At 61.3% G+C, this 57170-nt stretch carries 50 protein-coding genes and 4 pseudogenes; 38 read left to right on the top strand and 16 right to left on the bottom strand.

Annotation, left to right across the window (positions count from 1 at the left end; all coding sequences use genetic code 11):
- The first annotated feature begins 67 nt into the window (after positions 1 to 67).
- From E4K65_RS36895 to E4K65_RS36885, 3 genes are all read left to right on the top strand, one after another.
- Positions 68 to 1363 (top strand): cytochrome P450, encoded by a 1296-nt coding sequence (locus tag E4K65_RS36895; RefSeq protein WP_135178279.1) that lies wholly within the window; start codon positions 68 to 70, stop codon positions 1361 to 1363.
- Between the two features lie 92 nt (positions 1364 to 1455).
- Positions 1456 to 2640 (top strand): MFS transporter, encoded by a 1185-nt coding sequence (locus E4K65_RS36890; protein ID WP_135178278.1) that lies wholly within the window; start codon positions 1456 to 1458, stop codon positions 2638 to 2640.
- A gap of 31 nt (positions 2641 to 2671) precedes the next feature.
- Complete coding sequence (locus tag E4K65_RS36885) at positions 2672 to 3148, top strand: hypothetical protein (RefSeq protein ID WP_135178277.1); 477 nt, start codon at positions 2672 to 2674, stop codon at positions 3146 to 3148.
- Positions 3149 to 3366: 218 nt separating this feature from the next.
- On the opposite strand, the gene E4K65_RS36880 is transcribed toward E4K65_RS36885, so the two are convergent.
- A complete protein-coding gene (locus E4K65_RS36880; RefSeq protein WP_135178276.1) occupies positions 3367 to 3579 on the bottom strand; it encodes a hypothetical protein in 213 nt (70 codons plus the stop codon).
- A 288-nt stretch (positions 3580 to 3867) separates the two neighbouring features.
- On the opposite strand from E4K65_RS36880, the pseudogene E4K65_RS50085 reads away from it, so the two are divergent.
- Positions 3868 to 4264: pseudogene (locus E4K65_RS50085) on the top strand (ISL3 family transposase); the annotation flags it as partial.
- Here the strand turns inward: E4K65_RS50085 and E4K65_RS49030 are convergent.
- Positions 4243 to 4554 (bottom strand): annotated as a pseudogene (locus E4K65_RS49030) (FAD-binding oxidoreductase); the annotation flags it as partial. The pseudogenes E4K65_RS50085 and E4K65_RS49030 overlap by 22 nt on opposite strands.
- 241 nt (positions 4555 to 4795) lie before the next feature.
- Positions 4796 to 5749, bottom strand: coding sequence for a LysR family transcriptional regulator (locus tag E4K65_RS36865; RefSeq protein ID WP_135178275.1), 954 nt, complete (start codon positions 5747 to 5749; stop codon positions 4796 to 4798).
- A 102-nt stretch (positions 5750 to 5851) separates the two neighbouring features.
- Here E4K65_RS36865 and E4K65_RS36860 point away from each other — a divergent pair, with 102 nt between their 5' ends.
- The 12 genes from E4K65_RS36860 (at position 5852) to E4K65_RS36805 (ending at position 15196) form a co-directional block, all read left to right on the top strand.
- Entirely contained in the window at positions 5852 to 6796 is a 945-nt protein-coding gene (locus tag E4K65_RS36860) for a ketopantoate reductase family protein (RefSeq protein ID WP_135178274.1), read from the top strand.
- Between the two features lie 4 nt (positions 6797 to 6800).
- Positions 6801 to 7187 carry a VOC family protein gene (locus tag E4K65_RS36855; RefSeq protein ID WP_135178273.1) on the top strand — a complete coding sequence of 129 codons (387 nt, stop codon included), beginning with the start codon at positions 6801 to 6803 and terminating at the stop codon, positions 7185 to 7187.
- 12 nt (positions 7188 to 7199) lie between these two features.
- Entirely contained in the window at positions 7200 to 7670 is a 471-nt protein-coding gene (locus tag E4K65_RS36850) for a MaoC family dehydratase (RefSeq protein WP_135178272.1), read from the top strand.
- Positions 7667 to 8908, top strand: a complete 1242-nt coding sequence (locus E4K65_RS36845; protein WP_167771447.1) for a CaiB/BaiF CoA transferase family protein — start codon at positions 7667 to 7669, stop codon at positions 8906 to 8908. Before E4K65_RS36850 ends, E4K65_RS36845 begins: the two co-directional genes overlap by 4 nt.
- A gap of 3 nt (positions 8909 to 8911) precedes the next feature.
- A complete protein-coding gene (aroE, locus tag E4K65_RS36840; RefSeq protein ID WP_135178271.1) occupies positions 8912 to 9739 on the top strand; it encodes a shikimate dehydrogenase in 828 nt (275 codons plus the stop codon).
- Between the two features lie 15 nt (positions 9740 to 9754).
- A complete protein-coding gene (locus E4K65_RS36835) occupies positions 9755 to 10609 on the top strand; it encodes a shikimate dehydrogenase (RefSeq protein WP_135178270.1) in 855 nt (284 codons plus the stop codon).
- 51 nt (positions 10610 to 10660) lie between these two features.
- A complete protein-coding gene (locus E4K65_RS36830) occupies positions 10661 to 11329 on the top strand; it encodes an amino acid ABC transporter permease (RefSeq protein WP_135178269.1) in 669 nt (222 codons plus the stop codon).
- Positions 11330 to 11339: 10 nt separating this feature from the next.
- Positions 11340 to 11996 carry an amino acid ABC transporter permease gene (locus E4K65_RS36825; protein WP_135178268.1) on the top strand — a complete coding sequence of 219 codons (657 nt, stop codon included), beginning with the start codon at positions 11340 to 11342 and terminating at the stop codon, positions 11994 to 11996.
- Between the two features lie 51 nt (positions 11997 to 12047).
- The gene (locus E4K65_RS36820) at positions 12048 to 12875 is read left to right on the top strand and encodes a transporter substrate-binding domain-containing protein (RefSeq protein WP_135178267.1); all 828 of its coding nucleotides are present in this window, start codon (positions 12048 to 12050) and stop codon (positions 12873 to 12875) included.
- Between the two features lie 61 nt (positions 12876 to 12936).
- On the top strand, positions 12937 to 13683 hold the full coding sequence (locus E4K65_RS36815) for an amino acid ABC transporter ATP-binding protein (protein ID WP_135178266.1): 747 nt from the start codon (positions 12937 to 12939) through the stop codon (positions 13681 to 13683).
- Positions 13684 to 13696: 13 nt separating this feature from the next.
- Positions 13697 to 14146 (top strand): type II 3-dehydroquinate dehydratase, encoded by a 450-nt coding sequence (gene aroQ / locus E4K65_RS36810; protein ID WP_135178265.1) that lies wholly within the window; start codon positions 13697 to 13699, stop codon positions 14144 to 14146.
- Between the two features lie 6 nt (positions 14147 to 14152).
- A complete protein-coding gene (locus E4K65_RS36805; RefSeq protein ID WP_135178264.1) occupies positions 14153 to 15196 on the top strand; it encodes a Gfo/Idh/MocA family protein in 1044 nt (347 codons plus the stop codon).
- A gap of 326 nt (positions 15197 to 15522) precedes the next feature.
- Here the strand turns inward: E4K65_RS36805 and E4K65_RS49590 are convergent, their stop codons facing one another.
- The 3 genes from E4K65_RS49590 to E4K65_RS36795 form a co-directional block, all read right to left on the bottom strand.
- Complete coding sequence (locus E4K65_RS49590) at positions 15523 to 15651, bottom strand: hypothetical protein (protein ID WP_283813919.1); 129 nt, start codon at positions 15649 to 15651, stop codon at positions 15523 to 15525.
- A 211-nt stretch (positions 15652 to 15862) separates the two neighbouring features.
- Complete coding sequence (locus tag E4K65_RS36800; RefSeq protein ID WP_209312125.1) at positions 15863 to 16198, bottom strand: winged helix DNA-binding protein; 336 nt, start codon at positions 16196 to 16198, stop codon at positions 15863 to 15865.
- The gene (locus tag E4K65_RS36795; protein ID WP_135178263.1) at positions 16144 to 17076 is read right to left on the bottom strand and encodes a LysR family transcriptional regulator; all 933 of its coding nucleotides are present in this window, start codon (positions 17074 to 17076) and stop codon (positions 16144 to 16146) included. Before E4K65_RS36795 ends, E4K65_RS36800 begins: the two co-directional genes overlap by 55 nt.
- A gap of 111 nt (positions 17077 to 17187) precedes the next feature.
- Here E4K65_RS36795 and E4K65_RS36790 point away from each other — a divergent pair, with 111 nt between their 5' ends.
- Positions 17188 to 18261, top strand: coding sequence for a 4-oxalomesaconate tautomerase (locus tag E4K65_RS36790; RefSeq protein ID WP_135178262.1), 1074 nt, complete (start codon positions 17188 to 17190; stop codon positions 18259 to 18261).
- 53 nt (positions 18262 to 18314) lie between these two features.
- Positions 18315 to 19700 carry a C4-dicarboxylate transporter DctA gene (dctA, locus tag E4K65_RS36785; protein WP_135178261.1) on the top strand — a complete coding sequence of 462 codons (1386 nt, stop codon included), beginning with the start codon at positions 18315 to 18317 and terminating at the stop codon, positions 19698 to 19700.
- Positions 19701 to 19956: 256 nt separating this feature from the next.
- On the opposite strand, the gene E4K65_RS36780 is transcribed toward dctA, so the two are convergent.
- On the bottom strand, positions 19957 to 20835 hold the full coding sequence (locus E4K65_RS36780) for a GNAT family N-acetyltransferase (RefSeq protein WP_135178260.1): 879 nt from the start codon (positions 20833 to 20835) through the stop codon (positions 19957 to 19959).
- 126 nt (positions 20836 to 20961) lie between these two features.
- Here E4K65_RS36780 and E4K65_RS47850 point away from each other — a divergent pair, with 126 nt between their 5' ends.
- From E4K65_RS47850 to E4K65_RS36765, 4 genes and pseudogenes are all read left to right on the top strand, one after another.
- A complete protein-coding gene (locus E4K65_RS47850) occupies positions 20962 to 21183 on the top strand; it encodes a hypothetical protein (RefSeq protein WP_167771446.1) in 222 nt (73 codons plus the stop codon).
- Positions 21161 to 22083, top strand: a pseudogene (locus tag E4K65_RS36775) (2-hydroxyacid dehydrogenase). Before E4K65_RS47850 ends, E4K65_RS36775 begins: the two are co-directional and overlap by 23 nt.
- A 12-nt stretch (positions 22084 to 22095) precedes the next feature.
- Positions 22096 to 22452 (top strand): cupin domain-containing protein, encoded by a 357-nt coding sequence (locus E4K65_RS36770; RefSeq protein ID WP_135178259.1) that lies wholly within the window; start codon positions 22096 to 22098, stop codon positions 22450 to 22452.
- Between the two features lie 209 nt (positions 22453 to 22661).
- A complete protein-coding gene (locus tag E4K65_RS36765) occupies positions 22662 to 24119 on the top strand; it encodes an NAD-dependent succinate-semialdehyde dehydrogenase (protein ID WP_167771445.1) in 1458 nt (485 codons plus the stop codon).
- Between the two features lie 135 nt (positions 24120 to 24254).
- Here E4K65_RS36765 and E4K65_RS36760 read toward each other — a convergent pair whose 3' ends face one another.
- Complete coding sequence (locus E4K65_RS36760) at positions 24255 to 24944, bottom strand: haloacid dehalogenase type II (protein WP_135178258.1); 690 nt, start codon at positions 24942 to 24944, stop codon at positions 24255 to 24257.
- A gap of 345 nt (positions 24945 to 25289) precedes the next feature.
- On the opposite strand from E4K65_RS36760, the gene E4K65_RS36755 reads away from it, so the two are divergent.
- The gene (locus E4K65_RS36755; RefSeq protein ID WP_135178257.1) at positions 25290 to 26666 is read left to right on the top strand and encodes an aspartate aminotransferase family protein; all 1377 of its coding nucleotides are present in this window, start codon (positions 25290 to 25292) and stop codon (positions 26664 to 26666) included.
- A gap of 16 nt (positions 26667 to 26682) precedes the next feature.
- On the opposite strand, the gene E4K65_RS36750 is transcribed toward E4K65_RS36755, so the two are convergent.
- Together E4K65_RS36750 and E4K65_RS36745 are read right to left on the bottom strand one after the other, a co-directional pair.
- Positions 26683 to 27159 carry an Lrp/AsnC family transcriptional regulator gene (locus E4K65_RS36750; protein WP_092295381.1) on the bottom strand — a complete coding sequence of 159 codons (477 nt, stop codon included), beginning with the start codon at positions 27157 to 27159 and terminating at the stop codon, positions 26683 to 26685.
- Positions 27160 to 27264: 105 nt separating this feature from the next.
- A complete protein-coding gene (locus tag E4K65_RS36745; protein WP_135178256.1) occupies positions 27265 to 28590 on the bottom strand; it encodes an NAD(P)/FAD-dependent oxidoreductase in 1326 nt (441 codons plus the stop codon).
- 391 nt (positions 28591 to 28981) lie between these two features.
- Between E4K65_RS36745 and E4K65_RS49585 the strand changes: the two genes are divergently transcribed.
- From E4K65_RS49585 to E4K65_RS36675, 15 genes and pseudogenes are all read left to right on the top strand, one after another.
- A complete protein-coding gene (locus E4K65_RS49585) occupies positions 28982 to 29116 on the top strand; it encodes a hypothetical protein (protein WP_283813918.1) in 135 nt (44 codons plus the stop codon).
- A gap of 156 nt (positions 29117 to 29272) precedes the next feature.
- A complete protein-coding gene (locus tag E4K65_RS36740) occupies positions 29273 to 30961 on the top strand; it encodes an ABC transporter ATP-binding protein (protein ID WP_135178255.1) in 1689 nt (562 codons plus the stop codon).
- Between the two features lie 9 nt (positions 30962 to 30970).
- Positions 30971 to 32635, top strand: a complete 1665-nt coding sequence (locus E4K65_RS36735) for a peptide ABC transporter substrate-binding protein (protein WP_135178254.1) — start codon at positions 30971 to 30973, stop codon at positions 32633 to 32635.
- Positions 32636 to 32709: 74 nt separating this feature from the next.
- Positions 32710 to 33660, top strand: coding sequence for an ABC transporter permease (locus tag E4K65_RS36730; protein ID WP_135178253.1), 951 nt, complete (start codon positions 32710 to 32712; stop codon positions 33658 to 33660).
- Positions 33661 to 33698: 38 nt separating this feature from the next.
- Entirely contained in the window at positions 33699 to 34577 is an 879-nt protein-coding gene (locus E4K65_RS36725; protein WP_110116970.1) for an ABC transporter permease, read from the top strand.
- A gap of 63 nt (positions 34578 to 34640) precedes the next feature.
- Positions 34641 to 35951: an NAD(P)/FAD-dependent oxidoreductase gene (locus E4K65_RS36720; protein ID WP_135178252.1), complete on the top strand. Its 1311-nt coding sequence runs from the start codon at positions 34641 to 34643 to the stop codon at positions 35949 to 35951.
- A gap of 59 nt (positions 35952 to 36010) precedes the next feature.
- The gene (gene thrC, locus E4K65_RS36715; RefSeq protein ID WP_135178251.1) at positions 36011 to 37432 is read left to right on the top strand and encodes a threonine synthase; all 1422 of its coding nucleotides are present in this window, start codon (positions 36011 to 36013) and stop codon (positions 37430 to 37432) included.
- 26 nt (positions 37433 to 37458) lie between these two features.
- On the top strand, positions 37459 to 38409 hold the full coding sequence (locus tag E4K65_RS36710; RefSeq protein ID WP_135178250.1) for a homoserine kinase: 951 nt from the start codon (positions 37459 to 37461) through the stop codon (positions 38407 to 38409).
- Between the two features lie 34 nt (positions 38410 to 38443).
- Entirely contained in the window at positions 38444 to 39646 is a 1203-nt protein-coding gene (locus E4K65_RS36705; protein ID WP_135178249.1) for a glycine C-acetyltransferase, read from the top strand.
- Positions 39647 to 39665: 19 nt separating this feature from the next.
- The gene (gene tdh / locus E4K65_RS36700) at positions 39666 to 40694 is read left to right on the top strand and encodes an L-threonine 3-dehydrogenase (protein WP_135178248.1); all 1029 of its coding nucleotides are present in this window, start codon (positions 39666 to 39668) and stop codon (positions 40692 to 40694) included.
- Between the two features lie 213 nt (positions 40695 to 40907).
- On the top strand, positions 40908 to 41783 hold the full coding sequence (locus E4K65_RS36695) for a GNAT family N-acetyltransferase (protein ID WP_135178247.1): 876 nt from the start codon (positions 40908 to 40910) through the stop codon (positions 41781 to 41783).
- Positions 41784 to 41795: 12 nt separating this feature from the next.
- Positions 41796 to 42989, top strand: a complete 1194-nt coding sequence (locus E4K65_RS36690) for an alanine racemase (RefSeq protein WP_235885885.1) — start codon at positions 41796 to 41798, stop codon at positions 42987 to 42989.
- 22 nt (positions 42990 to 43011) lie between these two features.
- Positions 43012 to 44475: an aldehyde dehydrogenase family protein gene (locus E4K65_RS36685; protein ID WP_135178246.1), complete on the top strand. Its 1464-nt coding sequence runs from the start codon at positions 43012 to 43014 to the stop codon at positions 44473 to 44475.
- Positions 44476 to 44707: 232 nt separating this feature from the next.
- Positions 44708 to 46030, top strand: coding sequence for an NAD(P)/FAD-dependent oxidoreductase (locus tag E4K65_RS36680; protein WP_135178245.1), 1323 nt, complete (start codon positions 44708 to 44710; stop codon positions 46028 to 46030).
- A gap of 445 nt (positions 46031 to 46475) precedes the next feature.
- Positions 46476 to 46658: pseudogene (locus E4K65_RS36675) on the top strand (hypothetical protein); the annotation flags it as partial.
- Positions 46659 to 47623: 965 nt separating this feature from the next.
- Here E4K65_RS36675 and E4K65_RS36670 read toward each other — a convergent pair.
- The 6 genes from E4K65_RS36670 to E4K65_RS36645 all read right to left on the bottom strand — a co-directional run.
- Positions 47624 to 50953: an adenylate/guanylate cyclase domain-containing protein gene (locus tag E4K65_RS36670; RefSeq protein WP_135178244.1), complete on the bottom strand. Its 3330-nt coding sequence runs from the start codon at positions 50951 to 50953 to the stop codon at positions 47624 to 47626.
- Between the two features lie 36 nt (positions 50954 to 50989).
- A complete protein-coding gene (locus tag E4K65_RS36665; RefSeq protein WP_135178243.1) occupies positions 50990 to 52432 on the bottom strand; it encodes an FAD-binding oxidoreductase in 1443 nt (480 codons plus the stop codon).
- Positions 52433 to 52963: 531 nt separating this feature from the next.
- Entirely contained in the window at positions 52964 to 53266 is a 303-nt protein-coding gene (locus E4K65_RS36660; protein WP_135178242.1) for a hypothetical protein, read from the bottom strand.
- Between the two features lie 136 nt (positions 53267 to 53402).
- On the bottom strand, positions 53403 to 53594 hold the full coding sequence (locus E4K65_RS36655) for a hypothetical protein (protein ID WP_049812216.1): 192 nt from the start codon (positions 53592 to 53594) through the stop codon (positions 53403 to 53405).
- 613 nt (positions 53595 to 54207) lie between these two features.
- Positions 54208 to 54390 carry a hypothetical protein gene (locus E4K65_RS36650; protein ID WP_135178241.1) on the bottom strand — a complete coding sequence of 61 codons (183 nt, stop codon included), beginning with the start codon at positions 54388 to 54390 and terminating at the stop codon, positions 54208 to 54210.
- Between the two features lie 349 nt (positions 54391 to 54739).
- The coding region (locus E4K65_RS36645) for an adenylate cyclase (RefSeq protein ID WP_135178240.1) at positions 54740 to 57170 on the bottom strand (2431 nt) is incomplete at its 5' end.

The following is a 57170-nucleotide window of genomic DNA, read 5'->3' as shown; positions in this document are numbered from 1 at the left end:
AAAGGGCATTGAATCCTTGAGCAATTTTTGGTTGCATTAGCGCAACAGCAGTTGCGAGGATGGACCAATGGAAGGAAGTGCAGTCACTTCTGCCGAAGGCTTTGCTGAAGCATCTCCAGGTCCCGCAGACGCGGCTGGCGATCAGTCTCCGGTGGACGCGTCTCGCTACGTCTTCAACCCTTTTGCTTCCGACTTCATCCGGGATCCATACCCGCACTACGCGAAGTTGCGCGCGCTCGATCCGGTCCATTTTGCGCCGATTGGTGCATACGTCGTGAGCAGGCATGCCGACGTTGGAACGGTCCTAAAGGATCGACGGTTCGGCAAGGCTTTTGTCGAGCGGAGCGCGAAGCGATACGGCAGCGAGGTCGTTCGGGAACCGCTCTTCGACCACATGTCAAAGACCATGTTGCTTTCCGACCCGCCTCATCACACGCGGTTACGCAATCTGGTGGTCAAGGCGTTTACGGCACGACAAGTCGAGGCTATGAGGCCGCGCATCCAACAGGTGGTCGATCAGGCGTTGGACGCCGTGGTCGACCGGGGGAAGATGGATCTGGTATCCGAATTCGCCTACCATCCCCCGGTGACCATCATCTGCGACATGCTGGGCATTCCGGATGATGAGCGCGGATTTTTCCATGCCGTCTCCGAAGACAGCGTGAGGGTTCTGGAATCGGCAGCGTTCACGCCGGAAGAGATCGCCGCTGCAAACTCCCGGGTGAAGTCCGTACGCGACTATTTCGAGCGTCTCTACGAGCAGTGCCGCCGCCGGCCTGGCAACGACCTGACCACCCAACTCGTCATGGCCGAGGAGGACGGCAATAGGCTGACCAATGAGGAGCTCACGGCGAGCATCATGCTGCTGTTTGTCGCTGGTCACGAGACAACCATAAATCTGATCGGAAACAGCCTGATAACACTCCATCGCAATCCCGATCAGATGGCGCTGCTCCGGACCGATCCGGGGCTAATTCATAACGCCATCGACGAGTTCCTCCGTTACGAACCTTCGATCCAATTCACAGGCCGGGTTGCGCTTGAAGACATGGAGTTGGCCGACAAGAGGATAGCCAAGGGCGACAACATCGTGTGTCTGTTGGCGTCGGCGAACCGCGATGCCGCGGTCTACCCCGATCGCCCTGACGAGTTCGACATCACGCGACGGAATAGCAAGCCACTGTCCTTCGGTGGTGGCATCCATTTTTGTCTCGGTGCCCAGCTAGCGCGACTGCAGACGGAGATTGCTGTCACCACCTTGCTCCGCCGACTTCCCCGTCTGCAGATTGACGACGTCGAGAACCCTGCCTGGAAGCCGAATTTTGTCATCCGCGGTCCGCGCGTCCTGCCGGCAAGCTGGTAACCCGAAATTGCTCGTGATCGATCGGAAGCGGCCTCAAGAGCTGTGGTGCTGGCGGGGCCGCGTCCCAAGGTCCGTTCTCTCAGGAGGCAGATTTGAATGACAAGAAGTGGCTGGTTCTTCTGTCACTCTTCCTTGCGCGCTGCGTGATGGGGATGCAGTTCGAAAGCGTCGGCGCGCTTGCTCCCCTGCTCAGGGCCGACGGTATCGACTACGGCCGGATGGGTCTTTTGTTGGGAGCCTATCTTGCTCCCGGAATCGCGGTTTGTCTTCCGGGAGGGATGATAGCGTCGAAATTCGGCGATCGCAGAACTTTGCTTGCTAGTCTTGCCCTCATGATGTGCGGGGGCGTGATCGAGATCCATGGAAGCTGGGTCGCTTATCTGAGTGGAAGGTTACTCGCGGGGACAGGCGGGATCGTAATGACGGTTGCCGCGACCAAGATCATTGCCGATCGCTTCACCGGGAAACAGATGGCACTTGCAATGGCGAACTTCGTTAACGCATGGCCCTGCGGGATTGCCTTATCGCTTGTCTTGCTTCCCTCGATGGCCCAGTCATTCGGATTGCCGTCGACCCGCTTTTTTCTGGCATTGATTGCTGGCTTTGCCCTGCTTTCAGCTCTGCTGTTCATCCCCCCATCGGAGCGGCGCGCGGCGGAGGCATCCGAGTCTTTTCCGCGAGGTGCCGTTCTCCTCGCGGTCTGCGTCGCAGGCACCCTCTGGGGACTGGCCAACTCCGCTTTTGCCACTGTATTCACGTTCGGTCCTGTTCTATTGGTGGAGAAAGGCTATTCGGCCAACGCCGCTGCCTCGTGCGTCAGCATCGTCCTTTGGATGTCGTTGCTGTCCATTCCGGCCGGCGGCGTTCTCGCTTCGCGACTTCCAGGTCCGGGCACCTTGATCGTGCTCGCCCTGCTCGCCGCGGCGGCCGCCTTGGCGGCGGTGCCGCGCGTCGACGCCAGCACGGCGCTGTTTGTCATGATCGGGATAATCTCCGGCCTGCCCGGAGGAGCGATGATGACCCTGCCGGCCCGAGTTATGGACGTCCGGTCCCGAGCCATCGGAATGGGCATATTCTATTCGGTCTCTTATTCTGTCATGCTCGGGTTCCCTATATTGCAGGGAGCGCTTGCCCGTTCGATCGCGACGGCCGTCGTTACTTTCGATGCGGCCGCCATTGCGATGCTAGTCTCAATTCCGATTCTAGGCCTGTTCGTTGCGCTCGCCCGCGGGTCGAGTGGTGTCAACAGGAGCTTTCCGGTAGAGCAGCTCAAATAGCCCCGAACCGCCAAGGATTGATATGGAAACCATGCATAGCAGAGCAAAGGCGCTCCTTTTCGGACACCGCTCCTCCGAGGACATCGCTACCGCGCTCCGGGGGCGAGGACTTGCCGCCGGTGAGACCGAAATAATTGAATCGACCGACACCGCAAAAGCCCTGTGCTTTGCCATCAAGGGACGGTCGAACTTTAAGCATACGATGTGGCTCTTTGCCGGAGAGATTGACGGCGACGGATATGCACTCGTGATGATCGGCGCTGCGGGCTCCGGGCCTGCCATCCTGGAAGGGATCGCAAAGGAATTCGGCGGCTACGTCTGCCGGCGCGACGACGGCCTAACCCCTTGGACTGCGGTCGAACCGGAGCGGCGGCTGTCGCAGGAGCAGATCGACACCATGGTCAAAGTGCTGGAAGCTCAGGCCAGGCGCGCCGATTTCATCAGCGACTGGCGCCCGGCCGCCGCCTCGAGCGCTCCCGGGCTGCGTAGGGGATCGGATGTGCGCTGAGGTACTGCGCCTCGTGGGTGTGGACAGGTCAGCTGTCGCGGGAAAGCCGGACCCGCCTCATGCAAGCGCCTGACCGTAGACCGGGGCCGCTCCGCCAGCTCGGGCGGCGAGCCAGAAAGACTCTCGAGCCGATCTGGAGGGCTTCGTTCCTCGCTCGTCAATCTAGAAAAAGTTAAGGGTAAGTTGCCGCTGGTCCACGCTGGCGGGTCTTTATAATGCTATCCGTCACGGCACGGAATGCCGAAGTTGTCGCAGGTCAATGCGAAAGCCTCCTTCGCCTTCGCATCCTCAAAGCAAAAGCGCGCGCCAATGTCTGCGCGGTCGATCCACCAATCGATCTTACTTTCCTTTGCAATTCGGGAAGCTTCTCCGCGTAGCAAATCCAACTGCCTTCCAGCAACGTGGACGATCAGGCAATTTTCCTTGGTCATGAATGACGTCCTTATAAGTGAAGAAACGGCTCAATTTGATTCGATGAAACATGCAAATCGTATGGCGCATCTGTGCTGAGCACAAACGGAAAGGCCCGGTCCGGGGCTAGGGGACTAGGGCCTTTGAACGCTCAATGATGTTTCACTTGGGACATACGTCGGTTGGAATCCATAGCCGTTACATCCGGCACGTGGCCGATTTGCCATCAGCGGGCAGAAAGGTGCGCCTCCGATTGCTCACGCGGCGCTTCACATGTGAGGTGCCGCATTGCCGCCGGCGGATCTTCGCAGATCGTCCGCCGCACAGGACATAGTCGCAATCTGGTTCGCCAAATTAGCTGCGGCGGCGGTACGGATATGTTCCGCACCCGTCAAAGCACCCTGGACGGGCATCTGCCGTTCCTGGACGCGCAGTGGTCAGGCGGCTGTCGCAACGGTGCCGAACTCTGGCGCCGTTTGAAGGGACAAGGCTTCAAGGGATCGCTGCGCGTGGTGGCGGAATGGGCGACGCGACGGCGGTCGTTCCGAGACTATCAGCCATCAACAATTGCAGAAGGTCCCCGCCGCCAGGACGATAGCGCAGCTGATGGCGACGAAGCGCGACCACCTGACCAAGGCCGGGACCGTCACGCTTGCCGTCATCGAACAAAACGTTCCTATGCTGGCTGATGCTTCGCGAATCCTGTCCAACCGCTCGAGGCTCACGATGATTTGGCGTCCGGACGCGTCGGGCGTCGCACCGCCGCAGTAGCTGGTGTTGCCGCCCTGCGGAACAATTCCTATTCCGTGGTGCGCCGCGAGCCCCACGATGTCGGCGACCTGCTTCGTCGTCGTCGGCTTCAGCACGGCAAACGTCGAGCCCGTCAAGTGCCGACGTTGATCCGTTGTGTAGGCCGCGATCCGCCCCGGCTCGTCAACGACGCCCCGATCGTCCAGAAGGTCGCGAAAGGCTCGAACCTGTATTGAGTAGGACATGCTTCAGCTCCGATTGGCGTCGGATCAACTTTGCGCGTTTGTACGGCATTGCTTGCCGTTCGAGGCCGATTGAGAAGGAAGCAATGCTGAAATGCTGCGATTGTCGGCAGTTTGCGTCGCTGCGGCTCGTATTGAACGTCTTCATCACGAGCCTTTTCGGGCTTCAGAGGAGCCAGTCGGCGACTTGCCAGACAGCCGATCGTATCCAGTTTCGAAATGGTGTGCCGCGGTCGGCCTTCGTTTATTTTGGCCGACCGGAACGATGTAGGCCCCGCACTTCCCGCTGTTGAAAAAGTTCACAGCATACGTCACGCAACCATTGACTTGCCGGATCGTGATGGAAGCGGGCATGCCAATATTGCTTCACGGTAAAGCCGGCGATCGCGAGCGGGCAGTCGAGCACGCGCAGTCCGTAATAGTGAGCCAACGTTTCGCCGATGTGCCTTGGAAGGGTGGCGATCAGGTCAGTCGTCCCGACAATTGCGGGTAGTCCCAAAAAGCCGGGTAGCTCGAGCGCAACGTCAAGCACCATTCGCTGCTCCCGTACCGCGTCCGCGAGCAACTGGTGTCCAGTGCCGGAGCGAATGAGGACGTGCGCCTCCCGCCTGAAATCCCGTGCTGTGATGCGATCGCGGATCCGGGCATGTTTTGCGTTCGACAGGCAGACCCAATCCTGCGGAAAGAGGGCCTGCTGGAAGTGTCCGGCGTCGAGGTCCGAGATGTAGCCGAGCGCCAGATCGGCCTCGCCAGACTGTAGCATCCGTGGGGTATCGCCGCCGATCTGCGCCGCCTCAATGCGGATGCCTGGAGCAACACGACGAACGTAGGCGAGGATGGCCGGAAGCAGCGTGATGTGGCTCGCATCCGTCATGCAGATGATGAAGCGACGCTTGGCAGTCGCCGGATCAAACTCAGGACGAAGCTCCGCCAGACGCCGCAGCATCTCCAATGCCTGCCTGGCCGTGCCGATGAGAGCCTCGGCGCGCGGGGTCGGCAGCATTCCCTCAGCCGACCGAATGAAGAGCGGATCGTCCAGTTCTTTTCGCAAGCGCGCCAGCCAGATCGAAATGGTCGGCTGACTTTGACCGAGCTTCTCGGCTGCCTTGGTGACGCTGCCGGTGGCGAACAGTGCGTCAAACAGCCGGAGCAGGCGCGGCTCCAGCAGGTTCGTCTCGGAGAGGTCCCGGTGCTTCATTGCGATCTGCAATAATGGTTATAATAATCATATCATATCCAAATACCGGGCGGCCTGCTAGCACGCATCCAACGCCAGAATGGGCGAGGGAGAAGCGTTCGGATGAGGATCTGCTTTGTCGGAGCAGGAGCCCTGGGCTCGACCATCGGCGGCACGCTTGCGCGCGGTGGTGCCGAGGTCTGGTTGATCGATCCGTTTCAGGCTCATGTCGACGCGATCAATGCCGGTGGTCTGCGGATGCTTGAAGGTGACGCCGAGACCGTCGTGAAGGTCTCCGCCTGTACCTCCGCGACGGAGGTCGGCATCGTGGCGGACCTCGTCATCGTCCTCGTCAAATCCTATCACACGCGGGATGCGATTCGGGCGGCCGCGCCGATCATCGGGCCGCAGACGGTCGTGATGTCGCTGCAAAACGGCCTTGGCCACGAAGACATCCTTTCGGAGGAAGTTGGGCGTAACAGGGTCATGGCAGGAAAGACCTATGTTGGCGGCGTGCTGCTGGGCCTCGGTCATGTTCGCTCCGGAGTGGTCGGCAAGGAAACCATCGTCGGCGAGCTCGATGGACGCCTGACCGAACGCGCACAGCGAATTTCCGAGACTTTCAATCGTGCCGGAATTCTCACACTACTCAGCGACAACATCATGGGCACGATGTGGGACAAGCTCTTCATCAACGTCGCCGGCGGCGGAATCACCGCCGTGACCGGGCTCACTTACGGCGGTCTCTATTCGCTGCCGATCCTGGAAGATTGCGCGCTGGCCGCAATCTCGGAGGGTATCGCGGTGGCGCAAGCTGCCGGCGTGAAGATCTCGATTGCCGATCCGCGCCTTGCGTGGACGATGGCGTCGGCCGGACTGCCGCCTGAGTTCAAAACGTCGATGTTGCAGAGCTTGCAGTCCGGCAATCTGACCGAGGTCGACTACATCCACGGCTCCGTCGTGCGTTGGGGCGCCAAGCTCAATGTGCCGACCCCCGTCAATTCCACCCTCGTCGCGTTGGTCAAAGGGCTCGAATACGCCCGCAGCGATTATCCAGGAAAGGCCTGAGACAATGTCGTTGCCCCGCGCTTATGTCGAACACGTCGCGATCCGCGTGTCGGACGTCGATCATCACGTCGATTTCTTTCGTGAGGTGCTTGGTCTCGCAATTCGCGACGAGCAACCCGCCGATGGTTCACGCCCGCGTCAGGTGTGGGTGCTCGGAAGCGTGCAACTCATCGAGGATCCGAATTTTACCGGACCGGACGGGCGTCTCGCCCATCTCGGCATCATGGTCGACGATTACGAAGGTGTGCTCGCCCGCGCCGCCGCCTGGGGCGCCAAGGCGCTGCCCGCTGGTCCGAACTGGCTCGAACTGCCGGGCGGGCTGAACGTCGAAATCCTGCAAGCCAGCGCAGGCGCCGTGGAAGCCGCGCTGGCGATCAATCCACGGGCCTAAGGAACACGCGATATGACCGATGAGCGCTACTGGGACGATGCCAAGGTCGGTGACGAATGCGTCACCCCTTCGGTGACGGTCACCGAAGCGATGGTGAATGCCTATGCCGAACTGACGGGCGATTTCACGCCTGTTCATGTCGACGAGGAATACGCCAAGACCACACCCTTCGGCACGCGTGTCGCGCACGGGCTTTTTGGTCTGTCCCTGGCCGACGGTTTGAAGACCCGTGCCGAGTACCGTTTCCTTCCGGGAATGTCGCTGGGCTGGACGTGGGATTTCAAGCTGCCGATCAAGCTTGGCGACACCGTGCATGTGAAGTTCCGAGTTGGTTCAATGCGCGCTACGAAGCGGGAAGGGTGGGGCATCGTGGTGCTGCCATCGGAGCTGATCAACCAGCGCAGCGAGGTGGTGCAGCTCGGCGAGCACCGGCTGATGATTCCCATGCGCCCGAAGACCAGTGCCGCAGGAGAACAGGCATGACCGCGCAAGATCTGCCGCTCCAGGATTTGCCGCTGAGAGGCATTCGCGTCATCGACTACAGCCATTTCCTGGCAGGCCCGTTCATGGGCCGTTGCTTAGCTGCGATGGGCGCTGAGGTCATCAAGGTGGAGCGTCCGAAGCAGGGCGATGCGGGCCGCGCGCATGGCTATTTCAAGGACGGACAATCCGGTTACTTCCTGCAGCAGAACATGGGCAAGCAGGGATTGTGCATCGATCTGCGCGATAAGCGCGGTCTCGACATGATGATGAAGCTGGTCGACACAGCGGACGTCTTCATCGAGAACTACCGCCCCGGCGCGCTTGAGCGTCTCGGGCTCGGCTACAAAGCTCTGTCGTCGCGCAATCCCAGACTAATCTACTGCTCGGTTTCGGCCTATGGTCACACCGGTCCCTATGCCGACCGTCCGGGCTTCGGCCTGATCGCAGAGGCGATGTCGGGCGCCCTGGCGCAACTGGGCAATTCCGGCGAAGCGCCGCCGCTGCTGCGGATGCCGCTCGCTGACATGTATACCGGCATTCATGGTGTGGCTGCCATCAATGCAGCGCTGGTCGGCCGCGCGTCGTCCGGGCGCGGCCAGCATATCGATCTGGCGCTGTACGACTGCATGGTCTCGATGCACGACTATGCGGTTCAGCGTTACTTCCTCTCCGGCGGTACCGACCAGCCGAAGCAGACTGGAAGCGGACAGCCGGACTCGACCGTCTACGGGGTCTTTCCAGCCAAGGACGGCAACCTTGTCATCGCTGCGCAAGTCGACGATGCGTGGCGGCGATTGGCGAGCCTGATCGGGGGAGACAGGTTGGCATCCGACGAACGCTTCACCGCGCCTGCCGCGCGCAACGCCCATTATGCCGAAGCCATGGAGATTGTGCGCACCTGGACTCTGTCGCAGCCGTGTCGGGATGCTTGCCTTGCGGCACTTGAGGAAGCAGGTGTGCCGTCGGCTCCTGTGCAGACCATCGAAGAAGTCGTGAAAGATCCGCAGATCCGTGCGCGTGGCATGCTGGTCGAGCAGGAACATCCCGTGCTCGGCAAGGTGACGCTGCCTAATCTGCCGTTCCGCTTCTCCGATTGCGACACCACGGTGCGCGCTCCCGCGCCGCTGCTCGGTCAGGATAATCGCCGCATCGCCGCCTCGCTGGGACTGTCGGCCGAGCTCGTCGAGGCGATGGTGCGCGACGGCGTCCTCTACAACGAAGCCGCCGTGCAGGAGTGAGCCATGAGCGATCGTTACGCGGTAATTGGCAATCCGATCGGCTTCAGCAAATCGCCCCTCATCCATGGCACTTTCGCCAAAATGACGGGACAGGACCTCGTCTACGAGGCGATCGAGGCGCCACTCAATGGCTTCAAGGGACGGGTCGATCAATTCCGTGCTGAGGGCGCCAAGGGGCTGAACATCACCGCTCCGTTCAAGCTTGATGCTTTCGCCTACGCAACCGAGCTTTCAGAGAGCGCCAAACGAGCAGGCGCTGCAAACTGCCTGAAGTTCGACGGCGATCGGATCATTGCCGAGAATTTCGACGGCATCGGCCTCGTGCGGGACATCACCGTCAATCTCGGCCTCAAGATGGCCGGCCGCCGCGTCCTGATGCTCGGCGCCGGAGGAGCGGCGCGCGGCGCGCTGCTGCCGTTCCTGCGCGGGGAACCGTCGGAGCTGGTTCTCGTCAACCGAACGCTGTCGAAAGCGGTGAAATTGGCTGAAGAATTTGCCGGTTGCGGTCCCCTGATCGTCAGCGGCTATGCCGAACTGGCCGATCTCGCCGAGGGCTACGACGTCGTGGTCAACGCGACATCCGCCAGCCTGCGAGGTGAAATGCCGCCGCTTCCAGGCAATGTCTTCCGCGGTGCGGAGCTGGCATACGAGCTCGCCTACGGCAAAGGATTGACTCCGTTCTTGCAGGCGGCCCGCGCCGAAGGCGTAGCCAAGCTTGCCGACGGCGTCGGCATGCTGGTCGAGCAGGCGGCGGAAGCTTTTGCCTGGTGGCGCGGCGTTCGACCAGACACGGCGCGAGTCATCGCCGAGCTGACTGTCCCTTTGAGTTGACGGGCGAAACCGAGCATGCATCAAAAGCCCAGCTTTCTCGTCGGCCTAATTGGCAGCGGCATCGCCGCGTCCCGCACCCCGCCCATGCATGAAGCGGCCGCCGACGCCGCTGGCATCCGCTATCTCTACAAGAAGATTGACCTGACCGAGTTGAAACTTGGTGCCCAGGCGCTGCCGGAATTGCTGACGGCGGCAAAGCGGATGGGCTTTGACGGGCTGAACGTGACCCATCCCTGCAAGCAGGCGATCCTTCCCCTCCTGGACGAGCTTTCGCCCGACGCGGACGCGCTTGGCGCCGTGAACACCGTAGTCATCAGAAACGGTCGAATGATCGGCCACAACACCGACTGGTTCGGCTTCGCCGAGAACTTTCGCCGCAACAAGCAGGGTGCATCGCTCGGTCGTGTCGTCCAATTCGGCGCCGGCGGCGCAGGATCGGCGGTTGCTTTCGCGCTCATGAAGCTCGGCGTGCGGGAGCTGACTATTATGGATGTCGACTTGGCCAAGGCGCAAAATGTGGTCGACGGTTTGTCCCCTCGATTCGTAGAAGGGCGCTTAAAAGTCGGCCAGGATGTCGCAGCGGCGGTGGCTGCCGCGGACGGAATTGTCAACGCGACGCCGATCGGCATGGACAAGTATCCGGGCACGCCGCTGCCGACGGCCTTGCTGCGCCCCGATCTGTGGGTCGCCGAGATCGTCTACTTCCCACCGGAAACCGCGCTGCTGGGCGCGGCGCGTGCCCTCGGCTGCCGCACCGTCGATGGCGGAGGCATGGCGATCTTCCAGGGGACCGAAGCATTTCGCCTGTTCACGGGCATCTCACCTGATCCGGACGTCTTCTTCGCCACTTTTGCATCCCTGGGAGGGTGACACCTGGCCGATGGGCGAGCGGCACGCACAACGCCCGAGAGGAAACGCAAGATGGGCTACACGCTCGATTTCTCGGTGGTTTGGCATGCGATGCCCGCGCTGCTGTGGGGGTGCGTGGGTACAATGGGTCTGGCGCTTGCCGGCATGACACTTGCGATGGTGATCGGTGTCGCCGGCGTCGCGGCACGCGATTCGAAGGCGGCATGGTTACGTGCTCTCGTGATCGGTTTCGTCGAGGTCGTGCGCAATACACCTTTCCTGGTGCAGATTTTCTTTCTGTTCTTCGCCCTGCCGCTTGCCGGATTGAAGCTCAATCCAACCGCTACCGCCATTATCGCACTCGGTGTCAATGGCGGCGCCTACGCCATCGAGATCATCCGTGGCGGGGTGCAGTCCATTCATAAAGGACAGGTGGAGGCCGGCTACGCGCTCGGCCTGCACAAAGGACAGGTATTCCGGTTCATCGTGCTCAAGCCCGCGCTTCGCGCGATCTACCCCTCGCTCACGGGTCAGTTCATCATGCTGACGCTGACCTCGTCGATCTGTTCGGCGGTATCGGCTTTCGAATTGACGTCGGTTGCCCAGCGCATCGAAAGCGACACATTCCGTAGCTTCGAGGTCTATTTCTCCGTCACCTTCCTCTATCTCGCGATCTCCTGGTTGCTGATGCTGGGCTTTGCGGTCGTCTCTCACCGCTTCTTCTCATATCCGACACGCTGAGGGAGCGATCATGACACCGCATTTTGGTCTTGCCGAGTTCGGCTTCCTGCTGCGTGGGCTGCAATGGACGGTGCTGCTCACGCTGGTCGCATTCGCAGGCGGCTGCACGGCGGGGCTCGCCGTCGCATTGCTGCGCACCTGTGGTCACAAGGGCGTGGAATGGATCACCCGCATCTACATCGGGATATTCCAGGGCACTCCGCTGCTGCTGCAGCTTTTCGTCGTGTACTACGGATTGGCGCTAACCGGGCTGAAGCTCGACGCGTTCGTCGCGGTGGCGATCGGCTTCACCGTGAATGCCTCCGCGTTCCTGGGTGAGATTTGGCGCGGAGCGATCCAGGCGGTGCCGCGTGGCCAGACCGAGGCGGCGATGGCGCTTGGACTGCACTATTCGTCCCGCATGCGCGACATCGTGCTGCCGCAGGCAATCCGCATCTCGCTGCCGGCGACCATCGGCTATCTCGTGCAGCTCATCAAGGGCACGTCGCTCGCCGCCATCGTCGGCTTCATCGAACTCGCCCGCGCCGGTCAAATCGTATCGAACCAGACCTTCCAGCCGTTGCTCGTCTTCGGCGTTGTCGGCGCGATGTATTTCATCCTCTGCTGGCCACTGTCGTGGTGGGGCAGCCGGATGGAGGCCAGGCTCGCTCTGGCCAGTCAAAGGTAGGAACGGCGCACCTACTCAATCACAAACAGCCATCACCAGGAGGAGATACTCATGTTGTTTTCACCCAACCGTCGCCAGCTCGGGGTCGCACTGCTGGCATTGGTGGCTATCGCCGTCGCAGGCAAATCGCAGGCCGGCACGTTGGAAGACGTGAAGAAGAAGGGCGTCGTCGTCATCGGTATTCAGGGCGACAATCCTCCCTGGGGCTATGTCGATAGCTCGGGGAAGCAGGATGGCATCGATGCCGATTTGGGGCGCGCCTTCGCTGAATATCTCGGCGTAAAGGCCGAGTTCGTCCCGCTGGCGGTGGCCAATCGTATTCCGGCGCTGACCACAGGTCGCGTAGACATTCTGTTCGCAACCATGGCCATGCTGCCGGAGCGTGCAAAGGCGGTGCAGTATTCGAAGCCGTATGTCGCCAACGAGATCACGCTTGTCGCTGCCCAGGCGACCCCGATCAACAGCAATGCCGATATGGGCAAGTACGTCATCGGCGTTCCGAGGTCCTCCACACAGGATACCCAGGTCACAAATAGTGCTCCGGCAGGCACGGAGATCCGCAGGTTTGATGATGATGCGGCCACGATCCAGGCGCTGCTCTCCGGTCAGGTGCAGGCTGTCGGCGCAAACAGCTTCTACCCGCAGCGTCTGAACGCCGCAAAGCCCGAACTTGGGTTCGAGCCCAAGCTTCACTTCACCGCGCTGTATAACGGGGCCTGCACCCGCCTCGGAGACAAGGAGTGGAACGAAACGGCCAATAAGTTCATCGACCAGATCAAGTCGAACGGCAAGTTGGCCAGCTTCTACGCCAAGTGGATGAAGGCGCCCGTGCCGATCTTCCCGGACTCGGTCCCCGGCGTTCCCTTCACAGTTCAGTAGCCACTGCGAGCGGCCGACGCACGATTCGCGTCGGCCGCCGTCCGATAGCGGAGCCGAATCCATGCAGGACAATATCCTGATCGAAATGAAGGGCGTGCAGAAATGGTATGGCGGGTACCAGGCTCTCCGCGACGTCGATCTCACCGTGCGGAGGGGCGAGAAGATCGTGCTCTGCGGTCCGTCCGGGTCGGGCAAATCGACGCTGATCCGCTGTATCAACCGCCTCGAGCCGATCCAGCAGGGCAGCATCGTGATGAACGGTCATCGGCTTGACGACAGCGTCAAGGCTATCGATGTCGTACGTCAGGACGTCGGCATGGTCTTTCAGAGCTTCAATCTCTTTCCGCATATGACAGTCTTGCAGAACTGCATGCTCGCGCCCATCCGCGCGCGCCGCATCGGAAAGACCGAGGCGGAGGCGATTGCGCGAAAATACCTCGAGCGCGTGCGCATCGGTGACCAGGCTGAGAAGTATCCGGCTCAGCTTTCGGGCGGTCAGCAACAGCGCGTCGCGATCGCGCGTGCGCTCTGCATGCAGCCCAAGGTCATGCTGTTTGACGAACCGACCTCGGCACTCGATCCTGAGATGGTCAAGGAGGTGCTCGATACGATGATCGGCCTCGCCAACGACGGCATGACCATGATTTGCGTCACCCATGAGATGGGCTTTGCTCGCCAGGTTGCCGATCGTGTGATCTTCATGGCTGAAGGCCAGATCATCGAAGAAGGCGCGCCCGAGGCGTTCTTCCGCAATCCACAGCATGCCCGCACCAGACAGTTCCTTGGCGAGATCCTTGCCCATCACTGAACGGAGGTTATTCATGAGTCGTCTTGTCTACGTCCTCAACGGGCCAAATCTCAATTTGCTTGGCAAGCGCCAACCCCACATCTACGGTCACGAAACGCTTGCAGACGTGGAGCGGGATTGTCGAGTGCTGGCTGGGGAACTCGGACTGGAGCTATGCTTTCATCAGTCCAATCGAGAGTACGAGTGGATCGATTGGATTCACGAGGCACGTGAGACGGCTGCCGGCATCGTGATGAATCCGGCGGCTTTCACCCATACGTCGGTCGCCATCCTGGATGCGCTGAACACGTTCGAGGGGACCGTGATCGAGGTGCATATTTCCAACGTGCACAAGCGCGAGGAATTCCGCCACCACTCGTTTGTCTCCAAACGAGCTGATGGGGTCATCGCAGGCTTTGGCACGCAGGGTTATCTGCTCGGCTTGCGTCGTGTGGCCAAGCTGCTTGATGAGAAGAAGGGATAGCATCTCATGAGTGCAGCCGTCCGCCTGTCGGTGATGGGAGCGGGTCTCATCGGCAAGCGACATATCGAGCACATTCTCGCGTGGCCTGAGGCGATGCTGTCGTCGATCGTCGATCCGGCGCCTGCGGCACGAGAGTTGGCGGTTTCGCTGAAGGTAGATTGGTTTCCGTCCTTTCAGGACATGCTCTCCGGAAATCGACCGGAAGGGGTGGTTGTCGCCACCCCCAACCAGATGCACGTGGCCAACGGCATGGATTGTGTCGCGGCTCGCATCCCAGCGCTCATCGAGAAGCCGTTAGCGGATGACGTCGTCGCTGCACATGCCCTGGTCGAAGCTTCCGAGCGGGCGGGCGTGCCGCTGCTCACAGGCCATCATCGCCGCCACAACCCGATGATCCAGCGCGCCAAGGCGGAGATCGATAGGGGCCGGCTGGGTCAGATCGTGTCGGTGCATGGCATGTTCTGGCTGATCAAGCCGGACGACTATTTCGATGTGGCCTGGCGTCGCGAGAAAGGGGCGGGTCCTGTTTTCCTGAATCTCATCCACGATGTCGACCTGCTACGGTACCTCTGTGGGGATATCGTGGCGGTACAAGCTGCCCAATCCAATCGGCTGCGTGGAAATGAGGTTGAAGAGACGGCGGTGATCCTTCTGCACTTCGCCTCCGGCGCGTTGGGAACGGTCAATGTCTCCGATACCATCCAGTCGCCTTGGAGCTGGGAATTCACCGCCGGAGAGAACTCGGCCTACGGTCATACGCAGGAGAGTTGCTACCAGATCGGCGGCACGAGGGCATCGCTGGCTATTCCGCAACTCGATCTATGGCATCATCCTAGCAAGGCCAGCTGGTGGGCGCCGATTGAGCGCGAGCGGCTGAGCTACGAGAACGAAGACCCGCTTGCTCTGCAGATCGCCAATTTCTGCGGAGTCATCCGCGGTACGGTCGATCCTGTGGTGAGCGGGCGCGAAGGGCTGAAAACCCTCACAGTGATCGACGCGGTCAAACGCGCGGCGGAAACCGGAGATTTCATATCGGTCCGAAGTTCGTAAGCTCCCTTTTCATTTGGAAACAACCGCCAAGCTATTGATATTACCAGGGCAGAATTCTGCGCTTCTTTCCAAGCGCGCTTTGAAATCATTGAATAATCAAGCTGGTTTTGATTCCGCCATTCGGAGGTTCGATTCCTCCCGCCCCAGCCAGCACAAGCTGTTGAGTTGGTAAGATAACTCGCCCGCAGTCTTCGGGGCCGTTTGGAAACGGAGTTCGGAAGCCGCATAGAGAATGAACTAAAGGCGTGGTGTTTCATCGAACATGTTGCGGCTTTCTTAGCTTCCAGCACAACATACATCGCGCAGGCCCACTCGAGCAGGTCCCGTCAGGCGGCTGTCGCAAATTGGCGTAGTGCAGCGAACAAATCGGACAACTCGCCCCAGCCCGCCGATACGCTTGCCGCGCCGCCCATCAGGCTCGCAGCCAGTGCGAGCGTCGATTTTGGATGTCCCATGATTCTCTCCCCTGCTGGAGGTGCCGCGTTGGTCGCCGCCACCGCATCGGAAAAATCAGAACTGCCGGTCCGGCTGTCTCAGCACGATCCCGTCGAGCGCGGACGTGACGTGGATCGCACAGGCGAAGGTGAGAAGGTCCTGATGTTTCTTGGGGCCGCTAACCATGTCCCGAAGCGTAACTCTTCGCGCCGAGCAGCGTAAGCGTGGCCGCTAAGGCTGATGTCGTCGCGTGATCGCAACTTGCGCCGCCTGGGCATAGATGCTCGCCACCAGCTCAAGATGGCTGCCTGCGGATTCCGATTTTTCCGCCCTGCCGTCGAGTGCCTCCAGCATCGGCGGCAGCGTCGCGGCGCGCAAGTCCGCATAGGCTTCGGTGACGGAACGGCCCATCTTGGTCGTGCGATAGCACGTTTCCTTGCGCGACGAGGATCCCTCGGTTTCGATCAGCCCGGCCTTCACCAGCTTGCGCGTGGCATCGAGCGATTGAAGCCTCAGGAGCGCTGCCGCGGCCTGTCTCGACTGGTCGCCCGTGAAGGAGAGCGCCATGCCTCGAGGAGCATCTTGAGTAACTGGCTGGCATGAGGGGATAGCGTCGACCCGCGCCTGCGCACGATTCCGATCGTCCGCGACACCTCCGGCTCGGTCAACCTGACGGTGTGAATGATCGGATGGCCGGCGGCCGGCGTCGCGAGCCTCGGCAGTACGGCGATGCCCAGTCCCGCTTCGACGAGACCGAGCGAGCCGGAGAGGTGAGCAACTTCATAGGACCAGTTCAGTTGCAGGCCGTGTCGCGCCAGCGCGTTGTCGATCAACGCGCGGTTGCCACTGTTGCGACCGACGGTAATAACCCGGTGCGACACGATCTCCGACCAGCTTACCTGTTTACGCGATGCCAACGGATGGTCGTGGCGGCAGGCCAGGACGAACGGATCTTCAACCAGTTTCTCGAATTCGATTTCGGCATGCGAAGCACCGATGAAATTGATGCCGAAGTCGGCTTCTCCGCGAGCGACCGCTTCCAATCCCTCATTGGCCCCGATGTCCAGAACCCGGATGCGAATACGCGGATACGCCTCGGCAAACCGGCCGATCGCACGCGGCAGGAAATAAAACACCGCCGTCGGCACCGCAGCAACCGAGACCAGGCCTGAACTTCGCGCGCCGATATCATGGATGGCGAGCACCGAGGTCTCGAACTCGTCGATGAGACGGCGCACCTTCGGCAGAAAGTCGCGGCCGGTCATGGTGAGATTGACGTGACGCGTCGAGCGTTCGAGCAACGGCGCACCGAGGCTTTCTTCCAGCTTCTGAATGCGTCGGCTGAGCGCCGGTTGCGACAGGTTCAGCGCCTTGGCGGTGCGGACAAAGCTTCCAGTCTCCGCGACGGTAATGAACGCCTTGAGGTCGAGCAGTTCTGCGTTCATGGCTGGCTCCCATTATGTCGTATGACGCATTAATACTTCAGATATTTGCATTTTACAGAAGAGTTGCAAGAGCCCATGTTCTGTTCGATGTCGCCGAACGGAAGAGCTCCAATGAACGATCAGATTGCCATTCCCTGTGTGGTCATGCGCGGCGGAACCTCGCGCGGGCCGTTTTTCCTGGCCAGCGATCTCCCGGCCGATCCCAGGGCGCGCGATGCGGTCCTGTTGTCGGTGATGGGGGGCGGGCACGATCTGGGCATCGATGGAATCGGGGGCGGCAATGCCGTCATCAACAAGGTCGCGATCATCAGACCGGCATCGGTGCCCGGCGCCGATGTCGACTACCTTTTCGCTCAGGTCAGAGTGCGCGAAGGGATCGTCGACACGTCGCCGAACTGTGGGAATATGCTGGCAGCGGTGGGACCGTTCGCGATCGAAGCCGGTCTGGTCGCCGGTGCCGCAGATCGCACCCAGGTCCGCATCCACAATGTCAACACCGGCAAGCTGATCGACGCCACGGTTTCCACCCCTGGGGGGAAGGTGACCTATGAGGGGGAGGCGCGGATCGACGGGGTGCCGGGAACGGCCGCGCCCATCGAACTGTCGTTCCCCAACGCGGCCGGCGCACGCACCGGCCGCCTCCTGCCGACAGGACGACCGGTTGACCGTATCGAAGGGATCGATGTCAGCTGCATCGACGCGGCCATGCCCGTCATGCTGGTCCGCGCGGTGGATTTGGGATGGACCGGCCGCGAGGCACCTTTGGAGTTCGCCGACAGCGGCTTCCGCGCGCGGCTCGAAAGCCTGCGCGTCCAGGCCGGACGTCGGATGGGCTTTCCGAATTCCGCGGCCATGGTGATTCCGAAACCGGTCCTGATTGCTCCCGCGACGGAAGCGACGTTGAACACGCGGTACTTCATGCCGCACGACTGCCATAGCGCTCTGGCTGTGACCGGCGCAGTTGCGATCGCGACGGCCTGTGTGACACCGGGTACGATCGCGGCGGAGATGGTCGGACCACTGGCGCCGCCGGTGCCGATCACGCTCGCCCATCCCTCCGGCGAACTCGTGGTTCGGCTGGAGCCCGGCCCGGTGGCCCGGGTGCAGCGGACCGCCCGCCGAATTTTCCAGGGTCACGTTTTCGCTCGGCGAGCGCACGTGCCTTATTCAATCCTGGCGGCCTGAACTCGGTCCGCCTTCATCCATCAAGAAAAATCAAAGCCATGGGAGAAACGAGAATGCACACGCAAGCGCTGGCTGGGTCTGTGCGCATCGACGCGCGAAAGCCATTCTATCGGATCCTTTACATCCAGGTGCTGATTGGCCTCGTGCTGGGTGTCTTGACCGGCCATCTCTGGCCTGAATTTGGTGCCGCGCTGAAGCCCCTGGGAGACGGCTTCGTCAAGCTCGTCAAGATGATGATTGCGCCGATCGTATTCTGCACCATCGTCAGCGGCATCAACAGCATCAGTGATTCCCGCGAGGTCGGCCGCACACTGGCGAAATCCATGGCGCTGTTCTACCTGCTGACCGTGCTCGCCCTGCTGGCCGGACTGATCGCGGTGTCGCTGATCCAGCCTGGCGTGGGCATGCATGTGTCCGTCAATACGCTCGATCCGTCGGTGGCCGCGAAATTCACCAAGCAAGCTGGTGCGAGCGGATTTGCGGATTTCATGCTGCACATCATCCCGCATTCGTTCTTTGGCGCGTTTGCCGATGGCGAAGTGCTGCCGGTCCTGCTGGTCTCCATCCTCATCGCCTTTGGGCTGAGCCGCGCCGGTGATGACGGTGTGGTGGTGACCAAGGCCGTCACCTCGTTCTCTCACGTGCTGTTTGTGGCCTTCGGTTTCGTCATGAAGCTTGCCCCGCTTGGCGCCTTTGGCGCTATGGCGTTCACGGTGGGCCGCTATGGCATCCGTTCGATTGGCTCACTCGGACTGCTGATCCTGACATTCTACATCGCCTGCTCCGTCTTCGTGGTCGTCGTTCTTGGGACGCTGGCGCGGCTGAACGGCTTCAGCCTGTTGAAGACCATCCGCTATTTCAAGGAAGAGCTGCTGATCGTGCTCGGCACGTCATCGTCGGAGCCGGCGCTGCCTGGCGCGCTGCGCAAACTGGAGCAACTCGGGTGCCGGAAAGGCGTGTCGGGGCTTGTGCTGCCGATGGGTTACTCTTTCAATCTGGACGGCAGCGCCATTTATCTCACCCTGGCGTCCATCTTCATCGCCCAGGCCTGCGACATTCATCTGTCTTGGGGGCAGATTGCGGCGATGCTCGGACTGATGTTGCTGACGTCCAAAGGGGCGGCCGGCGTCACCGGTAGCGGCTTCGTGGCGCTTGTCGCGACCCTCTCCGTCATGCCGGACCTGCCCGTGACCGGCGTGGCGCTGCTCGTCGGCATCGACCGTTTCATGTCAGAGGCGCGGGCACTGACCAGCATGATCAGCAACTGTGTCGCTGCCATCACCGTTTCGCTGTGGGAGAACGCCTGTGACCGCGAGGTGCTGGCCCGTGAACTGGGACATGCCAACACTCCCGAACCCGCAGCCGGATCCAAGATTGCCGCGGCAGCAGTGGTGCAGGAGGACAAGAGCTGGATGCCGACAACGCAATCGGCCGCTTGAAGGAGGGCTACTTTGGCTGGCGTTGGTCTTCGCGCGGCGAATACCGCAAGCTCAGCCGGCTCAATCGAAGCCGGCGAGGATCTGGATAGGCCCGCTATCTCGGGCGGGATGCGGGTGCTCGCCTCGACGGACAAGCGCCATCACGTGCCCGTTGAGACCAGTGGCGGCAAGGTCAACCCACCCAGCGCTGCCGAGAAAAACCATACCGGGCCCTGGGGTGCGCGGCAACCTTCAACGGACGATTCGCTTCACAGCTTCAGCTCAAGGCGTGACCGGCCAATCCGTAGACCCAGGGCTCGTTTTCCCTTCGGTTCAGGAATCGTCGTCCCTTGGACATGGTGGTGACTGTGTCGTTCATTCCGAGGCGGCTCTGTTGAAGAAAGTCCGCAAACAGACCCGTCTGCTCCCGCGTATCCACGCGGGCGAACCTTCCGGCGAGATCCTTGAGATGCACGGCCGTGAGATGGATCGCGTCACAATCATTGCTGGCGACGATGGGGCCAATCACATGACCGCGTCCGAATTCGCGCTTCATGGAATAACCGACGGTCTCTCCGCCGCGGCGGAGGACGCAGATTGACGCACCTTCGGAAAGCAATGCAAGCAGCCTCTGACGGCTGCTCCCGAACGCGCGTTCATCGAGTCCTGCGATCTCCTCGATATTCTCGGTGGACAGCGAGCTCAATTCGCCGTCGAGAGCCGGCACCGGTGGGGGCGGTGACATGACCTCTCCTTGCCACAGATACACGGTGGCTTCCTTCGTGAAGCCCAGGGAAAGATAGAGGTGGTACGCCGCGTCGGTCGAGTTGAGGGTCAAATTCCGATCGCCACACCGCTCGAATACCTGCTCCATGAGCCATCGCCCGGTGCCTTGCGCCTGCGTTCGAGGCGATGTGATCACCAAGCCAATGGTCGCGAACTCGCAGCTATATGGGAACCACATGGCGCTGCCAAAGACGCGTCCAATACCATCGACTGCTACGATGCCATGACCTGCGCGGCGCAAGAAATCCCAATCCTTGGGGCGGTGCGGCCAGCCAACCCCGGTCGAGAGTGCGTGGAGCAGCGTCACATCAACGTCGTTGATGTCCTTCGCGGCCAGCTCAAAGGACTTCACGCGTACCGTTCGTCCCATCTCGACTCGTCCGTTCCTTCGCGGGATGCCATCTCTCGCACATCGCGCCTTTTCTTTCCCGCCACAATAGGGTAGCGGGCGTATTTCTCCGCATTATCGCACGGAAATCCAGCAGGTTTCCCCTGTTTGGGCCTTCTTTTCGAAATCTTCGGCCTGTATCGCAACGCAATTCGGCATGGAAAGCTCCGGCTTGCAGCTACCCTCCCGGTGTTCGGCAAAACTGTGCAGGCAGAGTGGATCGCCGTGAATCCCCAAGAAAGTCTTGCAAGGCTAATCGCTTTTCCCGACGTCGTCGACATGCCGAGCGAGGCAGAGGCGTGCATCGATGGCATTTCTTTTCAATTCTGATGCTGCCAGGGGGCAGTCTTCCGGGAGGCGTTTGCGTGCGAGCTCCCTGACCTGGAATTTTACCATTGCAGCGAAGCTATCGATCCGGAAAAGATACGGTACCTGCTGACCTGGAACGTGCCAGACGATGTCTCGCGCTTTCGTAATCTGGAAGTGCTCTTTTCCATCGGCGCCGGGGTCGATCAGTTCAAGCCGGAAACCATACCCAGCCACGTGAAGCTCGTGCGCATGGTCGAGGATGGCATCATACGCATGATGCAGGAATATGTCGTCCTCGGGGTGCTGACGCTGCATCGCGAGATGCTGGCTTATCGGGAGCAGCAGAGAAGGGGCGTTTGGCAAGCGCTGGCAACGTCCCAGGCGACTGATCGGCGTGTTGGCTTCCTCGGCCTTGGCATGCTGGCACAAGCTGCGATCGACCGCTTGAAACCGTTTCGATTTCCCCTTGCCGCGTGGAGCCGAAGCAAGAAGGTGATCGAGGGTGTCACCTGCTTCCATGGCGCAGATCAGCTTGGCAGTTTCCTGCAAGGAACGGATGTCCTCGTCTGTCTTCTTCCCCTGACGGAGCAAACAAGCGGCCTCCTGAACGCAAGGCTCTTCTCGCTTTTGCCGGCGGGAGCGAAGCTGCTGCATGTCGGCCGCGGCCCGCAGCTTGATCAGGGCGCACTGATCGAGGCGCTCGACAGCGGGCATCTGACAGCGGCCATGCTTGACGTTACCGATCCCGAGCCACTGCCGGAGAGCCATCCACTCTGGTCCCATCCCAAGGTGATTATCACGCCGCATATCGCGTCCGTGACGCAACCGCATACGGCAGCACAATCGGTCATAGAGAACATCCGGCTCCACCGCGCTGGACGAAATCCGATCGGCCTTGTCGATCGAACACTCGGCTACTAACAGGAAAATGCCATGTCACTTCTGGTCACCATCGACACCAATCCGGACTTCGCACCGAAGACCGCCTTGCCTGCACCGGAACGCCTCATTTCTGGCAATCCATCCTTCAAGACCTGGGCCCAGGACGCCTCGAAAGGTGAGAAGGTGCTGACCGGTGTCTGGGAAGCAACGCCGGGCGAGACCCATTCCATCAAGGGCACCACCTTCGAGTTCTGCCACATTCTCTCGGGCCTCATCGAAATCGAGGAAAAGGGTGGTGAGACTCGGAGGTACCGCGCCGGCGACAGCTTTGCCATGAAACCTGGCTTCGTCGGGGTCTGGCGGACGATCGAGACGGTACGAAAGATCTACGTCTGCCATTATGACTGAGACGATGCTGAGGGCAGCACGATCAAGCGGCCCTCAGAATATTCGACTTTCGAGGTCGCGTATGACCAGATTCAACGCGGTCAGTCACTTCATTCTCAACGAAAAATGCGGCGCGCGGTCCTGTACTGCTCGCATGAGACGGCTTCGCCTCGCCAATCGCAAATCCAGGCAGTGATGGCGGGGCAGGCCCGAAGGCAAGGAGCAAGCCCATGATTGCATTGAAGGACAAGGATCTGTTTCGCCAGCAAGCGCTGATCGGCGGCAATTGGCGAGATGCGAGCACGAAATCCACCGTTGATGTCATCGATCCTGCGAGCCAGAAAGTGCTTGGCACCATCCCCGACATGGGCCGAGACGAGACCAGGGCAGCGATCGACGTCGCGGCCGCAGCGTTTAAGCATTGGAAGACAAAGTCTCATGCAGAGCGCGCTGCGCTGCTGGAGCGCTGGTATGAGCTCATGCGTCGGCATGAGCAGGATTTGGCGCTTCTGCTGACGCTGGAACAGGGCAAGCCGCTTGCTGAAGCGCGCGGAGAGATCCGTTACGGGGCATCCTTCGTCAAATGGTTTGCGGAAGAAGCCCGCCGCATCAACGGATCGACAATCCCCGCGCCGGCCGTCGATCGCCGCATCCTGGTTCTGAAAGAGCCGGTCGGTGTCTGCGGGATCATCACACCCTGGAATTTCCCAAATGCGATGATCACGCGCAAGGTGGCGCCTGCGCTTGCCGCGGGCTGCACTGTCGTTATCAAGCCATCTGAATTCACGCCTTTTTCGGCTCTCGCCATCGCTGTTCTGGCTGAGCGGGCCGGAATTCCGGCGGGCGTGATCAACATCGTGACGGGCATGCCGGCGGAAATTGGCAAGGAGCTGATGGCCAACGAAACCGTCCGCAAGATCTCGTTTACCGGATCGACGCGCGTCGGTGCTTTGCTGATGAAAGGCGCCGCCGACAACATCAAGAGGCTCAGCCTCGAGCTCGGCGGCAATGCGCCGTTCATCGTCTTTGACGATGCCGATATCGACCGGGCCGTCGAGGGCGCGATTGCTTCGAAGTTCCGCAATGGCGGACAGACATGCGTCTGCTGCAATCGCATTCTCGTGCAATCAGGCATCTACGATGCCTTTGCACGGAAGCTCGCCAGCCAGGTCGCGAAAATGAAGGTCGGCGCCGGCACCGAAGAGGGCGTCGCGATCGGGCCGATGATCAACGGCGCGGCGATCGAGAAGATCAAGCGGCACGTGGTGGACGCCCTGGACAAGGGCGCAATGATCATCTCGCAGAGTGAAATGGTGCCGGAAGGTCGGCAATATGCCCGGCCTCTCGTGCTCGGTGGCGCGACGACTGAGATGCTACTCGCTTCGGAGGAGACCTTCGGGCCGGTCGCTCCGCTTTTCCGGTTCGAGACCGAGGACGAGGCGATAGCGATCGCCAACGGCACTCCTTTCGGCCTTGCCGCCTATTTCTACACTGAAAACCTCAAGCGCTCATGGCGTGTTGCCGAGGCGCTCGAGTTCGGCATGGTCGGCCTGAACACCGGCTTGATTTCGACCGAGGTTGCGCCGTTCGGTGGCGTCAAGCAGTCGGGCCTCGGACGCGAGGGATCCCAGCTCGGGATAGAAGAATATCTCGAGACCAAGGCGCTGCATGTCGGCGGGCTGGACTGAGCGGCCTATCGGATCAGTATCTGAAACAAGAAAAGGGGGCGGCTGAACCGCCCCCTTTTTCCTTCACAGCGCACCGACTTCGATTGAAGCTTTTGAAGAACTGAACCGTAACGAGAGAGCCCGAGGGAACTGCGCTCACGCGCTCTTGCGCAGGGGCTCCAGGCCGACGGCCGCCGCAAGCCCGTCGATGCCAGCGACCTCGGTGTATTCATAGAAGGGGTTCGCGGGCTCGTGGCCGCGGTTCACCCAGACCTTGCTCTTGATGCCGAGGTCGTAGGCGGTCATCAGGTCGTAGCGGAAGGAGGAGGAGACGTGGGTGATATCCTCCGGGCCGCACCCCAGCTTGTCGAGCATATACTCGAAGCCCTTCATGTGCGGCTTGTAGGCGCCGGTCTCCTCCGCCGTGATGACCATGTGGAACGGAGCGCCAAGCTTCTCCACATTCGACATGATGAGGTTCTTCATGGAGTTCGACAGAATGACCAGCGGAATCTCCCTAGCAACTTTGGCGAGACCCGCTGGGACATCGGCATGTGGACCCCATGTGTGGACCTCCTCATTGATGCGCTGGGCATGCTCCGGCCGAAATACGATACCGTTGCGCTTGCACGCGCGCTCCAACGCATTGTGCACGACCTCGAAATACGGCTTCCAGGAGCCGAGAACCTCGTCCAGGCGATAGGCCGCAAAATCCTTGATGAGCTTTGCCATGGCCGTCGACGAGAGCTCGGAGCCGTAGACCCTCCTTGCTGCGCCGGCCATGTCGAAATTGGTCAGCGTGCCGTAACAGTCGAAGGTGATGTACTTGGGTCTAAACGTTGCCATGGCTCGATCCTTTTTGGCTCTCACGCACCGCGTTCCGGTACATCAGGGATCATAGTGGGCAGACGACCGGATAAAGCACCGCTGTCGCGGCGACCAGGAGCAGATTGTGTCGTATCGGATCGCAGGTATGGCAGAGAGTTGTGCGAAAAGGCGCCCTCCGACGTGAGCGCCAATGCCTTGCGCAGCCCGATGCCCGCATAAGATGCGGCGCCGGTCGTCAATGATAGTCAAAATGCCCTTCGTCCTTGTTCAGCCCGGGAGCAACTGCTGTTCCGGGCGTCTTACGTTGAGTTCCGAAGACATCGTGGTGGCCGCACAAGCGTTGCGGTTGATCTGGAGGACGACATGTTGAGCAACTCGCTGATTGAGCTCGATCGCGCGCATCTGATTCACCCGGTCTCATCCTATCGCAGCCACGAGGCGACGGGCGTCCGTGTGCTGAAGTCAGGGAAGGGCGCGACGCTGACCGATGTCTCGGGACGTCAATTGCTGGACGGTTTTGCGGGTCTGTGGTGTGTCAATGCCGGTTACGGACAGGACAGCATCGTCGAAGCGGCTTTGAGGCAGCTCCGCGAACTGCCTTATGCGACGGGTTATTTCGGGTTGGGCTCCGACCCGGCCATCCGGTTGGCCGCCAGGCTGGCTGAATTGGCGCCTGGCGATCTGAACCATGTCTATTTCACCTTGGGTGGCTCCGATGCCGTCGACAGTACGATCCGGTTCATCCGGTACTATTATCATGCCAAGGGTACGCCGCAGAAAGATCAGTTCATCTCCGTCGAGTCCGGCTACCATGGATCGTCGACGGCAGGGGCCGGCTTGACCGCGCTGCCGGCCTTTCATGCGGGCTTCGGAGTGCCATACAACTGGCAGCACAAAATTCCGTCGCACTACGCCTATCGCAATCCCGTCGGTTCCCATCCCCAGGCTATCATTGCGGCATCGGTCGCCGCTCTGCGGGCAAAGATCGCCGAACTCGGCGCCGAACGTGTCGCCGCCTTCTACGTCGAGCCGATACAGGGGTCAGGAGGCGTCCTCGTTCCGCCGCCGTCCTGGCTGAAGGCCATGCACGCTGTTTGCAAGGAGCAGGATGTCCTGTTCATTGCCGATGAGGTCATCACCGGTTTCGGCCGTGTCGGTCCGCTCTTCGCCTGCGAGGAGGACGATGTCGTGCCGGATCTTATGACCACGGCCAAAGGCCTGACTTCGGGTTATGTGCCGATGGGGGCCGTTCTGATGTCCGACCGCGTCTACAACACCATTGCCGATGGCGCCGGCAAGGCGGCCGTCGGCCACGGCTACACCTATTCCGCACATCCCGTCAGTGCAGCCGTCGGGCTCGCGTGCCTGGACCTTTACGAAAACGGTCTTCTGGAAAACGGCCGGAAGGCCGGGCACCGCCTGATGCAAGGCCTTCGTGCACTGGCCGATCATCCGCTTGTCGGCGATGTCCGTGGTCGCGGTATGCTGGGCGCAATCGAGCTTGTCACCGATAAGGAGCGCAAGACGCCGCTGCCGGCGGAAGCCGACGCGGCGCGCCGCATTTTCGACCGCGCATGGGACAACGGCCTCGTCATCCGCGCCTTTGCTCAGGGCGTGCTGGGCTATGCCCCGCCGCTCTGCTGTACGGATGCGGATATCGACGGCATCATCGAACGCACAAGGGTCACGCTCGACCAAACGCTGGAAGACAAGGACGTCCGCGCGGCGATGAAAGGTTGATCGCTGCGCCTGCTTGTCAGCTATTGAAGATGCTTTCGAGCGGCAAATGGGACTTCACGATTGGCGATTTCAGCACGACAAAGCTGAAGTATTTGTCGATGCCGATATCCATCTCGACCAGGCGCTCCATGACCGCCTGGTATTCACTGATCCCTGCCGTGATGAACTTGACGAGATAGTCGTACCCGCCCGAAACGAGATGGCACTCGACTACGGAATCGATCTTTTCGATTGTCGTGAGAAAGCGCGCGAAATCGATCTGGCGATGATTCTTGAGGGTGATTTCGGCGAAGACAGTGAGAGTTTGGCCGAGCTTGGCAACGTCAATCTGGGCGGAATAGCCGGTGATGAAGCCTTCCGTCTGGAGCCTCTTCACGCGCATCAGGCACGGGCTCGGAGAAAGGTTGATCAGCTCTGCGAGCTCGACATTGGAAATCCGCCCGTTCTTCTGCAGTTCGCATAAAATCCTGATGTCGATCTTATCGAGCTTCATAGCAATGCCATGAGATGGGAGGCGTCAAGGCTTTGAGGCTTCTGCGTCATATGCATTGTCATAGCATCAACCAGCATTTTTTCCCACGGGGGCGGAAACCGGATTCTAGAAGTCGCTGACCTTGCCCCAGGCGCTCATTTTCAGCCGCTCCGGCCTGTAGGGGCGCGGGTCGACGATTGGCGCGCTGCCCGTAACGATGTCTGCGATCATATGCCCGGCGCCTGGGCCGATTCCGAAGCCGTGGCCGCTGAACCCTGCGGCCAGGATGAAACCTGGAATCGACTGAACTTCGCCGATTGCGGGGATGCCGTCTGGCGTGCTGTCGATGTAGCCGGCCCAGACACTCGAGATTTCGACGTGCTCAAGTTCCGGCAGCAGCTTGCAAGCTCGTCGATGCGTCGCCCGAATCTGCTTCGTGTCGGGGCGAGGATCGAGCGTGCGGTTCAGCTCCATCGGGGTAACCTCATCCAGCCCCCATTTAGCCAGGGTTTCATGGCCCTGCCGCAGCCCTTCGAAAGCCCCAGGGCTGAGACTTCGCCACCGGCGGGCGAACATGGGCAGGAATTCGCGGCCGAATCTGAATTGCTGCGGCGTGGGGTCAACTCGCGCGCGCCCGCTGATAGCGAGCGTGTATCCGCCATTGCCCCGCCGGGTGAGCGAGACGAGCCCGGTGTAAAGGGCATCAGGCAGGCCGGCGGCGCCAGGGGCCAAAGCGAGAATGGACTGGCGCACGGACGCTTGCGGAAAACGAATTCCCAACTGGTTGCAGAATGAGGAGGCCCACGCGCCTCCTGCCATGACCGCCGTTTTCGTCCGGATTGTGCCGGCTTCGGTCACCACGCCGTTGACCCGGCCGCCACTGAGCTCCAAGCCGCGCGCCGCGCATTGCTGGTGCACCGTCCCACCGGCCGTCATGATCGCACGCGCGGCGATGGGCACTGCCTTTGAGGTATCTGCCGTCCCGTCGGTGGGAGAGAAGACGCCACCTTTCCACTTACGACCCGTCGCCTTGCCTCGCTCGTTGGCTTCTTCGGCATCCAACATGTGCGTCGTAACGCCCACCGTTCTGGCGAAGTCTCGCCACTTGGCCCAGCCCTCCAGCTCACCTTCGTCGTTCGATAAATACAACAGGCCGCAGCGGCGGAAGCCGGTATCTTCACCGGTCTCATGGGCAACCTTCTCCCAGAGATCGAGGCTCTTGGTTGCAATCGGCAACTCGCGCGCGTCGCGGTTCTGTTGGCGGCACCATCCCCAGTTGCGGCTGGATTGTTCGGCGGCGACGCGGCCCTTTTCGAGCAAGGCGACTTTGAGGCCTCGACGCGCCAGGTAATAGCTCGTGAACACGCCGACCACCCCGCCGCCGATGACGACGACGTCTGCCTCTCGAGGCAGGGAGGGGCTGGATTCGATGTGCATGAGTGGCGGGTTCATGGGGCTGGGACTCCGATGCTTGCCGTATCGTATCCGAGCAGTTGCGGCAGGCGCGCTTCGGACTTTCGTGGTTGGGCGGAATTTCCTGCGGTTTACGGCTTGTGGTGCAGGCAGTTATTGCAAAGATATTTCGATTGTACGCCATCTCATAGACCGGAAGACTGACGGGTGCTCTCTGCAATTGGAGCTGCCTTTTCGTACCTGCAGGCAAACCTCGGCCGAACCTGCGCGCCTGCGGCCGCAGACCGAAATGCCAAATCGGGCTTCGTTTTTAGAACTTCATGCTGACTATCCGTCGCTTTTCGGCGACTCCGGGATGATTGAAGCAGTCAGAGTTGTGAGTACCGGATCAATGTCGATCAACGGCCAGAAATTCAAAAGGTGACGCGCGATGGGCCTTGTCAGGGAGGAGACCTTTGCCGAAGCGATCGAGCTGGGCGCCTATGGCAGCTTCTCAGACCTCGATTCATTGTTCGAGCGCTCCATTCGACTGATCGCCCGCGCTCAGCGACGCCTTTGGCCGTAGAGCAACCACCTCTGAATCATGTCGTATTCACCGCGCGGAGAATGGCAGAATGAGCGACGAGTTGTTGACCTGTCCGAGCGTAGCGGCGGTAAAAGAGGCCGAAGAGCCGATCCGCAACGGGATCATGGGACGCGCTTGAAAGGGGAGAATGTTCAGATGACCTCTGCCCCGCAACCTTTAGCCTCGCAAGATGTGGCACTCGCGGTCCATGACCTGACCGTGAGCTTGCCGGCGGGCATGGAGCGGGCGCACGCGGTCGAGAACGTCTCCTTTGAACTGAAGCGCGGACAGATTCTCTGCATCATAGGAGAATCCGGTTCTGGCAAATCTGTCACGGCCAATGCGATCATGGGGCTCTTGCCCAAGTCGATCCGCGTGTTTTCGGGAGAAATCCGTCTGGAAGGCATGGACCTCGTCGGACTCTCGCCGGAGAGTCTGCGCGACCTCCGTGGCCGTGTCGTCTCGATGATCTTCCAAGACCCGCTGTCCGCGCTCAATCCGCTGATGACAGTGGGCGCGCAGATCGAGGAAGTGATGGCGGCGCACGGTGCGGGAACGCCGAAATCTCGCCGTAGCCGCGCCATAGAATTGCTGACGGAGGTGGGCCTGCCGGATCCGCCGCTGATGTATCATCAGTATCCGTTCCGGCTCTCGGGCGGGCAGCGACAGCGGGTGATGATCGCCATGGCTCTGGCTCTCGAGCCTGCGATCCTGATAGCGGACGAGCCGACCACCGCACTCGACGTGACGACACAAGCGCAGATTCTGCAACTGATCCGCGACATTCAACGCCGCAAGGGAATGAGCGTGATGTTCATTACCCATGACTTCGGAGTTGTGGCTGAGATTGCCGATTCCGTTGTGGTGATGGAGAAGGGTCACTGCGTGGAGCAGGGGAGCGCCGAGCAGGTGCTGAAGTCCCCGAGCCATCTCTACACGCGCCGTCTGATCGCGGCCGTGCCGCATCTGACGGGAAAGGATCGCGTCCCGGCGGAAGCTGCGGCCTCGTCTTCCATCCTGAAGGTCGAATGTCTGGTCAAGACCTACCGCAGCGGCAGTGCGCTGTTCGGCAAGCAGCGGATCGTACCCGCGGTTAACGGCGTGTCGTTCGACCTTTCGCCGGGACGCACCCTGGGCGTGGTTGGAGAAAGCGGCTCCGGCAAATCCTCGCTCGGGCGATTGTTGATCAAGCTTCTCGACAGCGACAGCGGCTCTATCCTGTTCGAGGGAGGTGACGTTGCCCGGCTATCCGAAGCCGAGTTTCGGCCGATTCGGCCAAAGATCCAGATGATTTTTCAGGATCCATTTGCCTCGCTCAATCCGCGATCAACGGTCGGGCAAATACTGACGGTTGGTCCGATCGCGCATGGACTTCCACACAAGGACGCATGTGAGCAGGCACGAGAGCTCCTGGCCCATGTCGGCCTGGATGCGGGAACCTTCGATCGTTATCCCCACGAGTTCTCGGGTGGTCAACGTCAGCGCATTGGAATCGCTCGGGCGCTGATGTTCAAGCCGAAGCTGCTGATCGCTGACGAGGCCGTTTCAGCGCTCGACGTATCGATCCAGGCGCAGATTTTGAAGCTGTTGGACCAGATTCAGCGAGAGACCGGCGTATCGATGATTTTCATCACGCACGATCTGCGCGTGGCCAGCCAGATCTGCGATGAGATTGCGGTCATGCATCGAGGGCAGATCGTCGAGCACGGGCCGCCATCGCAGATCTTCCTGAACCCGACATCCGCCTACACACGGGAACTGGTCGCTGCCATCCCCGGCGAGCAGCAAAGCAACGCCCGCGCCATTGGAAGCCAATCGACATTGGCCGGACATAGCCACAAATGAGGAGGGGTCATGACTGAAGCAAAGACTGCATCGATCTATTCGCGACGTAGCGCACTCCAGTTGATGATTGCCGGGGTGGCTGGCCTCGCCGGATCAAATTTGCTGGGACAACCTGCCCTCGCGCGCACCTCTCCAGCGAAACCAACCGGCCGCGTGATCGTCGGGCTCGGACAAGAGCCGACCGTCTTCAATCCGCTGATGGTCCACATCGAAGTCGATGATGGCGTGCATTTCTCGGTCTTCGATGCGCTTTTCCGCATCGATCCTCAAGGCGTCATTCAGCCCAACCTTGCGGTGGAAGTGCCGGACCAGAAGAATGGCGGAATTTCGGAGGACGGCCTCAAGTGGCGCATTCGCCTGCGTGACGACGTTCGCTGGCACGACGGCACGCCTTTCAGCGCCGAGGACGTGAAGTTCACGCTCGAACTGATCACGAATCCAAATTTCCGGAGTTGGCGCACCGCCGGACATGCTCTCGTGCGCGACATCACCGTGATCTCACCGACGGAAATCTCATGGCGAATGGAAGAGCCCTTTGCGCCCTATTTGTCCTTCCTGACCGAAACCTTCATCGTCCCCAAGCACATCCTCGAGAAGGAGGCCAATCCGAACAACGCCGCCTTCAATCAGGCGCCGGTCGGCACCGGTCCGTTCAAGTGGGGCCAGCGGGTCCCCGGCGATCATCTCGAGCTTGTGGCTAACCCGAACTATTTCGGTGAAGGTCCTCACATCGAGAGGCTGGTCTTCAAATACATTCCCGATCTCACCGTCCTCTACACCCAATTCAAGAGCGGCGACGTTGATTTGGTGGGTCAGCCCTACATCACCCCTGACCACTACGGGGAAGCCAAGACGCTGCCGAACCGCGTCGTGACCCTCGTCCCAAGGACCTCATTCGAATCCTTCTACCTGAACCTCGAGCGGCCGCAGTTCAAGGAGCTTGCCGTTCGCGAGGCGCTCTACGCGGCGATCGATAAGGAGGCGATCATTCAGGGGCTCTATTACGGGGTGCCTACTCCGACAGAGACGTTCATGCCGCGGCAGTCCTTCTTTTTCAACGGCAATCTGCCCCTGCACCAATTTGACGTGAATCGCGCGGGCAAGATCCTCGATCAAGCCGGCTGGGCAAAGGGCGCGGACGGCATTCGTGCCAAGAACGGCGTTCGCCTGTCCTTTACCAATTCGACCACGTCCGGCGATCCCCTGCGCGAACAGGTGCAGCAGTTCCTGCAGCAAACGTTTGCGCAGCTGGGCGTCGAGATGAAGATATCGAACCTGCCCGCTGCCGTGATGTGGGGCGAGTTCTGGACGCAATCGCAATTCGATTCCGTGATCGTCGGCAGCTCGTATCTGATCGGCGCCGACCCGGACGTCACCAATCGCCTGCACTCGCGTTCGATCGCAGTGAAAGGCGGTCGCGGCTCGAACAATGCACAATATACAAATCCGGAAGTCGATGCCCTGCTCGACAAGGGCGCGCGCACTTTCGATTCTGAAGCCCGGCGCGCGATCTACTCTCGCGTCCAGGAACTCGTCCGTCGCGACCTACCCTTCCTTCCATTGTACCAGAGCAATGCGGTCGAAGGCCTCAAGAAGGGGATCAACGGTTTCGTGCCGAACGGCAATACGCGCACGGAATCCTGGAACGCGCTAGCCTGGTATTGGGCGAGCTGATGTGCTGCCGGCCGAGGCCGCTGTGGCCGAGGTCGGCGCTAGAGTGGTGCTGCAACGCCAACATGGTGCCTCGAATGTCCGGGTTCCTGCTCAATCGTCTCTCGCAGAGCGTCGTGCTGCTGGTGATCGTCTCGATCATCGGCTTCACGGTTCTCAACCTCATGCCGGGCGGTCCTCTCGCGCAGTTCGGGCTCGATCCGGGCATGACCCAGAAGGATGTGGAGCGACTGGCGACGCAGCTCGGGTTGAACCGGCCGCTATGGATACAGTATCTCGATTGGGCCTGGCGGCTGCTCCAGGGCGATTGGGGACACTCGTTCCGCGATGGCTCTTCGGTGCTGGCGGTGATTGGTCGACACTTGCTGGCGACGCTACTGCTTATGGGTACGTCCACCGCATTTGCGATCGCGGTCGGTGCCTGGATCGGAATCCGCGGCGCCACCCACCGCTATTCCCTGTTTGATTACTGCGCGACCGTCGGCGCCATGGTCGCCCTGTCGGTCCCGACTTTCTGGTTCGGCCTCATCGGCATCTACATCTTCACCCTGAAGCTCGGGTGGGTTCCTGCAGGTAACATGTACACGATCGGCGACGGCTCGGTTCTGGACTATCTGCATCACCTGATTTTGCCGAGCTTGGTGCTCTCGCTCGTTCACGTCGCGATCTGGAGCCGCTACATGCGCACGGCGACACTCGATGCATTGAGTCAGGATTTCGTCAAGACGGCGCGCGCCAAGGGTGTCAGCGAACGCCGCATTTTGCTGAAGCATGTCGTCGGCAATGCATTGCTGCCGATGATCACGCTGGCAGGGATGCAGCTGCCCAGCATTCTGACCGGCGCATTGGTCACGGAGACGGTGTTTACCTGGCCCGGAATGGGTCGGCTGTTTCTCGACAGTCTCGGTTACAGCGACTATCCCGTCGTGATGGGGCTGTTGATATTCTCGGCCATCCTAGTCGTGTTGGGCAACCTGATCGCAGACATCATCATCGCCACCGTCGACCCGCGTATTCGCCTGGGTTGAGCCCGCGGACTCGTGCCTGATAACAGGAGGCAGCAGAAATGACCGTCATCGCCGCGCACGCTACTCCGACTCGCTGGTGGCACAGCCGTGCGGCATACCGCTTCATGCGCCATCATCTGGCGCTCGCCGGGATCGCGATGATCAGCCTGCTCGTGCTGGCGTGCGTCATAGGCCCCTATGCCTTGCCGTACGACTCGCTCCATATTGATCTGCGCGCCCGCTTTGCTCCACCTCTCAGCGGTCAGCACTACTTCGGCACCGACCCCTTGGGACGTGACTTGGCCGCACGGCTCTTGATGGCCGGGCGCATCTCGCTGCTGGTGGGATTCTCCGCGATGTTGCTGTCAACGCTGATCGGCACCCTGGTCGGCGTCACGGCGGGCTATCGCGGTGGCTGGGTCGGGGCGGCGCTGATGCGAACCGTGGACGGCTTCCTGTCCTATCCCTCGATCTTCCTCGTGCTGGCGCTGGCCGCGACGCTGCGGCCGAGTCCCGTCATGATCACCGTCATCATTGCCGTCACGAGCTGGATGGAGACTGCCAGGATCGTCGAGGCCGAAGTCCGCTCGCTGCGCGAGCGCGAATTTGTCCAGGCTGCACGCATGGTGGGGCTCAGCGGGAAGCATATTATGTTCCGCGAGATCTTGCCCAATGCCATGGGTCCAATCATCGTCGCCGCCAGCCTGGCGGTCGCCCGCGCAATTCTGCTGGAAGCCTATATCAGCTTCCTCGGCTACGGCATCCAGCCGCCACTGCCCAGCTGGGGCAACATGCTCAACGGCGCCCAGCAATATCTGGCGAGCGCTCCATGGCTCGCCATCATTCCCGGTGCCGCGATCACGATCGCGGTGACGAGCTTCAACTTCATCGGCGACGGCCTCCGAGATGCCCTTGACGTTCGAGACGACCACATTTGACAGTTCGACCTGAATGCGATCCGCGCGCAACAGGGCACCCCGCAACGTATGAGAGCAAGCGCCATGCACGCGCCGCGAGTTGAAGACAAGGCGACACCCTACTGGTGGGAAGCCGCCCCGCTTACCCCGCTGCCTCAGCAGCCATTGCCCAGGAATCTCGACGTGCTGATCGTGGGCGCGGGCTATGCCGGACTTTCGGCTGGTCTGGTGCTCGCGCGCGAAGGGCGCTCGGTTGCAGCCTTTGATGCGATGGATCCGGGTGAAGGGGCCTCGACGCGCAACGGCGGAATCACCAGCGGAACGATTCGTCCGGATTACGCGACGCTTACGCGGCGGTTCGGCGAAGAGAAGGCGCTGGCGATCGAGGCCGAAGGCAAGGCCGCTCGCGAATTCCTGTACGATTTCATCAAGACGGAAGGTCTCGTCTGCGACTTCCAGCCGGTGGGGCAGTTCAAAGGCGCTTTCGGCTATGAACAATACGAAGCCATGGCGCGTACTGCGGATAGGCTCGCGAAGAAACTCGGGATAGAAGCTTATGCGGTTCCTTACGCCGAGCAGCGCAAGTACGTTGGTACGGATGTCTATCGCGGCGGCACGGTTCGGATGGACATCGGCGGGCTGCACCCTGCGAAGTTTCACTCCGAACTGCTACGCGTGGCACTCGCTTCGGAGTTGACCGTCCACGGACGAACACCGGTCATCTCAATCGACAGAGATGGCTCCGGTTTCCGCGTACTGACCGCGGCCGGCACGGTGCGGGCGCGTCAGGTGCTGGTCTGCACCAACGGTTACACCGATGCTGCCGTGCCCTTCCTGCGCCGCAGGCTGGTCCCGGTCCGCAGCCGGATCATTGCGACCGAGGAGCTCGCGCCTGACGTCATGGCGCGGCTGATGCCGAAACGCATGATGATCACCGAGAACCGGGAGGTCGGCTTCTATTACCGGCCCTCACCGGACGGCAGACGCATCTTGCTCGGCGGCCGCGACAGCTCCCGCGTCGGCGATCCCGCCGCTCCGAAGCTGCTTCTCCGCAAGGGCCTGATCAATCTGTTTCCGGAGTTGGAGGCCGTTCGCCTCTCGCACAGCTGGTTCGGCAATGTGGCCATGAACCGCGACATGATTCCGCGCATCTTCGAGAAGGACAGTGTCGTCTATGCCACCGGCTTCTGCGGGTCGGGCGTGGTCTGGGCGCCATGGGTCGGTATGCACGCGGCCCACAAGCTCATGGGACATGAGGAGCGGGCGCGCACGGCCTTTGACTTCCGGCCTCCGGCCTTCATCCCGTTCTATCGGGGTAATCCCTGGTTCATGCCAGCCTTCATCCAGGGTTACCGAATGCACGACCGGATCGCGATGTGGCGCGCCAGTCGGTGATAGCCGCCAGCACAGCGTGAATTCCAGAGGCACTGCCGCCTCCCGAAAGAAGACGAACCATGCATTACGTATCCACACGCGGTCATTCAGGCCGCAAGCAGTTCTGCGAGGCACTGCTTGAGGGCCTGGCCCAGGATGGTGGGCTGTATGTCCCTGAGACCTACCCTCGCGTGGATGACGCTACACTGGACGCGTGGCGCAGCCTGTCCTACCCCAGCCTGGCTTTCGAGATCCTGTCGCTCTACGTCAGCAATATTCCGCCCGTCGACCTGAAGGCAATCTGTGAAAAGACCTATACGCCCGAGGTCTTTGGAAGCCCCAAGATCTCGCCACTGCGAAAGCTCGAGAACGGTCTTTACCTCCAGGAATTGTCCAACGGTCCGACGCTGGCGTTCAAGGACATGGCTATGCAGTTGCTCGGCAATCTGCTCGAGTACGAGCTGGCGCGCCGGCATCAGGAATTGAACATTCTTGGCGCGACCAGCGGCGACACCGGCAGCGCCGCGGAATACGCCATGTGCGGAAAGAAGGGGGTGCGGGTCTTCATGCTGTCACCCCGTAGGCGGATGAGCGCCTTTCAACAAGCTCAGATGTTCAGCCTACAAGACGAAAACATCCACAACATCGCCATCGATGGTGTGTTCGACGACTGCCAGGACATCGTCAAGCGTGTGTCCGGCGATCTGGAATTCAAGCAGCGATACAAGATCGGTGCGGTGAATTCGATCAATTGGGCGAGGCTGCTGGCGCAGGTCGTCTATTACTTTTATGGGTATCTACAAGCGACCGAGGGGCGGTCGGCAGGTGCAAGCTTTACCGTGCCGTCAGGAAACTTCGGAAACATCTGCGCCGGTCACGTCGCGCGGATGATGGGACTTCCGATATCCCGCCTCGTCCTTGCGACCAACGAGAACGACGTGCTCGACGAGTTCTTCCGCACCGGCATCTATCGCGTGCGAAGCCGAACCGACACGCTTGAAACATCGAGCCCGTCAATGGACATTTCCAAGGCCTCTAATCTCGAGCGTTTCGTGTTCGACCTGCTCGGTCGCGACGCTGGTCGGACCAAACTACTGTTTGAGGATCAACTCAGGGAACGCGGGGCCTTCGATCTAAGCGAAGATCCCTGCTTCGCCGATGCGGCAGCCCGTTTCGGCTTCCGCAGCGGCAGGAGCACCCATGCCGATAGGCTGGCGACGATCCGTGATACGTGGGAGCGCTTTGACACCATGATCGACCCGCACACTGCCGATGGTGTGACGGTCGCGCATATGCACGGCTCCCCCGAGGAGCCGATGATCGTGCTCGAAACTGCACTGCCGATCAAATTCGCTGCGACGATCAGGGAAGCGTTGGGCCGCGAGCCGGATCGTCCAGAGCGTTTCGACGGCATCGAAGACTTGCCGAAACGGGTCAAGGTCCTCCCTGCGGACGCACAGGCGGTCAAGGACTACATCGCGCGCATTGTGCAGGCCTGCTGAGCGGACGAACCGGGAACTGCTGCGCCATGGCCGTTTTTACCGAATTGTCATTCGACGAGGTCGCCGCGTTCTTTCGAGCGCTGGGTCTTGGCGCGCCTCGTTCCGTTCGCGGCGTCACCAGCGGAATTGAGAACACGAACTATTTCGTCGATACGGATGGCGCAAGGTATGTGCTCACCTTGTTCGAGCGCCTCACATTCGAGCAGCTGCCGTTCTACCTGCACTTCATGAAGCATCTTGCGGTGCGCGGCATGCCCGTGCCGGATCCGGTTGCTGACACACATGGCGCGATCCTTCACTCTCTGAGGGAACGGCCCGCGGTGGTCGTCAACAGGCTTCCGGGTGTAAGCGAGGTGGAACCTACGGCCGCCCATTGCAGTTCCGTCGGGGAGTGCCTGGCGCGTCTGCACCTGGCCGGGAGCGACTACCCACGACAACAGTCAAATCGGCGTGGCCTTCAATGGTGGAACGAGGTCGTGTCGGTGCTCGGCCGCTACGTATCCGCCGGACAGCGCTCGCTGCTCTCGACTGAATTGGCGTTTCAGAACGAGCTCGCTTTGTCCTCGACCTATAGGCAACTCCCCAAGGGGCCGATTCACGCCGATCTCTTCCGCGACAACGCGTTGTTCGAGAAGGGGCGCCTGTCCGGTGTGATTGATTTCTATTTCGCCGGATGCGACACGTTCCTGTTCGATATAGCGGTGTGCCTCAACGATTGGTGCGTCGATGGCCTCACCCGCCGCCACAATATCGAGCGAGCCGCCGCTTTCCTGGGTGCTTATGAGAGCGCCCGGCCGCTGACGTCCTCCGAACACAGGCTGCTTCCTGCCATGCAGCGCGCTGCGGCATTCCGGTTTTGGCTGTCGCGCCTCTGGGATGTGCACCAGCCGCGGCGGGCTACGCTCCTCAAGCCACATGATCCCAGCCACTTCGAGCGCATCTTGCTCATGCTCCGGGGAGAGTTCGCATTATCATGATCGTTCAGTTTGCGACAGCGAGGATGGGGATACGATGGCGCCGACCCTAGAATACCGGGTTCGCGAGCTTCTTTCGCAAATTCAGGCGGAGGGCCTCTACAAGCGCGAGCGGGTGATCACTGGCGCGCAGGCGGGCCGGATCCGTGTGGTTTCGCAGTCCTCCGAGCGCGAGCTCGTCAATCTCTGCGCCAACAACTATCTGGGTCTCGCCGATCATCCCGAAATCATCGCAGCCGCAAAGCGAGGCCTGGATGAGTTCGGGTTTGGCATGGCATCCGTGCGCTTCATCTGCGGTACGCAAACCCTGCACCGCGAACTCGAGCGCATGATCGCTCGCTATCTGGACAAGGATGACGCCATCCTGTTCGCGGCCTGCTTTGACGCCAATGGCGGGGTCTTCGAGCCGCTTCTGGAGGCCGATGACGCCATCATTTCTGATTCTCTCAATCACGCTTCCATTATCGACGGCGTGCGTCTTTGCAAGGCGAGGCGCTACCGCTTTGCCAACGGCGACATAAACGAGCTCGAGGATCGGCTCAAGGAGGCGGACAGGGGCGGTGCCCGGTTCAAATTGATCGCCACGGACGGCGTGTTCTCGATGGACGGATATTTGGCCAAGCTCCCCGCCATTTGCGCCTTGGCCGAGAGGTACGGCGCCATCGTTATGGTCGATGACTGCCATGCCACCGGTCATGTCGGCGAAGCCGGCCGCGGCACGCCCACGCTGACAGGCACAAGCCGGCAGGTCGATATCGTCACGGGAACGCTCGGCAAGAGCCTGGGTGGTGCGATGGGCGGCTTTGTTGCGGCGTCGCAACCCATCATCGATCTGCTTCGACAGCGAGCGCGTCCATATCTCTTCTCCAATAGCCTCGCCCCGGCAGTGGCAGCGGGATCGATCAAGGCGATCCAGATCGCGGAAACAGCCGACGACCGGCGGCAGCTTCTTGCGGCGCATACGCGGCGCTTTCGGTCGGGCCTGGAGAAGGCCGGATTCGAGCTGCTCGCCGGAGAGACGCCAATCATTCCAGTCATGCTGCAGGACGCGCGCCTGGCGCAGGATATGGCAGCCGCGCTGGATGAACGCGGCATCTACGTCGCCGCGTTCTTCTATCCCGTTGTCGCCAAAGGAAAGGCGCGGATCAGGACACAGATGTCCGCCGCCCTGACGGAAAAGGACGTTGAACTGGCCGTCGACGCTTTCACCGACGCCGGCAAAGCGCTTGGCGTGATTTGATGTTTACAAAGGTGTTCTCATGAAAGCTCTTGTCAAAGCAGCCGCCGAACCCGGGCTCTGGCTTGACGAACGGGGGATTCCGCAGATCGGACCGGATGACGTTCTCATCAAGATCAACAAGACCGGGATCTGCGGCACGGATATCCACATCTACGCCTGGGATGAGTGGGCGCAGCGGACCGTCCCTGTCCCGATGGTCGTCGGCCATGAATATGCAGGCGAGGTCGCCGAGGTGGGCGCGAACGTCACGAAATTCGCGATTGGTCAGCGGGTTTCGGGTGAGGGCCATGTTGTCGGCATGAGCAGCCGCGCTGCGCGAGGGGGACGGTTTCACCTGGATCCTGAAACCAAGGGGATCGGTGTCAATATTCCCGGAGCTTTTGCCGAATATCTGCGTTTGCCCGCCTTCAATGTCGTGCCGCTCCCTGATGCGATCGATGACGAGATCGGGGCCATCCTCGATCCGCTCGGCAACGCCGTCCACACCGCGTTGTCGTTCGACCTCGTCGGGGAGGATGTGCTCATCACCGGAGCAGGCCCAATTGGCATCATGAGCGCCGCCGTTGCCAGGCATGTCGGTGCGAGGCACGTTGTGATTACCGACGTCAATCCGCATCGTTTGGCATTGGCATCTGACGTCGCCGACGTCGTTCCCGTCGACGTGAGCAAGGAAGATCTTCGGTCCGTGACGCAGCGTCTCGGCATGAAGGAAGGGTTCGATGTCGGGCTGGAGATGAGCGGTGCGCCGGCCGCATTCGACCAAATGGTCGAAAATCTGGTGATGGGCGGCAAGATCGCCATGCTTGGTATCCCTGCTGGGCCCGCGACCGTCGACTGGACCAAGCTTGTCTTCAAGATGCTCACCGTCAAGGGAATCTACGGGCGGGAGATGTTTGAGACCTGGCATAAGATGCTCGCAATGCTCGAAAGCGGCCTCGACATCCGTAAAATCATAACGCACCGCCTGCCCGTCACAGAATTCAAGGCCGGATTTGAGATCATGCGCACCGGCAAGTGCGGCAAGATTGTCCTGGACTGGAAGGCGTGAATACGCCCTCCGGCACGCCACATGCCGCGGGACAGCAGATTGATGCTGCTGCCGCACCATCAATGAAATTGTATGCCGAACTTTGCGCCAGTCCGATTGCGTAATGTTGTCGGGCGCAACGTACGCTGCAGAGGATGCGGGGATCATCAGGTGGCCCTCGCCCTGTTAGGCACTACCGGTTAGGCCGACACCGCGACCAAGAGACGTTGAATCATGATGACCACCGCAGCTTACCAGGCCGGAGAACGCGACAGTGAAGTCGCGGTGCTGGTTCCTTTCGCCAGAGCGCATCTGGAAGGCGCCCTGAAGCTTTCGCAGGAGATGTCCTGGCCCTATCGACTCGAGGATTGGGATATCGCGCTGCAGTTGGGAAAAGGCTTTGTTCTGGAGCGCGCTGGGACGGTGATCGGGACAGCGGCGTGGTGGCCGTACGGCGAGACTCACGCTTCCGCCGGGATGATCATCGTCGCAAAGGCCGCGCAGGGCCGCGGCTATGGGGCCCAGCTCATGGATGCCTTGCTGACGTCCGCGCGCCCACGGACCATCGCGCTGAATTCGACGGCCGAAGGCATCACGCTTTATCGCCGCCGCGGCTTTGTGCCGACCGGGATCATCCATCAGCATCAGGGAATTCCACGCCAAAGCCACGAGACGCCGCGATCGGGCCTCCTCAGACCGATGGCCGCATCGGAGTTCGAAGCGATCGCGCGGCTCGATCGCACTGCTACCGGGTTGGAGCGGCGGCAGTTGCTGAATGGGCTGTTCGATAGCGGTGACGGTTATGTCCTGCTGCGTGACGGCATACTTTGCGGCTACGCCATCTCTCGGCTCTTCGGCCGCGGGTATGTCATCGGCCCCGTGGTGGCCGAGAGCCCGACCGATGCACGCGCGCTGATCGAATTCGCGATCGCGCGGCTCGGGCCTGTCTTCGTCCGGATCGATACTCCTGCCTCCTCGCAACTCGGGGAATGGCTCGAAAGCATCGACCTGCAGCAGGTCAGTGATGCCACCACCATGGTGCTGGGGACGCCGGCTCCATGGACCGGACCGGCCCGCATGTTCGGGCTCGCCAACCAGTCATTCGGCTAAGGAGACATCGGGATGCTGCGCGTGGAGATGGACAGGGCGGATATCCCAAATGTCGGTCCGGGCGAGCCCGCCGCAACGATTGGCGCGCTGGCAACACCGGCGCTCCTCCTCGACAAGGACCGGCTGGATCGCAATCTCGCGCGCCTGTCCTCTCTTATGGGCCGGCAAGGCGTCGTGCTGCGTCCCCATATGAAGACGGCGAAATCCATTGACGTCGCCCAACGCATCTATCCATCGGGGGCGGGACCAATCACTGTCTCAACCTTGGCGGAGGCGGAGTACTTCGCGCAGCATGGATTCCGGGACATCACCTATGCCGTGGGTCTGGCGCCCCACACAGCTGAAAGAGCGATGCGTCTGCGGAAAGCAGGCGTCGACCTCAAGGTGCTGCTCGATTCGCGGGAGCAGGCGATCATCCTCGGCGCGGCCGCTCGTGCCGCCGGCGTGACGCCGTCTGCTTTCATCGAAATCGACTGCGATGGTCACCGTGGCGGGCTGACCGCTGAGGATTCCAAGCTCATCGCCGTCGCGGCCGCCGTTGCCGAGGCCGGCGTCAAGATCGCGGGCATTCTCACCCATGCCGGCGAATCCTACGGTCTCTGCGCGCCTGAAACCCTCGAGGCGGCTGCGGAGAACGAAAGGGCCGTGGCCGTCGCTGCGGCGGCGAGGTTGCGCGCGGCGGGGCATGAGTGCCCTGTCGTCAGCGTCGGCTCGACGCCGACCGCCCATTTTGCCGAAGACCTGACCGGCGTCACGGAAATGCGGGCCGGCGTCTACATGTTCCTTGATCTGGTGATGCACGGTGTCGGTGTCTGCACCACCGACGACATCGCGATCTCGGTGCTTGCCACCGTGATCGGCAAGAAGCCCGAGAAGAGTTGGATTTTGGTCGATGCAGGTTGGATGGCGCTGTCGCGCGACCGCGGCACCGCGACGCAGCGGGTCGACCAGGGATACGGTCTAGTCTGCGATGTGGCCGGCAAGATTTATCCCAACCTGATCGTTTCGCAAGCGAGCCAGGAGCACGGCATCCTCGCCATCAGGCCCGGCTCGACGCAGGCTTTGCCCGACCTTTCGATCGGCGCGAAGGTCAGGATTCTCCCCAATCACGCCTGTGCGACGGCGTCGCAACACGAATGGTACAACGTCATCTCGGCCGGCAGCGACGCGATCGAAGCACGATGGCCCCGGATGCGCGGCTGGTAGGCCGCCGAAAGGATCGCGTCCAATGACCTCTCCCCTTCGGCACCTGACGGAAGCCGGCTTCCTCGGAAAATTCTACATCGACGGAGAATGGCGGAAGCCGATCGGATCAGTCGCGGCAGCAGCAACCGTCGTCAATCCGGCGACGGAGCAGCCGATCGCCGAGGTTCCGCTCGGCGATGACGATGATGTGGACTGCGCCATAGCAGCTGCCAGACGCGCCTTCGCCGGCTGGTCCATGACAGCGCCGGCTGACAGAGCGGCGCTGCTCGACCGGGTTCATGGTTTGCTCCTCCAGCGGCTGGAGTTGTTCGCGCAGGTTCTCACGTGCGAGATGGGAGCTGCCATCACCTATGCGCGCCGAGCCCAGGTACCGCTGGCCGCCGAACATATCCGTGTCGCACGCGACAATCTCGCGACCTATCCGTTCGTCACCGCGCGTGGCAGCACCGCGATCATGCGCGAGGCGATCGGTGTCTGCGGGCTCATCACCCCCTGGAACTGGCCTCTCTACCAGATCACAGCGAAGGTCGGCCCCGCGCTCGCAGCGGGTTGCACGGTGGTGTTGAAGCCGAGCGAATTATCGCCGCTGAGCGCCTTGCTATTCGCTGAGGTCATGGACGATGCCGGTTGTCCGCCCGGCGTCTTCAACCTCGTCAATGGGACAGGTCCGATCGTTGGGGCCGGTCTGGCGTCGCATCCGCTGGTCGACATGATCTCGATCACCGGCTCGACCCGGGCCGGCGTTCTCGTCGCGCAGGCCGCGGCGCCCACCGTCAAGCGCGTCGCCCAGGAGCTTGGCGGCAAGTCGCCGAACATTATTTTGCCTGATGCCGATCTGAGCCGCGCTGTTCCGCTTGGCGTCGGCGCAGCCTTCCGCAATCTCGGCCAATCCTGCAGCGCACCGACGCGCATGCTTGTGTCCCGCTCACAAATGGAGGAGGTCGAGATCCTGGCGGCGGCCGCCGCTTCTGAATTGGTGGTCGGCGATCCCCTTGCGGAAAGCACGACCCATGGTCCGATCGCCAACCGGCCGCAGTTCGAGCGCGTGCAGACCATGATCAGTGTAGGTCTGAAGGAAGGCGCGAAGCTCGTCATGGGCGGGCCGGGGCGGCCTGACCACCTTCAGACTGGCCTCTATGCGCGGCCGACGATCTTCTCGAACGTTCGTCGCGACATGAGGATAGCGCAGGAGGAGATCTTCGGCCCAGTATTATCGATCATTCCCTACGACACCGTGGACGAGGCGATCGCGATCGCCAACGACACCGTCTACGGCCTCGGCGCCCATGTGCAGGGCGCTGATATGAAAGCAGTGCGGACAATCGCCGGGCAGATCCAGTCGGGTCAAGTCCATCTCAATTATCCTGACTGGGACCCGAACGCACCTTTCGGCGGCTACAAGCGCTCCGGCAACGGTCGCGAATACGGCCTCGAGGGCATGGAGGAGTATCTCGAGACGAAGGCAGTTCTCGGATTCTACCGATAGCTCAATATCGGCTCCGAAAAGCTGCGGCATCGCGCTTTAAATGAAACTCTTGCACTGTTCCTGCAACCATGCTCGGTCGGGCTTGAGCAGCTTCGTTCAATCAAGCGGCCAAAAACCCGAACATCTTGCGAAGTCCTGGATGATTTCAGCACATTCTATCGAGCGCACGATGCGATGAAGGGCTGATCGGAACTTTGCTTCCGCATTCTTGGCAGCCGAGGTTCGTTGGAACATGTCGCCCCACGTCGAGCGCATTCACAGCGATGAGCGTCTTCCGGCCGAGGCGGACGTCGTCGTCGTCGGCGGCGGCATCCTCGGCTCTACGGCCGCCTATTACCTGGCGAAGCGCGGCCTCTCTGTGGCGCTCCTCGAGAAGGGCCACGTCGCCTGTGAACAATCGAGCCGAAACTGGGGTTGGTGCCGCCAACAGAACCGCGACCGGCGCGAACTGCCGCTCTCGGTGATCTCTATGCGGCTGTGGGACGAACTCACGCGCGATATCAATCGGGACCTCGGATTTCGACGCTGCGGTCTCGTCTATGCGACCCACGATGAGGCTGTGCTCGCCGGCTGGGAAAGGTGGCGCGAGGTCGCCAGGGAGTACGACGTCGACACCCGCGTGCTGAGCCGGGCGGAGGTGGCCGCGCGCGTTCCCGAAGCGCGCGACAAATGGATCGGCGGGACCTATTCGGACCGGGACGGCAAGGCCGAACCTGCGCTCGCCGCGCCGGCTATCGCCGATGGGGCCAGAGTTCTGGGCGCCACGATCCACCAGGGATGCGCCGCGCGGGCGCTCGACTTGGCCAATGGCAAGATTGCGGGCGTTCACACGGAGAAGGGCTACATCAGAACCAGCGCGGTGCTGTGCGCCTCCGGCGCCTGGTCCTCGCGCTTCCTTCGGCCGCTCGGGATCAGTTTCCCCCAAGCGAGCATCCGGCAGACCGCGCTGCGTTCCACCCCGACGATCAACATAGGCGAGGCGGTCTCGACACCCTACTGCACGATCACGCGCCGACTGGACGGCAGCTACACGCTTGCGATCAGCGGCAAGGCGAACCTCGAAATCACGCCCCAGGCTATCCGGTATAGCCGGGAATTCATGCCGCAGTTCCTGCGTCGCCTGAAGAACGTCAGGCTCGGCGTCGGCCGATCGTTCGTTTCAGGGCCGGATTCAATGCCGGCGCTCCTGACCAACGACGATCGGATCTTCGAACAGAATCGCGTGCTGGATCCTCCGCCCTTGAAATGGCTGGTGAGCCAAGTGGTGGAGAGTGTCCGGAAAACCTTCCCCCAACTCGGCGAAATCAAGATCGATAGCGCCTGGGGCGGCTTCGTCGATTGCACGCCAGACGCAGTGCCCGTGGTATCGCAGGTGGACGGGGTGGAAGGCCTCGTCCTCGCAGCGGGCTGCTCGGGTCACGGCTTCGGTTTGGGCCCGGGGCTTGGCTATCTGGCTGCACAGCTTCTCGTGAACGACACGCCTTGCGTTGATCCCAAACCGTTTCGGTTGTCGCGTCTGGTCGATGGCTCGAAGCTGGACATCGCCGCCATCTGAAGATCGAGCCGGATCCGTAGCTCGAACGGTAGGTATTGATCCGACAAAGGCGAAAATGCTTTATCTTTCAACAGGGATTGACTGACACTCTCTCCGCCAGCCAGCCAAAGTCATGTCGTACTCCTATGCGGAGACAGGCCAAATATCCGGCCGTTTTCCTGCTTTTTTCTGGCCAGAGAGACCCCATCGCGGATCAAACTAGACGTTGGATAGGCCCAGAGAACTGAATTTTCTCCGAATCTTAGTACCCTGCGAGTTGGTCTAGTACGACATTTTCCGGCAAACCAAGCGCTTATGGGGGCGCGGTTTGGATCTCTCTCGCTCAGGCGCCCTCGTCATTCGTAATGACGGGATCACAGATTCGAGTCCTGTTTGCGGTACCAGCGATTCAACGGCTTAGCCCGATCTGACCGCCCTGCTTTTCCTCTCAAGGTACGGCATGGGTATGCGGATCACCGGCGATAGTCCCGAAGGCAAAGCCGAGCTGGATCGCTTCATCGATCCTGAGGAGCCATATCCTGTAATCGCAACCACGTCTCAACTCTTGACGACCGGTGTTGATGCCAAGACCTGCAAGCTGATCGTGCTCGATCGGACGATCAACTCGATGACTATGTTCAAGCAGATTACCTACGCGGCCTATCGACAGAACGCGCGCAACGGCATGACCAGACTCATGGATGGCAATATCTCTCCCTGCACCTAGGAGGTTCCCCGCATTCCGATCGTGAGCCAACGTGTCGTAAAAATCCCATGTGGGAGACGATTGAAAAGAGCTTACATGGATCGCGTGTGCGAGCAACATGATTCAGTGAATCGAGCATCATCAAGCGTTACGGTCGCGACAATGATCATGATGCTCGTGATGCTCGTGGTGATCGTGACGATGAGGAGACTTCCTTTGATTGTTGTGATCGTGATCCGGATAGGAGCCGATTTGGTGGTCGTTAGATTTTGCCGGCGTTTGTGATGATTAGCCTCGTTGCCGAATTGATGATGCACCAATAGGCGATGTTTCTCTGGTACGCCGTGGGTCAGTTGCCGACCTAATTGCAAAATCGTGCATGCAGCAGCTAAGAACTTAGGAGCGGGCCAACCGCCCTTTCTCATGGGTCCCTCTGGCATCTGGATGGCCCGCGGGTAATTCGCACCTCGCGAACGCGGTAGCTGAAGGCATTGAAAAGTTAGGTTGACAAGGTTGACACGGTTGACAGTCAGGTTGACAGGGCAGGTCGCAAAGCTTGCGTGAGGCGTTCTCAGGGCTGGCCTCACTGGATCAGACGCAAAAAAAGCTCACAAATAGAACAAAGCCCACTTTGCTCAGAGTGGGCGGCCTTCGCTGGGGATTGGGCGGGGACCATTCTCACCCCGGGATTTCTTCAAGGCCATGTGTCTAGAGCGGCCCGACAGTCTTTGCAGCGACCGGCAAACCAGCCGGGGAGAACAAGCAAGAGATCAATCACTTGCAAACTCACAGGTGTGTATTTTTCAACCCTAGCGGTTCAACCCCAAAGTCAGCCTGCGAGATGCTCTGTCTTGTCCGGTCGTCGGCTGCGACCTAACCCAGATCGAGTGGTTAATGCGTCAACTTGGTCACAAGTCTGCCAGCAACTTGCGAGCTTCCACGAGATCGCGTGTTTCCAAGCCTTCGCTGAACCAGCTGTAGATCGGCACAAGAGCGTCGCGCGCCTCTCGCCGCATGCCGCGTGCCGCTTGAAGTCTGGCGCGCGCAACGCTTGCGCGAAGCTCGGGCAGCCTTGCTCCCTGGGCAGCGGCAATTTCAATCGCAGCCTCGAACTCCGCGTCCGCTTGATTTTCGGCCTCCGCCCCGGCTGCGAGCAACAGCAGTTCACCGCGCTCCCGGTGAAGTTCGACGGCGCACCAGCTCTCGAGACTTGCGTCCGCAAGTGCGACCGCTTCGTCGATGACCCGAAGCCCGGCCATGGCGTTTCCAGCCTTGCGACGAAGCGCGGCGAGCAAGCCGAGATGGTGCGGAATACGTAGCCCCGCACTTGTACGCCGGAAATCCTCAAGCCCCGCATCAAAGTCCGCAAGACCGTCGTCAAGCCGGCCGGATTCTGCAATCGCCCAGGCGCGAACGAGGCTGGCCCATGCGCCATAGTAGTTGAAGCCGTACTTGGCGCAGATGTCGCGTGACTCGACAGCGGCTCGCAGTGCGGCATTTGGCTCCCGCTGGAATTGATGGAGCATCGCCAGATAGTTGAGCGCGAGCGCGATGCTGAATGGATGTGAAATCTCACGCGCCACGGCGAGCCCTTCCTCAGCAATCCTGAGGCCACGAACGGGATAGCCGAGATGCCAGTCGCAATGGCTCATATAGGCACGGCAGAATACGCTCATATTAATTCCGTAAACCTCGGAATAATAGCGGCCGCGGTATTCGCCGGCTTGTGCGCTTCTCTCGAGCCGATCGCGCGAGAATTGAAACTGGCCAAGGTGGAACGAGAGCACTCCCGCAAGATGATCGGCTTCGGCCTGACGCACGGGATCACCGCTTCGTTTGGCCAGCAACTCCGTCTCCTCCACGAGGCTTGTGACCTCGCGCAGATTGGCGCGCACGTGATAGACGTGGCCGAGCCCCTTCAACGCGGCGGAGAGATCAGCCTCGCTCTGCAGCTCGCGGCTGAGTTCCTGCGCGCGCTGGAACGCCGCTTCCGCCTCGCGCGACGCAAATCCCTTCGTTGCAATCAACGGGCCGCCAAGCCCAAGCTGCAGGTCGAGCTCGAAGCGCGAGCGTGATGCGCCGAGGGGAAGTGTTCGGGCGCACTCGAGCCCTGATCTCAAATGGGCAATTGCCTCCATATTCGCCGATCGAGCGGCTGCTAGGCGACCGGCCCTCAGCCAGTATGGAATGGCCTTCTCTGCCAATCCGGCCTCGCCGAAGTGACGGGCGACGAGCTCCGGCTGCGCTTCGATAAGTTGCGGAAACAGCGCTTCGATCGACGTGGCAATCCGCGCGTGCAATTCCTGGCGGCGCCGTTTGAGCAGGCTTTCATAAGCGGCGTCGCGCACCAGGGCGTGCTTGAAGACATAGGTAGCGGCAGGCGCGAGGCCCCGCCGGAAAACGAGCTCTGCGGCCACCAGGCGGTCCAGCGCCGCGGCGAGCTCCACCTCTGGCATCGACACGACTGCAGCAAGCAATTCGTGATCGAACTCGCGGCCGATGCAGGCTCCGATTTGGGCGACCTCCTTGACGGGAGCAAGACGGTCAAGCCGCGCCATCAACGAATCGTGCAGCGTCGCTGGAATCGCCAAGGACGGGAATGCCCCGGCGAGCACGTAACGAGCGCCGTTGTAGCGGAGAATCCCGGCTTCAAGAACGGCCTTCGTGAGCTCCTCGGTGAAAAGCGGCACACCCTCGGTCCGCTCCAGTATCCGATCGAGAACCTCGGCGGGAAGCGCTTTACCTTCGGTGATCCGGTCGACGAGCACGACCACCTGCGCCTGTGGCAGGCGGTTCAGCATGAGCAACGTGACGTGCGGAAACCCGGTCCATGGCGGCAGGAGCTCCGGGCGGAATGTGGCGACGACCAGCACTGGCAAGTCCTGGAGACGATCCACGATCTGGTCGAACAGCTCGCGCGAGGTCGGATCGAGCCAGTGCGCGTCTTCAAGCACCATCAGAACCGGGCCACAAGCGGCAAGTCGATTGAGCCGGGCCAGGAATGTGCGGAACAGGAGCGCCTTCCTTTGCTGCGGCGACATCTCTGGCTGGGTGCTCGCTCTCTCAGTTGGAATGCCAAGCAGATCGGCAAGAGGCTGGATTGCATCGCTAGACAGCCCTTCGCCGTTTTCGCCAAGGAGTAATTCGAGGCGCTTGAGCCGTGCTTCCGCGGCATCCTCAGGTGCGAACCGCGCCTCGCGCTCGAGCTGCGAGATGAAGGGAAAGAGCGGGCTGTTCAGGTGATGCGGCGAACAGGCATAGCTGACGAGCGCGATTTGTTCGGTCTGTAGCCGCTCGCGCAGTGCGAGCACCAATCGTGATTTTCCAATTCCCGGCTCGCCAAAAAGCAAGACGACCTGTCCAGCCCCTCCTTCTGCAAGCCGCCACCGTGACAGCATCAGATCGAGTTCCTCGCCGCGCCCGACGAGTGGCGTGACGTGGGTGCCGTGCAGGGCCTCGAACCTGCTCTCTGCCCTGCCTTCGCCGATGACCCGCCACGCTTGGACCGGCTCGACAAAGCCCTTGAGCTGAAGGGAACCGAGCTCAACAAATTCGAAGAGATCGCCGACCAGGCGGCGCGTGCTGTCGGCGATAACGACCGTACCGGGCTCCGCAACCTGTTGCAGACGGGCAGCGAGATTGGGTGTCTCCCCGGTGACCGTTTCCTCCTGCGCAACACCTTCCCCGAGCAGATCGCCCACCACGACAAGCCCGGTGGCGATGCCGATACGTGCCGCCAGCAGGCCCCCTGCGCCTGACGACAGGCCGCTGACCGCTGTTGCGACGGCAAGTCCCGCCCTCACGGCTTGCTCCGCCGCATCTTCGCTTGCGCGCGGCCAGCCAAAATAGGCCTGCACCCCGTCTCCCAGAAACTTCGCGACGTGGCCCTCCAGTCGCGCAATCTCTCCCGCTACCGTATTCGAGTAGGCCCGCATGACCTCGCGCAGTTCCTCGGGATCGAGACGGCGGCTGAGGTCGGTGGATCCGACGAGGTCGACGAACATGAGCGTGAGCTGACGTCGCTCGACCGACGCAGGGGTCCGCGCCGCCGCCAGGTCCGCTGGCAGCAGGCCGATTGCATCGAGAATCTTCCGCCGATGGCCTACGGCCTGGACTCCAATCTCCTTGAGATCTTCAACCGTCAGATGGGACAGGATCTCAAGGTCAATTCCGTTGTCGCGGAACGTCTGCTCATAGGACTGCAAGCCCAGGGTGCGCAGCCATTCTCCGATGTCCAACTTCGTCTCCGTTGGCCCCTCAACTACGGTTTCTTGTCAGGCAGCCGGTCGCTGTGCGGCGGACGGCCTGACGTTCTGGTTTAACCGGAACAGGTTACCGGGATCGTACTTGGCCTTCAGCGCCGCGAGACGAGCATAGTTCGGGCCGTAGGCGCCCGCCACGCGATCGGTCTCGTCCTCCGGCATGAAGTTGACGTAAACGCCGCCGGTTGCGTGGGATGCGGTCTCAGCAAAGAGCTGACGCGCCCAGCTGATCGAACGTTGCTCATCCGCCGGGTCGCGCCATCGTGTGTGAACGTTCATGACGAACTTCGCATCGCGGTGGGGGAACACCGTGGCGTCGATGGCTACGCGGCTGGTGGCACCGCCGAGCTGACCGATGAAAATCTCGCACTCCCCGGTCGGCAAGCTTGTCGTCTGACTTACCAGCGTGTCGAGGAGCCCGTCCTTCAGCTCAACGAAATTGTGCGACTTCCAGTAATTATAGGCGCCGGGCGTGAGCAGTGGGTCAAACGCAGTCTGCCACGTCGCGAAGGGCTGCATGCCGATCACGTCCGCGATCGGCTCTCCGAGCGCGCGCAACGGCTCCAACGCACGCTTGCCCTCGTTCTCATCTCCCGCATAACAGACGGCGAACGCGACGATCTCCTTGCCGTGAACCTCGGCAGGCAAGAACGGCAGCGGCGGCGCCTGCCTGAGCACCACCCACACGGTCAACTCATCGGGCGCCTTGGCGGCGACGTCACGATAGCCCGCGAGCAGCTCCTTCGCCCGGGCAAAGGGATGGATGATAAGCCCGGCCAGAACCATTGGGCCAACAGGGTGCAGGCGGAACTCAAACGAGCTCACCACCCCGAAATTGGCTCCGCCTCCGCGCAGCGCCCAGAACAGGTCGGTATTCTCGGCGATGCTTGCCCGGACGAGCTCACCTTCGGCCGTCACCACGTCGGCCGAGATCAGATTGTCGGCGGCAAGCCCGAACTTGCGGCTAAGCCACCCGAAGCCGCCGCCCAGCGTCAATCCCGCAACGCCGGTCGTCGAGTTGATCCCGAGCGGGGTAGCAAGGCGGAAAGCTTGCGCCTCCTTGTCGAAGTCGCCAAGCGTTGCCCCCGGGTCCACGCGCGCCGTGCGGTGAAATGCATCAACCCGGACGGAACGCATGAGCGAGAGATCGATCAAGAGCCCGCCGTCACAAACAGCATTGCCCGCGATATTGTGGCCGCCGCCGCGCACCGCGACCAAGAGGCCGTACTCTCGCGCAAACCGTACGGCACGAATGATGTCTGCGGCCCCTTTGCAGCGCACGACCGCGCCTGGGCGGCGATCGATCATCGCATTCCAGATCGTACGTGCTTCATCGTAGCCCGGCTCCTCGGCCAGACAGACGTTACCCCGCAAGGTTTGGCGAAAGGCCTCAATTGCATCGCTTTCAAGCGTAATCGCCTCGCCCTGCAGCGAGGCCAGCCGGATCTGCGTCATGGCATCTCCTCCGTTACTAGCGGTAGTATTTCGGCAGTCAGTTCTCACTTGGACGGATCAGCGGAAAGGACGACCACGCCCACGGCTGTTGCAACCGACGTGGCGCAGAATCACCCCGCTGCAAGCCCGTTCGACATTGCGAACGGCAGATATCCGCCTAGAGGTTAGTCCTCCGGCAAAACGAATGGTTCAGCGACAGAATGTCTCGCGGATGAGGAGCACCTACAAGCCCAGCGGGTCGGCTTTCCGTCACCTGCAAACGAAACCAAGAAAATCCGGTCCACCAAGGGAACTTCGGGGGTGGAGGAAAGGATGGAGGTCGAAGCCGACTCGTCGGCCGATGTCCGCTTTGCCGCCCATAGCTGCCACTTCTCGCAAGTCGGTTACTGGCCTGGCGCGGACCTTTGCATGTGTCCTGACCAGGTCTTCTTTCGCAGATAGAGCGGACAGTAATCAGCGGACAACCGTCGGCCAACGGCCGGCTTATGCCGTAACATCTGATTTGCGAACGGTAGCAGCCCTCAGATCAGGTCATTCATTGCCTTCAGCCTGAACCGGCGGTTTCTGCGGGCTCTGAATTCTCTCGCTCAGCGAGGTCAGTGCAATCTTCAGCTCGTCAGGGATAGATGCGAGATCCTTAAAGTCATCGAAGGCTTGCGCGACGCGCTCGTTCGCTGATTTCTCGAACGGTTCGAAGCCTTCAGAGATGCGCGCTCCCGCGCCAAGAACGCTGGAGGCGGCCGTTGACCCAAGCAGGAGGAGTGCAGTCCCGACGATGCCGAGTTTGCGGATGCGGGGGATCGGCGGCGGCTCCACGAGGCGGTCGTTGATCATGGTCGTTACCTCACGGCGTACTGCGCCGCCATCATGCCGCTCGTGGCGCACAAACGGTAGGTCGGACGCGTACCATTAAGAGGTACTCAAGCAGGGGCGCTCTCTAACGTAAGAGATCGTATTCGAGCTGAGGTGGTCATTTCGGGGCGACCATAATCGGTGGCGGCTCAGCCGCGCTCAAATGTATTCCCATTGCAGCTTGTTCTTCGGAAAGCCGCTTTTCGAGGTATTGCCGTTCAATCTCACTCAACTTGGTCTTGAGCAAGCGCCGATACCGATCGATGTTGTTTTTATGGGTCCGTAGACGAGCAATTCTTTCTTCGGTCATCGTCCATCTCCCGACGGGCGTGGTCGCAATTACCTTCTGCAAAAATGAAGGGGCTAACCCCACCTCGAATAGTGGCAGCCCCAGCAGTCCGGTCAAGATGAGAATGCACTAGTCGCCCAAAGGCAGAGTTTTGCCATAACATCGGATGTGCGATCGCAGCCACTCAGCTGCCGCCGCACCAAGTCATCACCCTTCGGCCGGCGTCCTCCCGAGGCGAGGTCAGCGGTTCGACGTGCCCCCTCCGCCACGCGCTCAATCGGCAGTCACTGCTCGCGCGTTAACGATCTCTTAACCATGGCGGCCTGGCCTTTGGTTATCAGCGCACACTGTCCGGTTCGTTCCCAAGGAGGACGGCCGATGCCCATTGAGACCTGACATATGTCGCACTTGCTGCCCGCCTGAAAATCTCGCCAGTGGCCGCTCGTCGCTTGCCAAGCGGCGCCAGTTGCCGCGCTCACTTTCGGATAATGGCAACGCATTGGTGTGCGTTGATCTCGCTGAAATGCCGCATACGCCACGGCAACTAGGCAGTCGCCAGGCCGGAGACGCACTGCCAACAAAGATAGTGATGCTGCAGGCGGAGATCGCGCGGCTCGAGGGCGACGGCAACTGCTCATCGGGCAGATTTCGAGCCCGAGCCGCCGCCATTGATGCCGATGTAGAGGCCGCTCCAGTCGTAGATCGGAGCGACCACCGGAGGCGGCGCCTTGGTGTAGGGCCGTGCCGCCAGATCAGCGGCTGAGGCAGGAATGGCGAGTGCGATGAGAGCAACCGTGCTCAGCAAGATTTTCTTCATCGTGTGTCGACTCAGGTTTCAAATCCCTTGCGCCCCAGCTACAACCTACCATTGTTCTCCGCAGCGTCTGTCACCCGCGCGCTACATCTCCGGAGAAACTGAAGTGCGACAACCTGACATTGTTTCCGCGGTCACCGGCTTGTTGCACAGCGGTCGCCTATTGGCCCGAAGCTGCCCCGGCTGAGCGCGGAGCAATGGTCCGCTTTCAAGGCGAGAGTTGCTGGCCTAACTTCGATCGTCCGCCTGTGACCCTGAGCCGCCATTCACAGGCGGCACGCCACTGCTTAAAACCGACGAGATTCCGGTCGAGATCGAATCGGCTAAGCGCTTGTTAGTGTATGCAGCATCACTACTGGTATTTGGGATCCGTCGTCGGCTCGGAGCGAGCGGTGATCTCTCGAAGTATTGCCCTGGCAGCCTGTAGATCCGGTGTCGCAAAGCCCTCGGTGAACTGGCTATAGACTGGCGTGAGCAGGTCTCGTGCCTCGGCACACCGATCCTGTTCTCTCCACAATCGTGCAAGGCGTGTCGCTGCGCGCAACTCCCAGAGCTTGGCGCCCTGCTGGCGCGCGGTTGCCGCCGCATGGCCGAACCGTGCTTCCGCGCCGCTCGCATCGGCATTAGGCAGCCGTAGCATCAGCTCGCCCGTCATCCGGTGCAGCTCGGCCTCGAACCATCGCTCGCCGGTTTCTTCCACTCGGTGCAGCGCTTCGGTAACAAGATCCAAGCCCTCGTTCACTGCACCCGACCGGACGTGGATCTCAGCAAACAGACTTCGGAAATAAGGCACCAGGAAGCCCGCTCCGGTGGCCTGCCACATCGAAAGCCCGTCTCGGATCTGCGCGATACCGGCCCGAAGATCCCCGGCCTCGCCCAGCGTCCAACCGCGAATGATGATGCCGGCTCCGAGGAAGTGTGGGGAGTCCTGCTCGGCTGCCAGCGCGATCAGCGCATTCGCCCGATCGCCGGCCTCGTCGTGATTCTGGCGAAGCTGCGACAGGATGCAGCCGTACAGGAGGGCATAGCCGAGGGTGTTGCGGTGGGACAACTCCTTCGCGCCGCTCAATGCCTCTTCGCTCCTCGCCTGGGCCTGCTCAGGGTAGCCGAGGGCGAACAGTCCCCAGGATAGAACGGAAAGCCCCGCCACACTGGGATCCTGCGCGAACAGGAAGGCAAGCGACCCATGGGCGGTCGGATCGTAGAGGGCGAGCGTCCGCTCCAAATGGGCGCGCGCAGCCATTAACTCGCCGCGAAGCAATTCAGTGGTTCCGACGATGCGATTGCCGATGGTTTCGGCGGCAGCATCGTTCTGTGCCTGGGCGCGGCAGAGCAAATCCTCGCCTACAATTCGACCGGCCTCGAGCTCCGCCCTTACGACGTGAAAAACCCACTTCCCATAGAGAACAGGGAAGAGCCGCGACGTCTCGCCCAGGCGCTCGCACAAGTCTCGGGCCCGTGCGTTGGCCCGCCCGACCTCCGGTGCGGCCCAGCCCTTTGCGGCCATCAGGGCGACGCCGAGCGCGATTTGCAGCTCGAGTTCCCGCCGCCATCGTGGAGCGTCGTCGGGGAGAGCAGGAATCAGGTCGAGCCCTTTGGTCAATTGCGTGATCGCCTCTGCTGTGGCCGACCGCGCGATCTCTGCTTGTCCCGCCCTCAGCCAATCATCGATCGCCGGTTCGGCAAGTCCTGCCTCTGTGTAGTGATGGGCCAGAAGCTCGGGCTGCCCCTGCACTGTCTCCGGAAAATGTTGCTCGAGCGCGGTGGCGATGCGGGCGTGTAGGCGCTGCCGCTTCGCGCGAACGAGGGTCGCATATGCGGCGTCCTGCACGAGCGCATGCTTGAAGCTGTAGGTCGCCTGAGGCGGCGTCCCACGCCGGAATACCAGACCCGAATCGACGAGGTCGTCCAAGGCCGCGTGCAGTTCGCTCTCCGGCAGCGCCGCCGCAATCGCGAGCAGTTCGTAGGAGAATTCTCGACCAATCGCGGCCGCGGTCTGGGCGACCTCTCGGGCTGGGGCCAGCCGGTCGAGCCGGGCCAGCAGCGACTCCTGGAGCGTGGCCGGGATCGCCATCGGCGGCAGCGGTCCGGCGAGCGCGTAGTGGTCGCCCTCATCCCGGAGCAGATTGGTCTCCAGCACGGCCCGCGTCAGCTCCTCAACGAACAGCGGCACGCCGTCCGTCTTGGCCACGATCTGGTCGAGCACCGCGGGGGGAAGCGCCTTGCCGCCGCTCAGCCGCGCGACCATGGCCGCCCCCTGCCGGCGGCTCAACCGGCTGAGGCTCAGCGCGGTGGCATGGGCATAGCACGTCCAGGATGGCGCGAACTCCGGCCGGAAGGTGATGAGGACGAGCACGGGGGCGCCTTGCACCCGGTCGATCAGGAGATCGAGCAGCTCGAGCGAGGTCGGATCGGCCCAGTGCACGTCCTCGTACAGGGCCAGGACGGGCTGGTGGGCTGCGAGGCCCAGGACCTGATCGACCAACACCTCGAGCGTCCGCTCCTTCTGCCGATGCGGGCTCATGTCGAGCGGCGGATAGCGCGCACCGGTCTCGAGCGACAGCAATGCTGCGAGCAGCGGGGCCACCACGCTGACATCATTGCTCGAGAGCGCAAGCAGCGCCTCGAGCTTGTCGAGCCGCGTTGCGGCGGGGTCATCCGCGGCAAATCCTGCCGCCCGCTCCAACAGCCCGATCACCGGATGCAGCGGGCTGGTCTGATGGTGCGGTGAGCAGTAGTGGCTCAGGGCCGTATGCGCCTCATCTTCAAGTCGCCCGCGCAGC

It is taken from the genome of Bradyrhizobium niftali (genome assembly GCF_004571025.1).
Classification (GTDB): domain Bacteria; phylum Pseudomonadota; class Alphaproteobacteria; order Rhizobiales; family Xanthobacteraceae; genus Bradyrhizobium; species Bradyrhizobium niftali.
Note: the sequence above shows the minus strand (reverse complement) of the source record. Positions and strands in the feature narration are given on the sequence as shown.

What these genes read in the sequence shown, in the direction of transcription:
- E4K65_RS36895 (WP_135178279.1), top strand. Translation starts at nt 68, where the DNA reads ATGGAAGGAAGTGCAGTCACTTCTGCCGAAGGCTTTGCTGAAGCATCT.
- E4K65_RS36885 (WP_135178277.1), top strand. Translation starts at nt 2,672, where the DNA reads ATGCATAGCAGAGCAAAGGCGCTCCTTTTCGGACACCGCTCCTCCGAG.
- E4K65_RS36880 (WP_135178276.1), bottom strand. Translation starts at nt 3,579, where the DNA reads ATGACCAAGGAAAATTGCCTGATCGTCCACGTTGCTGGAAGGCAGTTG.
- E4K65_RS36865 (WP_135178275.1), bottom strand. Translation starts at nt 5,749, where the DNA reads ATGAAGCACCGGGACCTCTCCGAGACGAACCTGCTGGAGCCGCGCCTG.
- E4K65_RS36860 (WP_135178274.1), top strand. Translation starts at nt 5,852, where the DNA reads ATGAGGATCTGCTTTGTCGGAGCAGGAGCCCTGGGCTCGACCATCGGC.
- E4K65_RS36855 (WP_135178273.1), top strand. Translation starts at nt 6,801, where the DNA reads ATGTCGTTGCCCCGCGCTTATGTCGAACACGTCGCGATCCGCGTGTCG.
- E4K65_RS36850 (WP_135178272.1), top strand. Translation starts at nt 7,200, where the DNA reads ATGACCGATGAGCGCTACTGGGACGATGCCAAGGTCGGTGACGAATGC.
- E4K65_RS36845 (WP_167771447.1), top strand. Translation starts at nt 7,667, where the DNA reads ATGACCGCGCAAGATCTGCCGCTCCAGGATTTGCCGCTGAGAGGCATT.
- aroE (WP_135178271.1), top strand. Translation starts at nt 8,912, where the DNA reads ATGAGCGATCGTTACGCGGTAATTGGCAATCCGATCGGCTTCAGCAAA.
- E4K65_RS36835 (WP_135178270.1), top strand. Translation starts at nt 9,755, where the DNA reads ATGCATCAAAAGCCCAGCTTTCTCGTCGGCCTAATTGGCAGCGGCATC.
- E4K65_RS36830 (WP_135178269.1), top strand. Translation starts at nt 10,661, where the DNA reads ATGGGCTACACGCTCGATTTCTCGGTGGTTTGGCATGCGATGCCCGCG.
- E4K65_RS36825 (WP_135178268.1), top strand. Translation starts at nt 11,340, where the DNA reads ATGACACCGCATTTTGGTCTTGCCGAGTTCGGCTTCCTGCTGCGTGGG.
- E4K65_RS36820 (WP_135178267.1), top strand. Translation starts at nt 12,048, where the DNA reads ATGTTGTTTTCACCCAACCGTCGCCAGCTCGGGGTCGCACTGCTGGCA.
- E4K65_RS36815 (WP_135178266.1), top strand. Translation starts at nt 12,937, where the DNA reads ATGCAGGACAATATCCTGATCGAAATGAAGGGCGTGCAGAAATGGTAT.
- aroQ (WP_135178265.1), top strand. Translation starts at nt 13,697, where the DNA reads ATGAGTCGTCTTGTCTACGTCCTCAACGGGCCAAATCTCAATTTGCTT.
- E4K65_RS36805 (WP_135178264.1), top strand. Translation starts at nt 14,153, where the DNA reads ATGAGTGCAGCCGTCCGCCTGTCGGTGATGGGAGCGGGTCTCATCGGC.
- E4K65_RS49590 (WP_283813919.1), bottom strand. Translation starts at nt 15,651, where the DNA reads ATGGGACATCCAAAATCGACGCTCGCACTGGCTGCGAGCCTGATGGGC.
- E4K65_RS36800 (WP_209312125.1), bottom strand. Translation starts at nt 16,198, where the DNA reads ATGGCGCTCTCCTTCACGGGCGACCAGTCGAGACAGGCCGCGGCAGCG.
- E4K65_RS36795 (WP_135178263.1), bottom strand. Translation starts at nt 17,076, where the DNA reads ATGAACGCAGAACTGCTCGACCTCAAGGCGTTCATTACCGTCGCGGAG.
- E4K65_RS36790 (WP_135178262.1), top strand. Translation starts at nt 17,188, where the DNA reads ATGAACGATCAGATTGCCATTCCCTGTGTGGTCATGCGCGGCGGAACC.
- dctA (WP_135178261.1), top strand. Translation starts at nt 18,315, where the DNA reads ATGCACACGCAAGCGCTGGCTGGGTCTGTGCGCATCGACGCGCGAAAG.
- E4K65_RS36780 (WP_135178260.1), bottom strand. Translation starts at nt 20,835, where the DNA reads ATGGGACGAACGGTACGCGTGAAGTCCTTTGAGCTGGCCGCGAAGGAC.
- E4K65_RS36770 (WP_135178259.1), top strand. Translation starts at nt 22,096, where the DNA reads ATGTCACTTCTGGTCACCATCGACACCAATCCGGACTTCGCACCGAAG.
- E4K65_RS36765 (WP_167771445.1), top strand. Translation starts at nt 22,662, where the DNA reads ATGATTGCATTGAAGGACAAGGATCTGTTTCGCCAGCAAGCGCTGATC.
- E4K65_RS36760 (WP_135178258.1), bottom strand. Translation starts at nt 24,944, where the DNA reads ATGGCAACGTTTAGACCCAAGTACATCACCTTCGACTGTTACGGCACG.
- E4K65_RS36755 (WP_135178257.1), top strand. Translation starts at nt 25,290, where the DNA reads ATGTTGAGCAACTCGCTGATTGAGCTCGATCGCGCGCATCTGATTCAC.
- E4K65_RS36750 (WP_092295381.1), bottom strand. Translation starts at nt 27,159, where the DNA reads ATGAAGCTCGATAAGATCGACATCAGGATTTTATGCGAACTGCAGAAG.
- E4K65_RS36745 (WP_135178256.1), bottom strand. Translation starts at nt 28,590, where the DNA reads ATGAACCCGCCACTCATGCACATCGAATCCAGCCCCTCCCTGCCTCGA.
- E4K65_RS49585 (WP_283813918.1), top strand. Translation starts at nt 28,982, where the DNA reads ATGGGCCTTGTCAGGGAGGAGACCTTTGCCGAAGCGATCGAGCTGGGC.
- E4K65_RS36740 (WP_135178255.1), top strand. Translation starts at nt 29,273, where the DNA reads ATGACCTCTGCCCCGCAACCTTTAGCCTCGCAAGATGTGGCACTCGCG.
- E4K65_RS36735 (WP_135178254.1), top strand. Translation starts at nt 30,971, where the DNA reads ATGACTGAAGCAAAGACTGCATCGATCTATTCGCGACGTAGCGCACTC.
- E4K65_RS36730 (WP_135178253.1), top strand. Translation starts at nt 32,710, where the DNA reads ATGTCCGGGTTCCTGCTCAATCGTCTCTCGCAGAGCGTCGTGCTGCTG.
- E4K65_RS36725 (WP_110116970.1), top strand. Translation starts at nt 33,699, where the DNA reads ATGACCGTCATCGCCGCGCACGCTACTCCGACTCGCTGGTGGCACAGC.
- E4K65_RS36720 (WP_135178252.1), top strand. Translation starts at nt 34,641, where the DNA reads ATGCACGCGCCGCGAGTTGAAGACAAGGCGACACCCTACTGGTGGGAA.
- thrC (WP_135178251.1), top strand. Translation starts at nt 36,011, where the DNA reads ATGCATTACGTATCCACACGCGGTCATTCAGGCCGCAAGCAGTTCTGC.
- E4K65_RS36710 (WP_135178250.1), top strand. Translation starts at nt 37,459, where the DNA reads ATGGCCGTTTTTACCGAATTGTCATTCGACGAGGTCGCCGCGTTCTTT.
- E4K65_RS36705 (WP_135178249.1), top strand. Translation starts at nt 38,444, where the DNA reads ATGGCGCCGACCCTAGAATACCGGGTTCGCGAGCTTCTTTCGCAAATT.
- tdh (WP_135178248.1), top strand. Translation starts at nt 39,666, where the DNA reads ATGAAAGCTCTTGTCAAAGCAGCCGCCGAACCCGGGCTCTGGCTTGAC.
- E4K65_RS36695 (WP_135178247.1), top strand. Translation starts at nt 40,908, where the DNA reads ATGATGACCACCGCAGCTTACCAGGCCGGAGAACGCGACAGTGAAGTC.
- E4K65_RS36690 (WP_235885885.1), top strand. Translation starts at nt 41,796, where the DNA reads ATGCTGCGCGTGGAGATGGACAGGGCGGATATCCCAAATGTCGGTCCG.
- E4K65_RS36685 (WP_135178246.1), top strand. Translation starts at nt 43,012, where the DNA reads ATGACCTCTCCCCTTCGGCACCTGACGGAAGCCGGCTTCCTCGGAAAA.
- E4K65_RS36680 (WP_135178245.1), top strand. Translation starts at nt 44,708, where the DNA reads ATGTCGCCCCACGTCGAGCGCATTCACAGCGATGAGCGTCTTCCGGCC.
- E4K65_RS36665 (WP_135178243.1), bottom strand. Translation starts at nt 52,432, where the DNA reads ATGACGCAGATCCGGCTGGCCTCGCTGCAGGGCGAGGCGATTACGCTT.
- E4K65_RS36660 (WP_135178242.1), bottom strand. Translation starts at nt 53,266, where the DNA reads ATGATCAACGACCGCCTCGTGGAGCCGCCGCCGATCCCCCGCATCCGC.
- E4K65_RS36655 (WP_049812216.1), bottom strand. Translation starts at nt 53,594, where the DNA reads ATGACCGAAGAAAGAATTGCTCGTCTACGGACCCATAAAAACAACATC.
- E4K65_RS36650 (WP_135178241.1), bottom strand. Translation starts at nt 54,390, where the DNA reads ATGAAGAAAATCTTGCTGAGCACGGTTGCTCTCATCGCACTCGCCATT.